The following is a 42,539-nucleotide window of genomic DNA, read 5'->3' as shown; positions in this document are numbered from 1 at the left end:
CGCGGCCCGCTCGACGGACTCCTCGGACCCGGACAGTACGGTCTGGGCCGGGCTGTTCACCGCCGCGACCACACAGCCCGCCGCCTCCGCGAGCTCCTGCGCCTCGGCCTCGCCGAGCCATACCGCCAGCATCGCGCCGGGTACCTGGCGCTGCATCAGGTCCGCGCGGGCACAGACCAGACGGATCGCGTCCGGCAGCGTCCACACCCCCGCCACCGTGGCCGCCACGTACTCGCCCAGACTGTGCCCCACCATCGCGGACGGCACCACACCCCAGGCTCGCCACTGCTCCGCCATCGCGTACTGCACCGCGAACAGCGCCGGCTGCTGCACCCGGGTTTCGTTCAGCCGCTCGGCCGCGCCCTGCGACGGCTCGCCGTAGAGCAGCGCGCGGAGGTCCTCTCCCAGCTCCTCCTGCACCACGCGCGCGCACTGCTCGAAGACCTCGCGGAAGACGCCTTCCCGCTCGTACAGCTCCCGGCCCATGCCCACGAACTGCGAGCCCTGGCCCGCGAACAGGAAGGACACACGCCCGTCGGAACGGGCCTGCCCGGTCACCAGACCGGATCCCTCCGCCAGCGCCCGCACGGCGTCGTCACCACTACGGGCCACCACCGCGGCACGGTACTCGTGCTGCCTCCGCCCCGTCTGCAGGCTGTACGCCACGTCCGGTAGGGGATGCGCATCCCGTCCCGCCAGGTGTTCCGCCAGGCGTGCCCGCTGGCCGGACAGTGAAGCCGCCGTCTTGCCCGAGGTGACGAGCACCTCCCACGCGGGTTCGGTACCGGAATCCTCCCGGCCGGGAACTTCCACCACGGGGGGCTGCTCGACGATCACATGCGCGTTGGTGCCGCCCATGCCGAAGGAACTCACCCCGGCCCGCCGCGGCGCCGGACCCGACCAGTCACGCAACTCCGCATTCACGAAGAACGGACTCGACTCGAAATCGATCTCAGGATTCGGCGTCCGATAATGCAGACTCGGCGGAATCAGCCCCCGCTCCACACACAGAACCGCCTTGACGAACCCCGCGATCCCCGCCGCGGTATCGAGGTGGCCCACGTTCGTCTTCACCGACCCGAGCGCACAGAACCCGCGCTTCGACGTCGATGCAGCGAACGCCTGGCTCAGTGCGGCGATCTCGATGGGATCACCGAGCGGTGTCCCCGTCCCGTGTGCCTCGACGTAGCCGATCGACTCGGCATCGACCCCCGCCACCTGCTGAGCCTCATAGATGACGCTCGCCTGACCCGTGACACTGGGCGCGGTGAACCCCACCTTGTCCGCACCGTCGTTGTTGACCGCGGAACCACGGATCACCGCACGGATCGTGTCCCCGTCACGCACCGCATCCGACAGCCGCTTCAGCACCACGAGTCCGACACCACTGCCGCCGACGGTACCGCGCGCCTCCGCGTCGAACGCCCGGCAATGGCCGTCGGGGGAGAAGATGCTCCCCTCCTGATACCGGTAGCCGCCGCGCTGGAGGACGTTGATCGTCGCCCCGCCGGCGAGTGCCACGTCGCATTCGAACTCGAAGAGGCTCTTGCACGCCTGATGGATCGAGACGAGCGACGTCGAACATGCCGTGCCGATCGTCATGCTCGGGCCGGTCAGGTCCAGGCGGTGGGAGATCTGGGTTGCGGCGAAGTCCTTGTCGTTGAACAGGGAGATCTGGCGCGCGAAGGAGGTCGTCAGATCGGTTCGTGGCAGGAGGTGGTGGAGGAAGTATCCGCTGCGCCCGATGCCGAGGAACACGCCGATCGTGTCCTCGGTCTCCGCCGGGTCGCAGCCTGCATCCTCGAGTGCCTCGACGGCCACTTCGAGGAGGAACCGCTGCTGCGGATCCATGATCTCCGCTTCACGCGGCGTGTAGCCGAAGTACGCGGCGTCGAACTCCTCGATCCGTTCGAGGATTCCGCCCGCATTCACGAGCTCCGGATCCGCCAGGATCGCGGGGTCACCGTGTGCGGCGACGACGTCGTCGTCGCTGACGCGGGAGATCGACTCCGTCCCCCGGACGAGGTTCTGCCAGAATTCCTCGACGTTCGCGGCTCCGGGGGCACGCAGTCCGATCCCTACAACGGCGATGCTTCGGTCGTCGGTCACTGCTTGTCTCCAGTCCGTGCTGCGCCCATCGCCGCGCGGCGCCTTTCGAGTCGACTCTGGACACCGGCGAAGGCCGGCTTGTCCTCGGTCCCGGATATGTGCCGGGCCAGCGAGGCGATCGTCGGATATCTGTACAGATCGGTCATGATGACCCGGTTCGGGTAGGCGGCCTTCAACTGGCCGAAGACTCGGGCCAGGAGGATCGAATCGCCTCCGAGGTCGAAGAACCCGTCGTCGGCCCCCGGGCGGGAGACATCGAGCACCGCCTCCCAGATCGCGGCGATCGCCTTCTCGGTCTCGGTCCCCGGAGCCCGGTAGGTGCGCTGCGCCTGCGCCGGTTCGGGGGAGGGGAGCGCGGCCCAGTCGACCTTTCCATTGGGGGTCAGGGGTATGGCGGCCAGCTCGACGAACCCGGCGGGAAGCATGTAATCGGGGAGCGTCGCCCGGATCGCTGCCACTGCCCCCGCCCGATCGAAACCGTGGTCCGCTTCTGCGACGACATACGCCACGAGACGCTTGGTGCCCATCCGGTCCTCGCGCACGGCGGTCACTGCGTCACGGACACCATTGAGCTTCCTGAGTGCCGCGTCGATCTCTCCCAGCTCGATACGGAAGCCGCGCAGCTTCACCTGGCGGTCGTTCCGGCCCAGATATTCGAGTTCGCCGTGCGGGAGCCAACGGGCCAGGTCCCCCGTACGGAAGAGACGGGCTCCGGGGCGTCTGCCGAACGGATCCGGAACGAACCGCTCGGCCGTCAACGACGGCCGGCGGTGGTAGCCCTGCGCAACTCCTTCGCCGCCGAGGTAGAGCTCCCCCGCGACACCCGTCGGAACGGGATTCATCGAGGAGTCGAGCACGTAGGCCTGCGAGTTCGCGATGGGGCGCCCGATGAGGGGCTTCGCGCCGTCCTCGGTGACGAGGGCGAACGTCGAGTACACGGTGTCCTCGGAGGGCCCGTACAGGTTGTGAACCTTGCGTACGCCGTCCCGCGCGTAGAGCCGGTCGACGAGATCGCGGGACAGCGGCTCACCCGCGAGGTTGACCACGCGCAGGCGGTCCGGCAGCTCACCCAGGCGCAGAAGGGTGTCCATCGCGGAGGGGACGGTGTTCACCAGCGTCACGCTGTCGCGGGCGGGCAGGGACGGCAGGAGGAGCGCGTTTCCCGCGAGGATGACGGTGGCCCCGGTCGTGAGCGGCAGGAAGAGTTCGAATACGGAGAGGTCGAAGCAGATCGATGTCGAAGCCAGCGTCCCCTCGAGCTCGGCGGGGGAGAACACCCCCTGTGCCCAGGCGAGGAATGCCCCGACATTGCGATGCGTGACCTTCACGCCCTTCGGCGTACCGGTCGAACCCGACGTGTAGATCACGAGGGCCACGGACTGCTCGTGCAGGACCGTGCAAGCCGCCGGGGCCCCGGCCCCGGCCTCGGCAGCGGTTTCCAGGTCGTCCTCCTGGTCGACCATCAGCAGCCGGGCCGACGAACGGGAGAGGGCCTGGAGCGTGGAGGCCTGGGCCAGCACCACGGTGGGCGCCGCGTCGGCCAGGATCTGGTCGATGCGTGCCGACGGGTACGCGGGATCGAGCGGGACGTAGGCCGCTCCCACCTTCCAGATCGCCAGCAGCGCTGCCGGGAGATTGGCATCACGGTCGAGGCACACCCCCACGAACGCTCCGGGGGTCACCCCCGCTGCACGGAGCCGCCGTGCGAAACCGTTGGCGACTGCGTCGAGGGCCGCGTAACTGAACTGCACGTCACCCGCGATGAGGGCCGTCGCATCCGGTGTCGCCGCCACCTGTGCTTCGAACAGCTGGTGCACGGCCGGCTGTACGCGCTCGTCGGTCGTCGGTCCGTTCCAGTCGGCCAGCAAACGCTGCCGCTCTCCCTCGCCCACGATCGGCAGCGCGCCGATCGCGCCCTGCGCGTCAGCCAGCCCGGTGAGCAGGACCTGGTAGTGCTCCAGCATCCGCTCGACGGCAGCGGAGTCGAACCGGTCCTCGTCGAAGGCGAGCTGGAGGGAGATCTGTTCGCCGGGAGCGACCACCAGCGTGAGCGGGAAGCTCGTCTGCTCCGACATGCGGACCGATTCGACGCGTATCCCTGCGCCAGGGGCGTCGAGTACCGCCCCCAAGGGGAAGTTCTCGAACACCACGAGAGACTCGAACAGCGGCACATCGCCCTGCACGTCCGTCCAGCGCCGGATCTCCGCGAGAGGCGCGTACCCGTACTCCTCGCGCTCGACCTGTTCCATCTGGAGCTTGCGGAGCCAGTCGGCGGCGCGTGCCTCGTCGTCGACACGGACGCGTACCGGAAGCGTGTTGAGAACGCACCCGACCATCGACTCCACACCGTCGATCGATGGCGGGCGTCCCGACGTCACCATCCCGTGGAGGACGTCGCGTTCGCCCCCGTAGCGCCGGAGGAGGACCGCCCACGCTCCCTGCACCAGAGTGCTGAGCGTGATCCGCTCACGCCGCGCGGCGCCCTGAAGGGCCGCCGTGGTCTCGCGCGAGAGCAGCACACGCCGCTTTTCGACGCGGCCGGGCTCCCGGTGGCCGGCCGTGGGCCGGTCCACTCCCAACGAAGTCGGGCCGTGCACTCCGGCGAGCGACCGGCGCCAGTAGTCCTCCGCCTTGGCGGCATCCTGCGCGCGCAGCCACGTTATGTACTCGCGGAACTCCGTGACCGGACCGAGCGCTGCCGAACCGCCTTCCGCCAGGGCCCGGTAACAGCGCATGATCTCGCCCATCACGGTGGGCATCGACCAGCCGTCGGAGATCGCGTGATGGCGCGTCCACAGGAACCGGTGCCGGTCCTGCGAAAGGCGCACCAGGAAGCAGCGCATCAAGGGGGCGCGGGACAGCTCGAAGTCCTGCCCGCGGTCCTCCGCCATGAAGGCGTCGAACTGCGTCTCCTGCTCATCGGCCGGCAGGCCGGTCCAGTCCTCCTCGCGCCAGGGAAGACTCACCCGCCGGCGTACGACCTGCAGCGGCTGGCTCTGGTCGAGGCGCATGAACAGAGTGCGATGGGCCGCATGCCGCGCCGTCACCTCGTCCCAGGCCGCTCGGAACGCGTGCACATCGAGGGGCCCGCAGACATCGAACGCCAGCTGCACGACGTAGACACCGCTGTGGGGGGCGAGCTGCGACTTGAGCAGCATCGCGTGCTGGAGCGGCGACAGCGGATAGATCGCCTCGATGTCGTTCGTCTTGTTCATTGCGTCAGTCAGTCCTAGCTCTCAAGGTCCTCAAGAAGGTCATCGAGCTCTTCCTGGGTCAGGTCGATGTCCGGGAATGCGGTCGGATCGAGCCGCAGGCGGCCCGCTCGGCAGTCGTCGAGAACCCGTCGCACCGAGTCGGTGAACCGGTCGGCGAGTGCCTCGATCGTTCCCGTGTCATGCACCGACTCGCTGAAGGTGAAGTCGATGCGGAGCCGGCCGTCCGCCACGATCCCGTTGATGTTCAGCAGGTGCTTGCGCCGTTGCGCCCCGCCGTGCGACGCGCCGACGGAGTCGGTGGACAGCGCGAACAGCGAGTCCGGCAGCCGTGAGGCGTCAGCTTGTCCCAGGTAGTTGAAGACGATCTCCGCCTCGCTACCGCGGCCCAGGCGTGCGCGGGTCGACTCATCCGCCGTCGCCAGATGGCGCAGCAGACCGAACCCGACCCCGCGGCGCGGAATGCTCCTCACCTGTTCCTTCACGGCCCGCAGGCCGTTGTCACCGGCCACGTCGAGGCGCAGCGGATACATCGCCGTGAACCAGCCGATGGTGCGCGAGATGTCCACGTCGTCGAAGAGCTCCTCGCGGCCGTGGCCCTCCACGTCGACGAGCAGCGCGCTGGAGCCGGTCCACGGTGCGCACGCCTCGGCCAGCGCGTACAGCAGCACCTCGTGCACATCGGTCCTGTGTACGGCGGGCACGTCGCGCATCAGCGTCGTCGTGTCGTCGGCGGAGAGCTCCGCGGTGACCGTCCGCGCCGTCGCCTCGGTGTTCTCCCCGTCGTGCTCGCGCGGCAGCGGCGCCGCCGCCCACTCGACCTGGCGTGCCCAGTAGTCGAGTTCACCCTGCGTCTCGTCGTCGGCAGCGTGTGCTTGGAGCCTCGCGACCCATTCCTGGTACGAGGTCGTCTTCAGGGGCAGCAGGACGGAGCGGCCTTCACGCAGCGCCTCGTAGGACGCCTGGAGGTCCTCCATGAGGATGCGCCACGAGATGCCGTCGACAACGGTGTGGTGGATGACGGTGTAGACCTGGTCCTGGCGCCGGCCGCCGTAGTCGATGTAGACCATACGGATCAGCGGCCCGTGTTCCAGATCCAGATCGCTCTGGGTGCGCGCCTGCATGGCGGCGATCGTCTCGGCCCAGGACGACGGCGGCTCGCTCGTCAGATCGAGACGGCCGACCGGTACGGCCGCCTCCTCCGGTGCGCTCGTCCACTGGCGTACGCCGGCCCCGTCACGGACGAAGCGGTTGCGGAGGGCGTCGTGGTGGCGCACGACGGCATCACACGCCTGTGCGAGCAGGCCGAGGTCGAGGCTTCCCGTGGTGACGTCGACCAGCACCGCCTGGTTGTAGTGGTGGGCGTCGGCGAGTTCCTGCTCGAAGAACCAGCGTTGGATGGGAGCCAGCCCGGTCTCGCCCAGGACCAAGCCCTGATATGCCCGCGTCCCGGTGCCCTCCTTGACGACCAGCGCCAGCTCGGCGAGCGTCTGGTGCTGGAAGAGGTCACGTGCGGAGAGGACGATCCCGGCGTTCTTCGCGCGCGAGACCATTTGAATGGCGATGATCGAATCGCCGCCGAGCTCGAAGAAGTTGTCGTCCGCGCCGACCCGCGGCAGCCGCAGCAGCTCGCTCCAGACCTGTGCGAGCCGTGCCTCGACCGGTGTTCGTGGTGCGAGGAACGCCGAGGCCGGCCGCGGCTCGACGAGCGGCTCCGGCAGCGCCTTGCGGTCCACCTTTCCGCTGGGGAGCAACGGCATCGCGGCCAGCTCGACGAACAGGGCCGGGATCATGTACTGCGGCAGCCGCTCCTGAAGGTGCCCGCGTACGCGGGCCAGGTCGAATCCGTCCGCCGCGACCACATAGCCGACGAGCCGCTTGCCGCCGCGTCCGTCGTCGTCGGCCACGACCACGGACGTCTTCACGCCGGGCGCGTCCGCGAGCACCGACTCCACTTCACCGAGTTCCACCCGGAAGCCGTGCACCTTGACCTGGTGATCGCGGCGGCCGATGAACTCCACTTCGCCGTCCGGCCGGTACCGCACGATGTCGCCCGTGCGGTACATCCGCGCTGCGGGATCCGCCGTGAAGGGATCAGTGACGAACCGTTCGGCCGTGAGCTCGGGCCGGTGCAGGTAGCCGGGGGCAACGCCGTCACCTGCGATGCACAGCTCACCGGGCACTCCGACGGGAACCGGGTGCAGCCGCTCGTCCAGGACGTGGACGCGGGTGTTGGAGAGCGGACGGCCGATCGAGTTGCCCGGGCCGGTCACCTCATGGCTGGTGGACCAGATCGTCGCCTCCGTCGGACCGTAGACGTTGAGCACCCGGCCGCGAACGCTCGCGGACAGGGTGGCGGCCAGGGTGGGCGGCAACGCCTCTCCGCCGACGAGCATCCAGTCGAGCCCGTGCAGGGACTTCCGCGTCTCGTCGTCGGCCACCATCAGCGCGGCGAGCGACGGGGTGCACTGGAGATGCGTCACCCCGTGCCGCTCGATGAGCCCGGCGATGTCCTGGCGAGGCTCCTCCTCGGGGGTGGGCGACACCATCCGGCGCAGGGCATCGAGGTGCTCGAAGCTTGCCAGCACCTCGTCCGCGCCGACCCCGAAGTCGACGAGGCAGGCAATTTCGTCCACTCCGATCTCACGGAGCCGGTCCACCAGGGTCACGCACTGTTCCGGCGTACCGAAGAGACCGCTGCTGCCGTAGTAGCGGTCGAAGGCGTGATCGAGGAGTGCGTCGAGGTCGCTCTCGTCGAAGTCCTCGAGTTCGAGCCCGCGCGAGCGCGCGAGGGGACGGATGAGCTCGACGGACTCGCGGAGGTAGTTCTTGAACGGCTCGCGCACCGTCCGCCGGACGAAGTCCTCGTCGTCCGAAACGAACGTGTGGAGCATCAGCGTGACCTGTCCCTCGCCGGCATGTCCTGCCTCGGTCCAGGCGGCGCGGTACACCTCGATGGCCCGCGCCAAATCCTCGGCCGACTGCCCCAGGAGGTGCGTCAACAGATTGGCTCCGATGGCACCGGCACGACGGAACGTCTCCGGATTGCCCGCCGCCGTGATCCAGACCGGCAGTTCGGACTGCACCGGGCGCGGCAACGTGCGCACCTCGATCTCCTCGCCGGTGCCGGACATCGCGGGCACCGCCTCGCCTCGCCACAGCCGGCGTACCGTTTCGAGATCGCGGAACATGATCTCTTTGCGCTCGGCGAAGTTCTCGGGAGCGAGGGCGAAGTCGTGCGGCTGCCAGCCGGCGGCGATCGAAAGCCCCACCCGCCCGTTGGACAGGTTGTCGATCACCGCCCAGTCTTCGGCGACCCGGATGGGATGGTGCAGCGGGAGCACCAGGCTTCCGGTACGGATTCCGATCCGACTGGTGCAGGCGGCGAGGGCGGCTGCGGTGATTCCGGGGTTCGGGTAGAGCCCGCCGAACGTGCCGAAGTGCCGCTCCGGAGTCCACACCGCGGCGAAGCCGTGCTCGTCGGCCCAGCGTGCGCCTTCGAGGAGCAGTCGGTACTTGTCGGTCTCGCGCTCACCGGCGTCGCTCGCGAAGTAGAACAGGCTGAGGTCGACGGACCTGTCCGTGCCGGCTGTGCGGGCCTCGCTCAGCACCAGCTCCTCACCGGCCAGGACGACCTTGAAGCCACGCGTGAGCGACCACAGCAGTTCGAGGACCGAGATGTCGAAGGTGTAGTGCGTCAGCGCGAGCCAGGTGCCCGGTGTGGAATCGCCGAAGCGGCGGTCCATGGCGGAGAAGAAACCGGCCAGGTTCCGCTGCGCGACCATGACGCCCTTCGGACGGCCAGTGGACCCGGACGTGTAGATCACGTACGCGAGGTGCTCGGGGCGGACCGTACGTACGGGCTGCGGCGCGTCGGCGGGCGCGTGCGTCTTCGGATCGATGAGCTCGACGCCCTCCGGAAGCTCCGCCGCACGGGCGCCCGGCGCGACCACGAGCCGCAGCCGCGCGTCCTCGATCATGTACGCGATCCGGGCGGCGGGAGCCCCGGGGTCCAGCGGAACGTACGCGCCACCCGCCTTGAGCACGGCGAGCATCGCCACGACCATCTCGACCGAGCGCTCCAGCCAGATGCCGACGAGGCCGTCCTCGGCAATGCCCCGTGCCCTCAGGACCCGCGCCAGTCGGCCTGCCTCCCGGTCGAGTTCGCCGTAGGTGAGGGAATGATTTCCGAACACCAACGCCGTGGCGTCGGGGTCGGCCTGCGCACGTGCCTCGAAGGCGTCGGCCACGAACTGCTCGTCGCCGGGAGCCGCGTAGCCCCGGTTCCACTCCGAGAGGACGAGCTCCCGTTCCGGCTCGGTCAGGAGGCCGAACTCGCCGATGCGGGCACCCGGCTCGCGGACGATCGCCCGGACCAGCTCTGTGAAGTGGCCGGCCAGCCGCTCCATCGTGCCCGCATCGAAGAGATCGGTGCGGTACTCGATGCGCCCCACCAGTCCCTCCTCGTTCTCGACCAGGTCGACGGTGAGGTCGTACTTCGCGAAGGCACCCGGCAGGGTCAGCGGCTCGATTCCGAGACCGTCCATGCCCAGGCCGCCGCCAGGCGCGGTCTGGTACACGAAGAGCGCCTGGAAGAGCGGGGTGTGTCCGGGGTCCCGCGGCGGGTTCAGCGCCTCGACGAGGCGTTCGAAGGGCAGGTCCTGATGCGTCTGCGCGGCGAGCGTCACCTCGCGCACCCGGCCGAGCAGCTCGTCGAACGACGGGTCGCCGGACAGGTCGGTCCGTATCACCAGTGTATTGAAGAAGCACCCGATGAGGTCCTCGGCCTCGGCCCGTGTCCGGTTCGCGACGGGCGTGCCGACGACGATGTCCTCCTGGCCCGTGTAGCGCGACAACAGGACGTTGAACGCGGCGAGCAGCGCCATGAACATCGTCGACTGCCGCTCGCCGGAGAGGGCGCGCAGCGCGGCCGCGGTGGCGGGGTCGATGGTGATCGGGAGGGTCGCTCCCCCCGTGCTCTGAACGGCGGGCCGCGGTCGGTCGGTCGGGAGTTGCAGCAGCGCGGGCAGGCCGCGCAGCTGCTCCGTCCAGTACTCCAGCTGCGGTTGGATCTCCTCCGCTTCGAGCCGCTGGTTCTGCCAGGAGGCGAAGTCCGCGTACTGGATCGCCAGGGGTGCCAGGGGGGAGGCCTGTCCCGCGCGGAACGCCGTGTACAGCGTCACGACCTCCTGCCAGAGCACGGCGGTCGACCACCCGTCCGAGACGATGTGGTGCAGACATAGGAGCAGTACGTGCTCCTCGGGTGTGACGCGCAGGATTTCGGCCCGGAACAGCTCGTCGTGTTCGAGGTCGAAGGTGCGCGCGGCGAAATCCCGTGCCCTGGACAGCACGTCCGGGGCGGAAACGTCCACCACCGGGACGTCGGTGGAAGAGGCCGGGCGCACGACCTGCAGGGGCACGTCGTTCACCGGGACGAAATTGGTGCGGAGCGCCTCGTGGCGGCGGACCACCTCGCTCAGCGCCTTGACCAGGGGCGCGATCTCCAAAGCGCCGCTGATGCGGATGGCCGCGGGGATGTTGTAGGCGGCGTTGGCGCCGTCGACCTGGGAGAGCACCCAGAGACGGCGCTGCGCGTAGGACAGGGGCAGCGGTCCGGTGCGCTCGATCGGCGTGATCGCGTCGCCGGCTCCGGCCTTCCCGGCCGTACTCTCGCGGTCGATCAGTTCGGCCAGCTCCGCCACGGTGGAGGCCTCGAACAACGTGCTGACGTGAAGCCCCACTCCGGTCGCCGCCCGCACCCTGGCGACGACACGGGTGGCACCCAACGAGTTGCCGCCGAGCGTCTGGAAGAAGTCGTCGTGCGCCCCGACCTTCTCGCAGCCGAGGATGTCCTCCCAGAGCCCCGCGAGCAGGGTCTCCGTCTCCGTGCGCGGCGCGACGTAGCTCTCCGCCCTGGACGCTTCGGGGTCCGGCACCGGCAGTGCCCGCCGGTCCACCTTCCCGTTCGGGGTCAGGGGCAATGCCGGCAAGGTGACGATGGCGGCGGGGATCATGTAGTCGGGCAGTTGCGCGCGCAGCTGCTCCCCGAGTTCGGCGGTCTGCAGGTGGGCACCACGGCGCGTGACGACATAGGCAGCGAGGTAGGGGTCGGCCCCGTCGGAACGTACGACGACCACGGCGTCGCTCACCCGCTCGCTGCGCAGGAGCACCGTCTCGATCTCGCGGAGCTCCACCCGGTGACCGCGGATCTTCACCTGCTGATCGGCACGGCCCAGGAAGACGGCGGCGCCGTCCGGCCGCTGCCGGACCACATCTCCCGTGCGGTACATGACCGCGCCCGGCTCGTCCGAGAAGGGATCGGGAAGGAAACGCTCGGCTGTCGCGCCCGGCCGCCCCCAGTAGCCACGCGCGACGCCCCGGCCACCGATGTACAGCTCGCCCGAGGCCCCTTCCAGCACCGGACGCAGCTCCCCGTCCAGGAGGTAGGTGCGGTAGTTCGGCAGTGGGCGCCCGATGGGGACGGGTCCGGTGATCACGTCGGGCGTGGCGAGGGCCAGGGCGCCGACTGCGGTCTCGGTCGGTCCGTAATGGTTGACGACCCGGAGGTCGGGACGCAGCCTCCGCACCTCCTGGGCCAAGGACGCGGGCAGCTCCTCACCACCGAGCACCAGACAGGTGGTGGGCAGCAGCTCGGCGCCTTCCTCGGAGTCGAGGAGCGCTGCGAGATGCGAGGGAACGATCTTCAGCATGTCGACGGGCTGCTCGCGGAAGCGGCGGACGAGTGCGTCGGCCGACAGGACTTCGTCCGGCGCGGCGAGGAAGAGCGACCGTCCGGTACACAGGGCGCCGAACACCGCGGTGTGCCCGAGGTCGGCAGCCGTGGTCGCCAGGGTGGCGAGTACGGCGTCTTCCGGCAGGGCGAGCTCGGGCAGGACGCCTTCGACGTAGGCGCGGATCGCGCGGTGCGGTACGCCGACGGCCTTGGGGCGACCGGTCGACCCCGAGGTGAAGACGAGGTAGGCGAGGTGCTCCGGATGCATGGCGCCGCCGGGCGGCGTGTCCGGCAGCGAGCCGAGCTCCGGGGCGTCGTCCAGGTCGATCACCGGAACACCGTCCGCTGCTTCGCGAGAGGTCAGACCGCGGTGCGTGACGATCACCGCCGGGCGGGCGTCCTCGATCATCTGCGCGAGGCGGGCGGCCGGTACGGACGGGTCGAGGGGGACGAAGGCGCCACCCGCCTTGAGCACGGCGAGCAGGGCGACGACGTAGTCGACGGAACGCTCGACCACCAGCCCGACGGGCACGTCGGGGCCTGCTCCCCGCGCGCGCAGGGCGTGCGCCAGCCGGTTCGAGTTCCGCTCGACCTCGCCGTACGTCAGCCGATCGCCCCCGCACACGACGGCGAGGGCGTCGGGCCGTGCGGCGGCCCACCGCTCGAAGCACGTGTGCACGAGCCGGTCCTCCGCGGGTGGCCGGCTCTCACCGGTGCCGTGTGCCAGAACACGGGCGGTTTCCTCCCGGTCGGCGAGCCCGAGGTCGCCGACCGACGCCTCGGGATCGGCCACGATCGCGCGGACTACGGAAGCCAGCTGGTCGGCGATCCGTGCCGCCTGCCGTGCCGACACCTGCCCGGTGCGGTGGACGACGCTCAGGGTCGGCTCGCCCTGTGCTCCGTGGGCCACCTCGAGGTGGAGGGACGAGCCCACCGGTGGGACGCGGAGCCCCACCACGGACAGGTGCAGGTCACCGAGGCGCACCTCTCCCGGTATCTCGGCGCAGGCGAAGGAGAAGGGGACCGGCTCGGTGGCCTTGGTCCCGTCGAAGGAGAACTGGTCCGCAGGCGCCGCGGCCTGCGCCCTGTCGAGGTCCTTGACGAGAGCCGCGAAGGGCAGCGCCGGGTCCATCACGGTGAGGAGCGGGACGGGGCTCTCGAAGGTCCCGACCACCTGCTCCAGCTCGTCCAGACCACGGGACGTCGGCAGGACCGCCGTCACGATCCGGTCGTCGCCGGTGAGCCGCCACAGCAGCACCTGCCAGGCCCCGAGCAGCAGCGCGGGCACCGACCGGCAGAGCTGCGACGCGACCTGCGCGACTGCTGCGGCCTGCGTCCCGTCGAGAGGAACCCGCACCACACCACTGCCGGTGTCCGCCCCGGTCTCGAAGGGCATCCGCATCTCACGTGCGGCGGGCAGCTCGCGCCCGAGCCACGTGTCCATCTGGGCCCGGGCCTCGTCGCTGCCGACCTGCTCGTGCAGCCACTCCGCCGCATCCAGGTACTGCAGTGACACCTCGTCCTGCGCCTGCCCGCCGAGTGCGGCGGCGAAGTCTTCGAAGACCACGGCGAACGACCGGCGGTCGACGAACATCCCGGAGGCCGTCAGAACGAGAACGGACCGGCCGGAGCCCACCATGAGCCGTGCCCGGGCCGGGTCGGCGTACCCCCCTGGAGCGGTCGGACGATGTGCGTCCTCGTCGGCCGCCCGCTGGACCGCGTCGGCCGCGTCGGCCGCTCCGTCCGGAAGGACATCGTCGATCCAGTCCGGCCCGACGCTGTCGTCCACCACTTGCAGGGGCGTCGCCAGGCCGGACACCGGCACCAGTCGTGCGCGCAACGACTCATGACGTTCGATCACGGACTGCACCGCGCGCATGACCTCGGACCGCTGCGTCGGCCCCTCCAGTGCGATACGGCACTGTGCACGGCGCCCGGCAGCATGCGACCACACGTGGGCCTGCTGAGGCGAAAGCCGGAAGCCGGCCGTCGACGTACGTTCGAGATCGGCGTCGTTCATCGTTTTGCGACTCTCCATTGGTGTCAGCTGACAGGGCGGGCGGTATCAGCTGTCTTCTGCGACCGGTGCCGGGGAGCTCATGTCTCCGAGCGCCACCACGATCTTGCGCGGACCGACGAACGGACGGCGAGCGTGCGCGATGAGCATGTTGTCGATGACCAGCACATCGCCCTCCTGCCACTGGAACGTGAGGGATTCCCGGTCCATCAATTCACGGATTTCATCCACTACAGAGTCTTCGATCACCGAGCCGTCACCCCAGTAGACGTTGCGCGGCATGCCCGCTTCGCCGTAGAGGTCGACGAGTGACTGCCGGGTCTCGGAATCGAGGCAGGAGACATGGTGCAGTGCCAGTTGGTTGAAGAAGACCATGTCCCCGGTACGCGGGTGCGGCAGGACCCCGTCGGCCACCCGCCAGGTCTTCAGGGTGCCGCTGGAGCTCCACTTGAATCCCATTCCGGCCTCGGCGCACTTGCGTTCCACCTCGGCCGGGTCGTCCGTGCCGTAGAAACGGGACCAGCTCACGTCGACCGACTCGATGAAGTTCCGGACGTAGCGCAGCTTCTTCTTCTCGAACTGCTCGACCAGCTCGGGGCGAAGCTTGGCGTAGACCTTGCGGCAGTCGACGATCGGCGTCTCGCCGCCTTCCTGCGGCGCCACGATGCACGAGAAGAACTGACGCATGGGCCAGGTGTGCAGATGTGAGCTCTCGTTGTGGAAGAGGATGGACTGGTCCTCGGGATACGGGGTCGACTTGTAGATCTGGTCGGACTCCCCCTCGCGGGGCAGGTCTCCGTACTCCCGGAAGAGTGTCGGGCAGATCGCGCCCGCGGCCTCTTCGAACTTGGCCACCGAGCTTGAGTGGAAGCCCCGAAGCAGCAACGCCCCGTGACGGTGGAGGTAGGACTCCACGACATCCCGGTTCGCCCGGAGCCAGCCGGGCAGGTCAACGCCTTCGCCTGCCGGCTCCAGGACGAGCGGCGTCTGCGGCAGGCCGGGCAGGAAGCCCGTCTTCACCGGATTGATCTCCGTGATCTCCACCGAGCGCCGCTTCGCACTGCGCAGCGACTGGAGCCTCGACGTCTTGGAATTCTCCTCGGTCATGTTCCTCAACCTCAACTCGTCGTCCGTCTCCATCCGCAGCGATCCGATGCGCTCCTCCGGCGTTTCCGCCGCACTCGTCAGAAGCTGTACGAGATGCGCCGACATACGCTCGACGGTGGAGGCGTCGAACAGTTCCGCGTTGTAGATGAACGTTCCTACGATTCCCTGATCCTGTTCTTCCATGAACAGCGTCAGGTCGAATTTCGTATGCAGCGCATCGACTTCGATCGTGTGCGCCGCGATTCCGGGAAGTTCAAGCGTGATGTTCAGCTTCTGCAGCAGGAAGAGGACCTGGAAAAGCGGCGCGTGGCCCGGATTCCGCTCCTGTCGCATTTCGTCGACCAGCGTCAGGAACGGCAGGTCCTGATGCGCGTAGGCGTCGACGGACGTGGCACGCACACGTTCCAGAAGCTCCGTGAAAGTCGGATTCCCCGCCAGGTCCGTACGCAGCACGAGGTTGTTCACGAACATGCCGATCATCTGCTCGAAGACGGCACGTGTGCGGTTCGCGTTCGTCGTCCCCACGGCGATGTCGGTCGTGCCGGCATGGCGGGAGAGGAGCACGTTGAACGCGGCGAGCAGCACCATGAACAGGGTCGCGCCCTCGTCCCGACCGAGTGCGTCCAGCCGCGCCGACAGCTCCGGGGGAACGACGAAGCGGTGTACGGCATTGCGTATGTTCTGCCGGTCGGGCCGCGGCCGGTCCGTCGGAAGTTCGAGCAGCGGAGGCAGCCCCGCGAGCTTGCGCCTCCAGTACTGGAGCTGCTCGTCGAAGACCTCGCCCTCGAGCCAGCGCCGCTGCCACTGTGCGAAGTCCGCGTACTGGTAGTCCAGCGGCGGCAACGGAGACAGCTCGCCCCGCGCGAACGACGAGTACAGCATGACCAGCTCATTGACCAGTACACCGAGCGACCAGCCGTCGGAGACGACATGGTGGATGTTGACGAGGAGGACGTGGTCCTCGTCGTCGATCCGCAGCAGTGCCACCCGGATGAGCGGACCGGTCTCCAGGTCGAACACGCTGCGCGCATGCTCCTGGGCGAGGTCGTGGATCTGGTCCTCGCGCACCTCGCGGACCGGCAGCTCCACGGTGAAGTCCTCGTGGACCCGCTGTACCGGAGTGCCGTCCACCGAGTGGATGGTGGTGCGCAGCACTTCGTGCCGGCTGATCACCTCGTGGAGGCTGCGCCGCAGTGAGTCGATCTCCAATGTGCCGACCAGGCGCACCGCGCCCGGAATGTTGTACGTCGCGCTCGGCCCGTTGAACTGCTCGGCGAGCCAGAGCGACTGCTGGCCGAACGACAGCGGCAGCACGGCGTCCCGCGAAACACGCAGAAGTGGGACATCCGTGTGCGAGCCGCTGCCCTTCGCCTCGCGCACCTTCTCCGCGAGCCCGGCGACCGTCGGCGCGTCGAACAACGCCTTGACCGCGAGATCCACGGAGAACCGGCGCCGGACACGAGCGATCACCTGTGAGGCCAGGAGCGAGTCACCGCCGAGGTGGTAGAAGTCGTCGTGCCTACCGACGGACTCCGTTCCGAAGAGCTGCCTGAAGATGGCGAGGAGTTCGGCCTCGACGTCTTCGCCGGCCGGCGTTCCCCCCGACTGGCGGGCCTGGCGCAGCGCACGGCGGTGTTCGGCGCGGACGGCCGACGCCGCACCGGGGTCCTCGGCCCCCACGACGACGACTCCGGTCCGGCCGAGGGCGCGTGCGACCGAGGACACATCACCGTTGTCCGTCCAGTGGATCGACGTGTTCCCGGTCCGCTCGGCCGGCGGGCCGGTGAGAGCGTCGAGGAAGCCGCCGACGGCCGCGGACGCAGGCGTGCCCTTCCCGCCGCCGGCCGATGCCTCCGGAGACACGAACGTGATGTGCCGGACTCCGGCGTGGGCAGCCGCGCTGTCGATGGCGAGCGCGGCCTGCGCCTGAGCGGACACCTCAGCTCGGATCTCTGCCGGTGTCCACTCGGTCGAGGTGTCCGCGGCCGCCGCGTCCACGGCGTGGACGATGCCGTCCACGCCGCCGAAGCGTGTCCTGGCCAGGCCGATGACCTCGGCGAACTGCTCGGGGGAGGTCAGGTCCGCCGAGGCGACGAGCACCTCGGCCCCGCGGGCTTCGAGCTCGCGAACCCTGTCGATCAGCGTCCGGGTGGCGCCGAGGATCTCCTTGCTCCTGCGAGCCTGATAGGCGGTGAACTCCGGAGTGGCGATGGCCTCCGGCTGCTGTGCGAGCACGAGACCGTAGTCCGTCGAGGCCCGCGCGGCCGCTTCGAGGGGGAATGACACGACGTCCGCGAACGGCTGCTCACCCAGTACCCGGTCCCAGGTATCGAGTGAGATCAGTGGTGAACGCGTCCTGACCTCCTCGTCCTCGAAGAACCACCATCCTTCGGCGAGGCCCCACAGCATCTCGACCCACCGCAGCGACACGACGGCCTCGACGAGGCACAGCACACCGCTCGGGGCGAGAAGCCCCCGCAGGTTCCGCGTCGTCGCATCGATCCGCGGTGTCGCGTGGACCACGTCGAAACCGATGATGACGTCGAAGGAGTACGGGTCGAGGCCCTGGGCCTCGGGGTCCTTGGAAATGTCGAAGACCTGGCAGTGCATGTCGGCGAACCCGTAGTCCCCGGCCGCCTGCCGGGCGCGCCGGACGAAGGAGCTGCCCAGGTCGGTGAACGTGTACCGCACGTTTCGGCCGCGCAGTAGTGGGGCGATGAGTCGGGTCAACTGACCGTTGCCGCCACCGACTTCCAGAATCCTGAGTGGACGGCCCACGGTGGAGTCGGCCAGTCGGGCCAGCAGCCGGCCCAGGAGGGATGCGTAGACACCGTAGTTGCTCCCGTCCAGCAACCCGCGGAAGGCGGCCTCCAGCCGCTTCGGGTCTCCGTCGGGGAAGAGCACACCGACGGCGTCGATGTCACCGCTCAGCGCCGCCGGGTAGTGACGCACGCAGTGTTCGAGGAAAGTGATGGTGTCGTCGAAGCCGGGCAGTTGCTCCAGAGCGAACCGCGTACTCACGAAGTCCGCGGCGTCGCGGCCGACGAGGACCTCGATGCGGTCCCCGTCACGGCGGATGATCCCGTCCTCGCGGAGGACCTCGAGGAAGAAGTCGAGGAACTTGTCGAACTTGGGCAGGATCCGCATCCGGTCGGCGATCTCCGGACGCTGGTGGACGCGTCCTGGATTCAGGTCGACACCCGCCGCGACCAGCGCGTCGTACACGTACCCGCCGCAGAGCCGGTTCAGCGTCCGCTCGACGAGGCCTCGGTCCGGTCCCGAGTCCACTGCGGCCGTCAGCTCCCGCTCGATCCGGCCGAGCGACTCGGTCTCGTCACGTACGGGGGCCGCGACGGCGCCACCGAGTCCGACGGCAGCCTCGGCCAGGGCACGCCCCGGTCCGGTGGATTCGTCGAGCCAGTGCGGCCACTCGTCACGGTCGGGTACCGGTCGTCGGCCGACGAGGGTGAGCCGCGACCGGTGCGTCTCCGCGAAGTGCCGGGCCAGACGTGCCGAGGCACCCGTGAACCCGTCGGTGACGATGAGGCTCGCCGCCTCTCGGACGGGGTCGAGCGGCTCATCGGGCAGAGGTTCGTACGTCTCCGTGTAGCGGGCGCCCTCGCGATGGGCGACCACCGCATCGCCCAGCCCTGCCGCGACCTCCATGACGACGCTCTCGGCGGACGCCGACAGGTTTCCGTCGATGTCCAGGCAGGCGATGGCGAGTTCCGGGTGGTCATCCGCGGCGGCCCGGCAGAACCCGCTCAGCGTGCTCTTGGCGACCGAAGGAAGGTCGCCGGGCACCACCGCGTGCAAGTGGTCCGACACCACGGCGAGCCGCACGGAGAAGCCGGTCATGCGCCCGGCAAGGGCGTGGACCCAAGCCGCCGCCCTGCCCAGGCCGTCCCGCTGCGCCGCGTCGAAGTCCTCCGCCTGCCCGGCCGCAGCGGTGAGCACGACGGAGCTGGGCAGCCGGTCCTGTTCCTCCAGTGCGTCGAGCAGACGGTCGATGTCCTCGGGGCGCGAGGGATCGATCACGTAGCCCTCTTCGGATGCGGAGAAGGCCGCACCGCTACGGACCGGGACCACCGACTGGTTCGCTTCGAGGAGCCGGTGCGCCAAGGCTCGCCCGAACTCGTCCTCGTCCACTGCCAGCAGCCATGTGCCGCGTTCCCGGAGCGCGGCATCCGCGACGGCACCGTCCAGCGGGGCCGCCCGCCACCCGGGTGCGAAGTGGACCGGCTCATGCAGGACTTGACCCGTGACGGGCGAGGCCTCACGGGTGTGCGCGGCAACCACGGACTTCTTCGGATCCGGATCGATCCAGTGGCGCTGCCGCTCGAACGGATAGCCGGGCAGAGGAAGGCGGTGACGCCGCTGCCCCTCCCAGAACCCGTCCCAGGCGACGGGGACACCAGCGCAGTAAAGGGAACCAAGGGCGGAGAGCAGCGCCCCTCCGTCGGTCCTTGCGTCGTTTCCACCACGCCCGGAGGTGACGATCCGCAGCGGATCGACCCCCGTACGGCGCACCATCGGAGTCAGTGTCCGCCCAGGACCCACCTCAAGGAACATGTGCTGCGGGTCCTCGGCGATGGTGCGCACGGCATCGGCGAACCGCACCGTGCCACGCATCTGGCGCGCCCAGTAGGCGGGATCGCAGATCTCGTCCGGGTCGAGGGCACGCCCCGTCAGACACGACACGACGGGAATGCTCGGCGAGTTCCGTTCGACCTGCGCGACACGGGCCTCGAAGGCCCGAGCCACATCGTCGAGCATCGACGAGTGGAACGCGTGTGAGGTGCGCAGACGCCGGTACTCCACCCCCCGCGCAGACAGACGCTGTTCCAGTGCCGCGATCGCCTCGTACGGGCCGGAGGCCACGCACTGCCGCGGGTCGTTGACCGCCGCGAGCGAGCAGTCACCCAGCAGCGGTGCGAGCGAAGGCTCGTCGAGGGAGACGGCGAGCATCGCGCCGGGCGGCAGATCGTTCATCGCCCGGGCCCTGTCGACGACCAGGTCCAGCGCGTCCTCCACCCGGAACACCCCGGCCAGCGTCGCGGCGACGTACTCACCGAGGCTGTGCCCGAGCATGACAGACGGCTGCACGCCCCAGGCCTGCCACACCCGGGCCATGGCGAGAGAGACGGTGAAGAGCGCCGGCTGGGTGAGCCAGGTCTCGTCGAGCCGCGCACGCTCACGTTCCCCGGTCGCTGCGGACGGATAGATCAGCTCGCGCAGGTCGACGCCGAGCCGCCCCGCAGTGTGCTCGGCGCAGCGGTCGACCTCTCGGCGGAACGCCTCCTCACCCTCGTACAGGCCCGCGAGCATGCGCAGCTGCTGCGCGCCCTGCCCCGGGAAGACGAACGCGACCCGGGGCGGGTCGGTTTTCCGCTCCCCGGAGAGCAGGGCCTCAGGACGGGCCCCTTCGAGCGCGGCGATCGCCTGCGCCCGGCTGCCGCAGACGAACGCACGGCGGTGCGCATAGGCGCGGCGTCCACTGCTGAGGGTGTACGCGAGATCCGGCAGCGCCGCCTCGCCGGCCTCCTGAAATACCGTCACGAGGTTGCGGGCCGCCCGATCGAGCGCTTCGGGAGAGCGGGCGGAGACAACGATCAACTGCTCGCTGCGCGACTCCCCCGATGCCTCGCGGGCGGGTGCCTCCTCCAGCACCACGTGCGCGTTCGTTCCGCCGATGCCGAAGGAACTCACGCCGGCGCGGCGGGGAGTGTCTGCGGACGGCCAGGGACGGCGCCGGGTGTTCACATAGAAGGGACTGCCGTCGAAGTCGATCGCGGGATTCGGACGCTCGAAGTGCAGCGTGGGCGGCAGCTCCGCATGGCGCAGCGTCTGGACCGTCTTGATCAGACCGCTCACACCCGCGGCCACGTCGAGGTGCCCGACGTTGGTCTTGACCGAGCCGATCGCGCAGTACTGGTGCCGATCGGTCTTCTCGCGGTACGCCCTGGTCAGGCCGGCGATCTCGATGGGATCGCCGATGACCGTGCCCGTCCCGTGGGCCTCGACGTAGCCGACCGTCTCGGCGGGGACCTCGGCAAATGCGAGTGCGTCGGCGATGACGGCGGCCTGGCCGGTCGCGCTCGGGGCGGTGAATCCGGCCTTGGACGCTCCGTCGTTGTTCACGGACGAACCCCGGATGACGGCCCATATGTTGTCGCCGTCGGCGCGCGCGTCCTCGAGACGCTTGAGCAGGACGAGGCCCACCCCACTGCCGAAGACCGTCCCCCCGGCACGGGCGTCGAACGCACGGCAGTGGCCGTCGGGCGAGGAGATTCCGCCCTCGTGGTAGGTGTAGCCGACACCGCCGGGCAGGACCGCGCTGGCACCACCGGCGATCGTGAGATCGCAGTCATAGGCCAGCAGGGCCCTGCATGCCTGATGGACGGCTACGAGCGAGGTCGAGCATGCGGTGTCGACACCGATGCTGGGGCCCGTGAGATTGAACTTGTGCGAGATCCGGGTCGGCGCGAAGCCCTTGTCGGTGGCGAAGAAGATCCTCTGCATCCCGACCTGTTGCACGATCTCCGGCCGGGTGAGCACATTGTTGACGAGGTACGAAGGGAATCCGACGCCGACGTAGACCCCGGTGAGCTGTTTCAGGGTGTCAGGGTCGTAGCCCGCGTTGTCGAACAACGCCTGCGTGCACTCCAGCAGCATCCTGTGCTGGGGGTCGAGAATCGACGCTTCCATCGGTGTGAGACCGAAGAACTCGGCGTCGAAACGGTCCATCTCCTCGAGGACGCTAGCAGCCGGCACGTAGTGGGGATCGAGGAACTGCTCGGCCTCGACGCCTGCCGCCCGGAGTTCGTCCCGCGACAGCCTGGAGATCGATTCGACCCCTTCGGCAATATTGCGCCAGAACTCCTCCGTATCACCCGCTCCGGGGAAACGGCCGGCCATGCCGATGATCGCGACGTGCTGACTGTCGTCGCTCAAGTGCTGATCGCTCACGAACCCTGCCTCCTGCGCTGCCGTTGACGAACGGCAGCCTTCTGCTTGCTTGCCCGCCTCTCGGCGCCTGCGGCCAGTGTCTGGACACCGGTCTCTCCGCCCGCGCTGATGTGTGCCGCGAGCCCGGCGATCGTCGGGAATGTGAACAGGTCGACCAGTTCGATCGGGCCGAGTGCCGCCGTGGTGATGCGCGCGTGCATCTTCGCGGCAAGCAGCGAATGGCCACCGACTTCGAAGAAGTTCTCGTGGATGCCGACGCCCTCGCGTTCGAGCAGTTCCTGCCAGATCTCCTGGAGCAGGCTTTCGACCTGGTTGCGCGGCGCCAGATACGTGGCCCTTCCGCGGCCCTTGGCCTCCTGCGCCAGCCGGACGAGCGCACCGCGATCGACCTTGCCGTTCAGCGTCAGCGGGAGACGGTCCAACACGACGATCCGCGACGGCACCATGTACTCGGGCAGCTTGCTCCGGGCGTGGGCGCGCACACTCGACTCGTCGAGAGCCGCCGTCCCGCGCGCTACGGCGAACGCGACAAGGCTCATGTCGCCGTCGCGGTCCGGCCGGGCAACCACGGTGCAGCTCGCGAGGGCCGGGTGCGAGCCGAGCACGTTCTCGATCTCGCCGAACTCGATACGGAAGCCGCGTACCTTCACTTGGTGATCGGCGCGGCCCAGGAACTCGAAGCGACCACCGCCCAGGGACCGGACGATGTCGCCCGTCCCGTACATCCTGGCCCCCGGCCGGTCGGTGAACGGGTCCGGGAGGAACCTCTCGGCGGTCAGGGCGGGCTTGTTCCAATATCCTCGGCCCACGCCGGCCCCGCCGATGTACAGCTCTCCCTGGACGCCGATCGGCACCGGCTCGAGCTGCGCGTCGAGAACGTAGAGCGAGGTGTTCACAAGAGGGCCGCCGACCGTCACACGCCCGTGGTCGTTTGCTTCGAGCCGTTGCACCGCCGACCAGACACAGGTCTCCGTCGGGCCGTACATGTTGAACACGTCGGCCATTCCGGCGTCCCGAAGTTGTGCGACGAGATCCGGCGGTGATGCGTCTCCTCCGACGAGGAGGGTGCTCAGCGTGCTTCCGACCGAAGGATCGTTTTCCCGGCCGAGGAGGAGAAGGCGCGCGAACGCGGGTGTGCACTGCATGTGCGTGATGCCGTGCCGTGCGACGGCCTCGGCGGGCGTACGGGACGGCCTGGCAGCCGGCTCCGCCAGTGTGCGCTTGACGCTCGCGATGTGGCCGAGCGCCTCGAGCGCCACGTGGTCGGGGACACCGAAGTCGATGAGACAGGCGATCTCGTCCACCCCGGCGGCGGCCAGTTCGCGGACGAAAGCGGCACAGGACTCCGGTGTGCCGAACAGCGCGCTCGTCGTGAAGTAGCGCTCGAAGGCATGCTCGACGATCACTTCGCGATGCCGCACGGGATCGAGTCCGAGACCCTTCGCGATCCCCTGCATCAGATCGATCGAACTGCGGAGGTAGTTCTTGAAGGGCTCGCTGACCGTCTTGCGGACCACGTCGATGTCAGGGTGGACGAAGGTGTGCAGCATCAGCGTCACGACACCCTCGTCATGCCCGGCGGCGGTTCGCGCCGCACGGTAGACACCGATCTTGCGGGCCAGCTCCTGAACGCTCTGCCCCAGCAGGTGGGTCAGGAGGTTCGCGCCGGTCTCACCAGCTCTACGGAAGGTGTCCTCGCTGCCCGCGGCTGTGACCCACACCGGGAGTTCGGGTTGTGCGGGCCGTGGGAGCGTGCTCACCTTGATGTCCGTACCCACACCGTTTCGGCGTTGAACGGTTTCCCCTCGCCAGAGCCTGCGGACCACATCGATGTCGTCCCACATCGACTCCTTGCGCGAGGCGAACCGTTCGGGTGCGAGAACGAAGTCATTGGGCTGCCAGCCCGAGGCGAATGACAGACCGACACGGCCGTCGGACAGGTTGTCGACCGCGGCCCATTCCTCCGCGACCCGGAGCGGATCCTGCAAGGGAAGAACGACGCTTCCGGCACGTATCCCGACGTTGTCCGTCACAGCGGCTACGGCGCTCGCGAGCACCGCGGGGTTCGGGTACGCACCACCGAACGCGTGGAAATGCCGTTCGGGAATCCATACAGCGCGGAAATCATGGGCGTCCGCGAAGCGGGCTCCGTCGAGGAGCAGCCGGTACAGGTCCTTGCCCTTGTGTTCGCCGGAGTCAGCGGCGAAATAGAACAGGCTGAAGTCGACGGGGCGCTGCTGTGCCTCCACGGCCTGCGGAACAGGTGCCGCTCCCTGGGAGGTCCACAGCCCGGTCTCGATGACGACCTTGTATCCCCGGCAGAGTGTCCAGAGGAGTTCGAGGACGGATATGTCGAAGCAGACGCTCGTCACTGCCAGCCACACGGGCTGCTCGCCCACGGTCCAGGGTTCGCTCCCCATCGCCCGGTCGAGACCTGTGAACAGGTTGACGACGTTCCGGCGGGTGACCATCACGCCTTTGGGACGGCCGGTGGAACCCGAGGTGTAGATGACATAGGCGAGTGCCTCGGCCGAATTCCCGTGCAGGGGCTCGGGTTCGAGCCGTTCCGCATCGCTCTCCAGGGCGTGCAGGGACAGGACGTCGCCGGCGTAGGAACTCAGGGCGCGGCGCCCCGGTTCGTCCACCACACACAGCGCCACATCCGCGTCCTGGGCCATGTAGGCGAGCCGGTCCTGCGGGTAGGCCGGATCCAGCGGGACGTGGGCACCGCCGGCCCGCGCGACCGCGAGCAAGGCCACCACGAGGGCAGCCGACCGCTCGATGCACAAACCGACGCGGACTTCCTCCCGTACACCGTGCGCGCGGAGTGCTGCGGCGAAGCGGGCGACTCTGGCGGCCAGTTCTTCGTACGTCAGCGCCTCGTCGTCACAGACCAGCGCCGTTGCCCGTGGAGTCCGCAGCACCTGAGCGTCGAACTGTTCGAGCCATGTGGGCTCGTCGATGTCGATCTGCGGGCCGCTCGCCTCGTGGAGCAGAGTCCGCTGCTCCTCCGGGGACATCGAAGGCAGCGACGAAACATGCGCGTCGGGACGCGCGGCGATCTCACCGAGCAATGCGAGGTAGCCGTGCGCCAGGCGTTCGACCGTCGAGTCCTCGAAGAGGTCGACGTTGTACGTCCATGAGCAGACGAACCGCCCACCTGCCTGGTGCACCGACAGCACGATGTCGAACGGCGCTCCGCGCTGACCCGAGGAGGACAGCGGCTCCAGCGGCACCGCCTGCCCGGCGGAACGTGTCTGCTGCCAGACGTACATCACCTGGAAGAACGGCGAGCGGCTCGGGTCGCGCAAAGGGCTGAGCCGCTCGACGAGGAGCGGGAAGGGGTAGGGGTGGTCGAGGGCACGCAGGAGTGACGAGCGCGTCCTGCCGAGGATCTCGGTGAACGTCGGGTCACCCCGCAGATCACCGCGTACGACGACCGGATCGGCGAAGAAGCCCACGGTGTCCTGCATCTGGGGTGCGCGCCGCCCCGCGGCGGGTGTACCCACCACCACGTCGTCGGAGGCGGTGTACTTCTGCAGCAGCACCTGGAATGCCGACAGGAAGAACATGTTCGGCGTCGCGTCGCACTCACTCGCAATCCGGGCGAGCCTCTGCGACAGCGCGGGGTCCACCTCGACGGAGAGACGGGCACCACGCATGGTCTGGGCCGGCGGCCGCTGACGGTCGAACGGCAGGTTCATCACCGGCAGGCTGCCGCCGAGTTGTTCCCGCCAGTACGCGAGATTGCGTTCCGCCTCGGGCCCGGTGAGCCAGGTGCCCTCGCTTCGCACGTGCTCCACGAACTGCGTTGCGATGGGCCGCGATCGCGCCTCGTTCCCCGCTGTCCGGGCGCGATAGGCGGTCAGCCACTCGTCGACGATCATGTCGATCGACCAGAGATCCGCAGCGATGTGATGAACGACGATCACCAGCACGGGCCGCTCGTCGTCCGGACCGATGCGCACCAGCATCGCCCTGACCGGCAGATCGTGTTCGAGGTCGAAGGGGGAGTCCATGAAGGCCTCCACGACGCTCTCGACCGTATCTTCCGTCGCGGTCTCCTCGGTCAGGATCCGCGGCGGAGTCTCACGTGCCGACTGGGTCGGGTCGCCCTCCCCCCACGTGTACGTCGTGCGCAGGATCGCGTGCCGCGCCACCACCTCGCGCAGGGCGGCGTCCAGTTCACCCGCGTCCATGGCGCTCTCGGCCCGCGCCGCGAAGGCCAGGTTGTAGGCCGCGCTGTCCGGAGTCACGCGCTGGTGGAGAAGAAGGCTCTGCTGGCCGGCGGTGAGCGGATTCGATGCGGACGGCTCGCTCCCACGCTCCAGGTAGGCATGGAGCTCGTCCCTACGGCCACGCACCAGGTCGAGGAGCTCGGGCGTCAGTGCGTCGCGTGAGCCCCGGCACTGCAGCCGCCCGTTCTCCAGGAACACCCGCACGCCCCGCTCGGCAAGCGAACCCACCAGCTCGGAGGTGTTGTCAGGCTCCTTCATGTCCTTCCCCGTCCCGATCATCACCCGAGATCAACCTGAATTTCTTCGTCCGCATCTCGCTTCGCGGCGCGGCTGCGGATGAGCTCCGCGCATTCCTCGACCGTGTGCATATGGGCGACATCGGACAGCGTCAGCTCATATCCACAGCTGTCCCTCAATTCGGCGAGCACGCGGACCGCCCTGAGGGAATCTCCTCCGAGCTCGAAGAACCGGTCGTGGATCCCCACCTTTTCCACACCGAGGACCCGCCCCCAGGAATCAGCGACGGCTTGCTCCTCCACATTGCGTGGTGCGGAGTACGGCCTGCGGGAACGCGTTTCGCGCGTGTACTCGCCCGCGAGATAGGCGGCCCTCACCGCGGATCGCTGGAGCTTTCCGCTCGATGTACGACGGATTCCCCCACGCGGCACGAAGACGATTTCGTGTACGGCCACCTCGTGGTGTTCACCGATACGTTCACGGATCGTCGCTGCGGTCTCGTGGCGCTCCCCGTCCGACATCCTCGGGGCCGCCTCCACAGCCAGTACGAGCTGCTCCTCGCCACCTTCGTCGACGGAGAAGGCGACACACCGGCCGCTCCGCCCGGAGGACGGGTACGCCTTCTCCGCTGTCATCTCCAGATCATGCGGGTAGTGGTTACGCCCGCGGAGAATAATGAGGTCCTTCAGACGGCCGGTCACGAACAGTTCGCCGGTTCGTACGAAGCCGAAGTCGCCGGTGCGCAGATAGGGCCCTTCCCCGGTGACGGCCATGGTGGCCCGGAACGTCGCCTCGCTGTCATCGCCGCGGTTCCAGTAACCCTGTGCGGCGCTTCCACCGCTGACCCATATCTCACCCACCACGCCGTCCGGGCAACGTTCGCGGGTCTCCGGGTCGACGATCTCGACACGCTGTTCGGGGTCGGCACTGGCACCGCAACCTACGACGGTGCGCACCTTCCCTCCCGTAATCGCGTCGACTGCACGATTCTTTTCGAGCTCCGCCGCGTCCAGTGACACCACTGAGGATCCTCCGGGGTTCGCGGTCACCACGAGGGTGTTCTCGGCGAGGCCGAACGAAGGATAGAAGGCGTCCCGCCGGAATCCGGCGGAGGCGAATGCCCGGGCGAACCTGTCGAGTGTGTCCGCGCGCACCGGCTCTGCCCCTGAGATGGCGACGCGCCAGTTCGAGAGGTCGAGCCCGGCCACTTCTTCCGGTGCCGACATCGCTGCGCGTGCACACATTTCATAGGCGAAGTCGGGGGCGGCACTCACATACGCGCCGTAGTGAGACATGGCCCGCACCCAGCGCAGGGGATCACGGAGAAAGGCGAGCGGCGTGAAGAGTCGAGTACGACCCCCACACAGGAGGGCCATGAGAATTCCACCGATGAGCCCCATGTCGTGGTAGGGCGGAATCCAGAAAACCCCGTTCATGCGCCCTTCGATGCCGTACACGTCACGTCCGGCCCGCAGATTCCGCAAGAGGTTCCGGTGCGAGAGCATCACGCCCTTCGGGCGGCCCGTCGATCCGGACGTGTATTGCAGCACGGCAAGGTCGTCGGGCATGGTGCCCGGCGGGACCCATGAATCCGCGAGATCCGTATCCACGGTGGAGGTCACGATCCACTCCACCCCGGATTGCCCGCCCCATAGGGTTTCTCCCGTGGTAGCCAGCGTCTCGGGGTCGACCAGCACACAGCTCGGCTGGGCGTCTTCCGCAATGGCGCGAATGCGTTCCTGGCTGCGGTTCAGACGCGTCTTCTCCGGTGGATAAGCCGGAACGGCCACCATTCCGGCGAGCATGCTCGCGTAGACACCGACGATGTAATCAATACCCGGCTGGTTGAGTATGAGAATCCGGTCGCCGCGCTGCGCAGTTCCTTGAATGCGAGCAGCAAGAGCCCGGGCGCGCCGGAAGAGCTCCTCGTTCGTCAGCGTCCGTTCGTGAGGTGCATCCCCGCCCGAGAACCGGTCAAGGTAGGCGTACGTGACGCCCGCAGGATCTTCTTCTGAGCGCCGCTGCAGCAAGACATTGAGATCTGTTTCCGCTATCACGGTAGTTTGGGTGGCCCTTCTCGAAGAAAAGCGAAAATGTGTCGCTGCATTCGAAACGACGTATCGGCTGCCCGGAAATAGGGGATTCAGTCAGTTCAGGGAGGCTACTGATGTGAAAATGACAAGTCCCTGTCACATCGCGCACATGCAGCGAAGTATCGACCCGTCCGGAATTCGGGACACGGGCCCTGCGCGCCGCGCGCGTCAAGCTATCGGCCTCCGGCCGCCCTTGCCCGGCATCGCCGCCAAGAGGCGAGATCTGCAAGATCTCGCAGGCCGGCGCCGATGCGACTCAGCCCGCGTCCACGGGGTGCGTCTGTTCGCGAAGGCTGAGCGGGCGCATGTCGGTCCACACCTCGTCGATGTGGTCCAGACAGGCGCGCTTCGGGCCGGAAAAGTCTGTTGCGCGCCAGCCGTTCGGGATGGATCGACCCATGAACCAGATGGAGTGTTGACCTTCATGGTTCGTGACGACCTGATACGTCTTCCCGTCTTCGTCGACGCGATCGCCCTGCACTCTCGTCACTTCGCCCCCGTGAAGTAAACATTCCCTGGCCCGTCGAGAGCGGAACCCTAGCGTCCACTGAGTGCTCATCAAGTCCAGTCCTCTTAGGCTCACATGACCGCCGCGGTGTCGTCAAGATCGACTCTTTGTGACGGATCCGGCACCTCCGCTTGGGGATCCGGAGTGGGGCGCTGCAGCCGGCTTCATCGTTGCGTCGCTTCTGGAATGGACCTGCCTGGCGCGGGAAGAGGCCCTACCGAAGGTGCTGTGGGCAACGGCTGACTTCTCCGCCGCAGGCCCGCCGACGGAACGGCCGGCGCGCGGAACAAGGTACGAGGGAGTCGGGGTGGGTGACGCCGGCGAAGGCGCCGCCGATGTTGAAGACGAACCGGCCACCGGGCCGCAGGATTCGGCGCACTGCGGTGACGACGGCGGCGACGTCGGTCTTCCATGCCGCCGAGTTGACCCACGTCAGCCGGGGATCGGTCAGGACGTGGCAGCCGATGCGCCGCATGGCGGCGGAGCTGTCGAGGGAGATGACAGTGGCGTCGGCTGGTGCCAGGGCGAGGATGGCCTCGGCCGTGGTGCCGGTGCCGCCGCACAGGTCGACGACCACACGGCTGCGGGGGAGAGCGGCGCGCGCGGCGGGGGAATCGGATTGGCTCGTGCCGGAGTCACGGGGGGATTTGGATGGTCCACCTGCGCTTCAGGCTCGTCGGGCTGCTGCTGTGCTCACACCTGTCCGGCGGCATCCCCACGGGGGGCCTGCCTGAGTACGGGGCCGAACAGGGCCGTCCCGCCGATGCGGAGTACGGGGGTTCCGACGTCGAGGCCGACCTCGTCGAAGGCCTCGTCGCAGCGTCGGCCAGGAAGGCGGGCAGGCCCGTCTCGGCGAGCGCCTCGACGATCACGGTCGGGTCCTCGCCTGGCGGGAGCTCGTTGCGGAAGAGGACCTGCAGCGGCAGCAGGTAGCTGCCCACCTCGGGAGTGGGCGGGTCGGCGGCCGAGTCGGAGAGGCGCGCGAGGGTGAACTCGACCGGTTGGTACCGAGGGCCCGGCGGTAGTGGGTTCGCACGCCGGCCTCTTCCAGCAGCTGGAAGTTGAAGACGGCCATCTTGCACGTCGCTTCGCCCTTGCCGGGGATCGGTCCGGCATCCGGCCGCAGTGGAAGACGGTGTGGTTGTCCGTGTACTCGAACACGCCGACCCCCTCCTTCGCGGCCGTGGGGGCTTGGAGGACTTCGAGGTTCTTGGTGGAGTGCAGGAGGCATCACACCGTTTCCTTCGGCCGGGGTACGTCGTCGGTGAGGGCCAGGTGGCCGCCGGCCACCGTGATCACGCGCATGCCGGCGGCCCGGGCGGAGGCGATGCCTTCGAGAGCGTCGTCCACCGCGAGGCAGCTCTGTGGCGGGATGCCCAGTCGGCGGGCTGTCTCCGTGAACAGCGCGGGGTGCGGCTTCCCCTGGCTGACGTCCTCCCGTGTCACCACGGCCGCGAACTCCTCCCGCAGCCTCAGGGCGTCGAGGCCGGGGTCGACGAGGATTCGGCTGGCGTTGGATGCGATGGCGCACGGCAGACCGGCGCGGCGGGCGCTGCGGAGCAGGGCGAGGACGCACGCGATGGGCTCGATGGTGTGCATGGAGGCCGGCAGGTTGGCGCGGCTGCGCCGGATGACCTCGGTGTGGGGCAGTGCCTGCCCGCCGGGGAGGGCGGCCAGGCAGGTCATGGATGGACAGCCCGACGTGCTGCCCGTACCAGTGGGAGTCCAGGGCGATGCCGTAGGGCTGGAGGGCGGCGCGCAGTGCCTGCTCGTTGCCGGGGGCCGTGTCGGCGAGGGTGCCGTCGTAGGTGAAGACGCGGTCATCACGCCGCTGCGCGCGGGCTGCGGCCTGGCCGGCGTCGTCGGTGACGAGGATCGTGAGGTCCGGGAGCGGACGGTAGGAGGAGGCGAGGTTCAGGAGGGCGCCTGCCGCCTCCAGGGCAGTGTCCGGGTCGTCGGGATGCAACTGCAGGGCCTGGCACACGGCCGTGCTGTCGACGCTGCGCCCCTCGATGACGGTACGTCCGGCGGACAGGTCGGGAAGGACGGTGTCCAGGTCGTGGCGCTTGATGGCCATGAGGATCAGGGCCTCGGTCGGGGGCAGTCCGCCGCGCAGGAAGGGGTCCCCGCCTCCGGCGTCGCGCAGGGTCTGGAGGAGGGCTTCGCCGAGCCCGAGGCGCCCGTTCGCCCGCTGGGAGAACTCGTCGAACCGGCTCGGTCGCTGGCCGTGCTCGCCGCGGACGTTCTGGGAAGTGTGCGCGCACTTGACGACGGCATGCCGGTGGCCACCTCGCCCTCGACCTCCGGGGGACTCCGGCCCTGGGCTGGATGGCCGACGTGGCTGAGCCGTGCGTACTCACCCTCCGACAGCCGGCCCACCGTCCGCCGCGCACGACACCGCCCGTGGTCCACATCTGTGAGAACCCCGCGGTCCTTTCGGCTGCACGGGCTCGGTGCAGCTCTCGGCTGCCGCGGGGACTTCGACCGGGGCGGTCTGTGCATCGCCACGACACTGTCGGGGCACGTGCCCTGGCGGCGTGGCGCTACACGGCGCACGACTACCGTGTGGCGGTGGCGGTGGCGGTGGCGGTGGCGGTGGCGGTGGCGGTGGCGGTGGCGGTGGCGGTGCCGGACCCGAACCGCGCCCGTTGGGCGGGAAGCCGGCACGGTCGCCATGGGACCCGGATCTGGCGCCCGCCCTTGCCGAGCATGCGCTGCGCGTGGAGGAGGGAGTACTTCTGGACGAGCTGCTGACGGACCGTCAGGAATCGGGGCGGGCCGCGACAGCTCAGTGTTCCACGGCTGGAACCGTTGTCGGAGGATGCCTGACCCGCGCTCCCGGTCAGCGGCCGGGAGTGCACCCCGACGGCTCGGATCGCGCCACGCGGTGGAGCGGTTCGTCGTCGTGGTCCGGGCCGTGGTGGGGTCGGGTGCCTGCGGGGACGTGCGTGGGGGAGGGGTTTCGGCGGGGGTGCGGGGGGTGTGTCGGAGTCCGGATTCGGGGCCTTGCCGGGGGGTTCGGCGGGCAGGAGGATGCCTGCGGTCGGACTGAGCTAGCAGAGGGGGAAACGCATGAGGTTGTGGGGGTCACTCGCCCGTGCCGCGTTGGTGCTGGCCTTGGCCGGGGTGGGTTTCGGGGGGACCGCGGAGGCGGCACCGGTGGGGCAGGCGGCGCCGCAGTTGCTCGGGAAGCGTACGACGGGGCTGCTCGACGGGGACGTCGTCGGCTTCACGGTCAAGGGCGGACCGCCCAAGGCGTACGTGCTCGTCGAGCTCTGCGCCCCGGACACGGTCGCCGGTGCCTGTGACGAGAGGACCAGCCGGCAGTTCCGAGTCCTTCCGGACGGGACGCTCCCGGAATTCCCGAAGAAGCTCTACACCCGGCTCGCCACCGGCGCCGGCACCTTCGACTGCCGTACCGCGACCGCCGCCCATCCGTGCCGGCTGGCGCTGACCGACATCACCGGAGCCGTGCTCACCACCGTTCCGCTGGCCTTCCGGCCGCACGGGGAACTGGAGGCGGCGCCCACGTTCCGGGTGGATCCGTACCAGGGGCTGGTGGACGGCCAGTCCGTGCGCGCCACCGGGCGGGGCTACGAGCCGCAGTTCCACTCGGTGGTCCTGGAGTGCGTCGCGGGTTCCACCGAGGAGACCGCCTGCCGGACCCGGGGCCGTCCGCCGATCACCACGGACCAGGGCAGGCTCGACGAGACGGTCCTCGTCTCGGCGGTGTTCGACACCAATGACGGCCGGACGATCGACTGCCGCGTCGCGCCCGGATGCGAGCTGCTGGTCTACGGCACCCGGGTCCGGGGTCCGGAATCGCTCCGGCACCCCCTCCGCTTCGCCCCGGCGCCGACCCCGGCCCGCGGCTGACGGCACCCCGCGCACGGCCCGGCCCCCACGAGCGACCACGCGTGGGGGCCGGGCCGTTGTCCGTATCGGGTCAAGCGGAGCTTCCGGTTTCGTCCAGTGTGGCTTGAAGTTATTCCTTGGGTGAGGATGACGGGATGGCTTCGAGGGGTTAATTTCAGCCAATCCCGAGATGATCGATCAGCTTTCGGTCAGGGTGTCTCACCAGTCACTTGGCTTACGTCGGGCACCTTTTCTGTCAGCGGCAGACAGGTAGGCTGCTCCCGCTGGCCGGGCCCGGTCAGTGACGGGGGGAGATCCATTGGGTGAGCGGCTCAGCTTCAGAATTCTTGGTCCACTTATGGCCACCGTGGGGGACCGGCCGATTCTGGTAGGAGGTGCCCGGCAACGTACGATTCTGGCCCTTCTGCTCCTGAGTCCCGGGCGGATTGTGCCAGTTGACACACTTGTCGATGTAGTGTGGAACGGCAGGCCTCCTGCCACGGCGCGGACGCAGGTGGCCATCGTCATCGCCGCCCTGCGCAAGGCCATCAAGGCCGAGGGCGTGACCGAGGAAGTCATCGTCACCGCCCACCCCGGGTACCTGCTGCGTGCGGAGGGGCACGCGCTGGACACGGTCACCTTCACCGGGCTGGTCGCCGAGGCCGAGAGCGCTGTCCGCGACATGCGTCCGGCCGACGCGGCGCGCTGCTACGCCGAGGCCCTCGCTCTGTGGCGCGGACCGGCGCTCGCGGGGGTCACGGGACAGCTCGTCGAGGACGAGGCGGCCCGCTGGGAGGAAGTCCGGATCAACGCCTACGAGGCGATGACCAGCGTCCAGCTGGAGCTCGGCCGGCACCAGCTGCTGCTCCCGGAGCTGGCCGCGACCGTACGGGAACACCCGTTGCGCGAGCGCACCCGCTACCACTTCATCCTCGCCCAGTACAGATCCGGGCGGCGGGCCGAGGCCATGGAGAGCTTCCGGGAGGCGAGACGCCAGTTCATCGACGAACTGGGCATGGATCCGGGCCCCGAGCTCCAGGAACTGCACGACGCGATCCTGCGCGACGACCCGTCCCTGGCGTACGAGGCGCCCGCCGCGGCCGGCGCCGACGCGCCGGGCGACGCCTTAGGAGCACGCAACCGCGTCGTGCCCTCCGAACTGCCCCCCGACGTGCCGGGCTTCGCCGGGCGCAGGGAGGAACTCGCCGCCCTCGACACCCTGGTGGACGGTCAGGGTGAGGACAGTCACGCGCCGACCGTCGGGCTGATCACGGGCGTCGCGGGCGTGGGCAAGACCGGCCTCGCCGTCCGCTGGGCGCACCGGGTTACCGAACAGTACCCGGACGGCCGGCTGTTCGCCGACCTCCGCGGATATGACGAGCACCACGCCCCCACCACCGCCGGGGACATACTGAGCCGTTTCCTGCGCTCCCTCGGGGTGGAGAGCGAGGACGTGCCCAACGGGCTGGAGGACCGGATCGCGCTGTACCGCAGCGTGCTGGCCGAACGCCGGGTGCTGCTCGTGCTCGACAACGTACGCACGTTCGCACAGATCCGGCCCCTGCTGCCGGGAAGCGGCGCCTGCACCGTCCTGGTCACGAGCCGGGAGCAGCTGGAGCAGCTGGTCACCTGGCCCCCGCGGGCCCGGGTCCACCTCGGGGTGCTGCCGGAGGACGAGTCCGTCGAGCTGCTTGGCCGGATCGTCGGGGAGGCCCGGATCCTGGCCGCGCCCGAGGACTCGGCCCGGCTGGTCGAGCTCTGCGACCGGCTGCCCCTGGCGCTGCGCATCGCCGCGGCCCGCCTGGCGTCCAAGCCGCACTGGTCGGTGCGGCACCTGGTCACCCGGCTCAACGACGGGCGGCGCCGACTGGACGAGCTCAGCCAGGGCGAGTCCCAGATCCGGGCGAGCTTCGAGCTGAGCTACCGCTATCTGCACAAGGACGCGGCCCGGCTCTACCGCTACCTCGGGCTGCTCGGCGTACCCGATTTCACGGCGTGGGTCGGGGCCGCGCTGATGGACCAGGACGTCATGGACGCGGAGCGGCTGATAGAGCACCTCGTGGACGCCCAGTTCCTGGAGGTCGTCGGCGTCGACGCCACCGGGCAGCTGCGCTACCGGTTCCAGAACCTGATGCGGCTCTACGCGGAGGAGCTGGCCAGGGACGAGGAGAGCGAGGAGGACCGGCTGGCTGCCTGCGACCGGGTCTTCCGGACCTGTCTGACCATCGCCGAGCAGGCGCACCAGCGCGAGAACGGAGGCGACCACGACATCGTCCACGGCGACGTGCCGCGCCGGGAGATCGACCCCTTCCTGCTGGACGAGCTGCTGGCGACCCCCTTGGAATGGTTCGAGGCGGAGCGCCTGTCCCTTGTCGCAGTGGTGGAGCAGTCGGCCCGCATGGGCATGGACGATCTCGCCTGGGACCTGGTCATGTCCATGGAGGTCCTCTTCGTGTCGCGCAATTACCTGGAGGACTGGCGCACCTGCAGTGACTACGCCCTCACGGCGGCGCGCACCGCGGGCAATCTTCGCGGACAGGCCGCCATGCACGCGCAGCTGGGAGTGGTCGAACGGCGGTTGCGGAACCTGCCTGCGTCCATCGAGCGCCAGGAGACCGCCCTCACGCTCTACCGGCAGGCGGGGGACGCGTACGGCGGGGCCCTCGTGCTGAGCAACCTCGCATTCATCGACCGGATCCGGGGCGAGTGGGAGCAGGGCATGGCGCGGTTGACCGAGGCCCTGCCGGTGTTCCGGGAAGCGGGCGACCACGTGGCCGAGGCGTACGCACTCCACAACATGGCTCAGTTCGCACTCGACCAGGGGCAGCCGGAGACCGCCTTGCGGTTGAGCCAGGAGGCCATACGCGTGTGCAAGGCCAACGCGGGCGACGGGCGCTCTCTGGCACTGGCCACGTACCGGCTGGCTGGTGCCTATCTCGAACTGGGACGACTCGATTCCGCGGAGGAGGCCTTCGGTGAGGTCGTCCGACTGGTCAAGGAGAAGTCGGACCTGCTCGGCCTCGCGCACGCCCTGTTGGGCCTCGCGGAGACCCGCCGTTCGGCAGGAGCCGCCGAGTCGGCCGAACCGTTGTACCTGGAGGCCCTGGACCTGGCGCGGCGTCATCAGAGCACGTTGATCGAAGGGCAGATCAGACTGGGGCTGGGGCAGGTCTATTGCGGGAGCGGCCGTACGGACGAGGGGCGGGCGCACCTGACCGCCGCGCTCGCCATCTTCCAGGGCAGCGGCTCCCCGCCCTGGGAGGAGAAGGCGGCCCGCGCGCTGGAACAGGCGGGTGCCGGGGTGTCGGCAGGGGCACGGGGTGAGTTGAAGAACGCGTAAGCGTGCAATAACCCGGCGATAAAGCGGATCCCTAGCGTCATCGCAGACGAGAAAACTGCCGAGCTGTGGAGTCTGCGATGTCACGTACGACCGGCGCGCCCTCTTTCGCCGTGATCCCCGGCGCCCAGGTGCACGAAGTCCTCGACGGCCGTGCGCCCGAAGTGGTCGGATTGATCGAATCCGCATATCGGGTGCACGGCGAGGGCGGGACGGTGAATCCGCCGTCCTATTTCCTGCGCTTTCCCGACCGGCCGACCTCGCGCATCATCGCGCTCCCGGCGTCCATCGGGGGAGCGGCGCCGGTCGACGGAGTGAAGTGGATTTCCAGCTTCCCCGAGAACGTGGCGGCCGGAATTCCGCGCGCCTCCGCCGTACTGATCCTCAACGACCCGCAGACCGGCTACCCGATCGCCTGCCTGGAATCCTCGATCATCAGCGCGGCGCGCACCGCCGCCTCCGCCGCGCTGGCGGCCGACCGGCTCAGCCCGGCCGGCCGCCGCCCGCGCCGGATCGGCTTCTTCGGCGTCGGCCTGATCGCGCGCTTCATCCACCAGTACCTGGCGGGCACGGGCTGGGAGTTCGACGAGATCGGCGTGCACGACCTGTCCACCGAGCACGCCGAGGGCTTCGCCGACTACCTCACCCGCTCCGGCGAGCAGGGCCCGGTCACCGTCCACGACAGCGCCGAGAAGCTGATCCGCGAGAGCGACCTGGTCGTCTTCGCGACCGTGGCGGGCACCCCCCACGTCACCGACCCGCAGTGGTTCGAGCACAACCCGCTCGTGCTGCACGTCTCCCTGCGCGACCTGTCGCCCGAGGTGATCCTCTCCGGCTTCAACGTCGTCGACGACATCGAGCACTGCCTGAAGGCCGACACCTCCCCCCACCTGGCCGAACAGCTCACCGGCAGCCGTGAGTTCGTCGACGGCACCCTCTATGACGTGCTCTCCGGGAAGCTCTCCGTCCCCGAGGACAAGCCCGTCTTCTTCTCCCCCTTCGGCCTCGGCGTGCTCGACCTCGCGGTCGGCCGGCACGTCTACGACACCCTCCGGGGCCAGGGCGGCCTCGCGGTCGTCGAGGACTTCTTCCACGAGATGCGCCGCTACGGCTGAGGCCTCCCGCTCCCCGCAATCCCCCACGGCCGCCCCCACCACGGCCCCGAGCCACCCGAGGAAAGTGAACCGGTGACCACACTGCTCGACACCACCACTCGGGCGCCGGCCGACCACGGCCGGCGCCCCCTCCCCGTCCGGATCGAGGAGAGCGCCCTCGACCCGCACCCGCCCTTGGAGCTCTACGAGGCGCTGCGCGCCCGGTTCGGGGAGGACGTGTTCCTCCTGGAGTCCCTGGAGAGCCCCGAGTTCGACGGGAACTCGGCCGTCGTCGGCTTCGGCCGGCTCGCCGAGCTGCGGATCCACCCGGGGCGGATCTCCGCCGTCGGGGTGGCCCCCGTCCTGGCCGAGCTGTCCGCGGTCGCCGACCGGCTCGGGCTGGCCGAAGGCCCCGGCGGAGACCGGCTGTTCGAGCGTCCCGGACAGGTCTGGGACGTGCTGCGGTCCGTGCAGGCGTCCTTCGACGTCGACAGCACCCGTCCCGAGTACGCCTTCGGCTTCCTCGCCACCATCGGTTACGGCGCCGCCTGGTACATGGAGGAGCTGCCCGACCGGGGAGGAGTCGCCGACGGCACCCCCGACCTGGTCCTGACCCTGTTCCAGGACACCGTCTGGTACGACCTGGACGCCGGCACCGCCGTCCGGCTGGCGGCCCGGAGCGAGGACTTCGGCCCCGACGGCGGACCCGCCGCGCGCACCGACCTCGCCGGGATCGTCGAGCGGCTGACGGCCGGTATGACCGAGCCCGCCGGCCGGACCCCCGAGGCTCCCGCCCCGTCGGCCGTCCGCGACAGCACGGACGAGGCCGCCTTCCTGGGCAACGTCGAACGCTGCCTGCGCCACATCGGCGTCGGCGACATCTACCAGATCCAGATCGGCCACCGCATCGAGGTCGACAGCGAGCTGACCCCCGCGGACGTCTACCGCCGGCTGCGCGCGCGCAACCCCTCCCCGTACATGTACCTCGTCCCCCGTGACGGCTCCACGCTGATCGGCGCCAGCCCCGAGGTGCTCTTCCGCACCGAGGGCGACCGCATCGTCATGCGCCCCATCGCCGGCACCACCCCGCGCAGCGGGGACCCGGCGGTCGACGGGCCCCGGATCGAGGCCCTGCTCGCCAGCGAGAAGGAGCGGGCCGAGCACGTGATGCTGGTCGACCTGTGCCGCAACGACATCGGCCGCGTCAGCCTGCCCGGCACCCTGGACGCCCGGGACGTCATGACCGTCGAGACCTTCTCGCACGTCTTCCACCTGGTCTCCACGGTCGAGGGCCTGCTCGCCCCGGGGGAGGACACCTGGTCCGCGCTGGCCGCGACCTTCCCCGCCGGGACCGTCACCGGCGCCCCCAAGATCCGCGCCATGGAGATCATCTCCGAACTGGAGAGCGATTCCCGGGGCATGTACGCGGGCGCCGTCGGCCTGGTCGACGTCCGCGGCTGGTCCCGGCTGGCGCTGTGCATCCGTACGGTCACCCACGACGGGTCGACGTACTCCACCCAGAGCTGCGCCGGCATCGTCGCGGACTCCTCGCCCGCCGCCGAGTGGCGCGAGACCCTGCACAAGATGGGGGCCGCCTACTGGGCGCTCACCGGTGAGGAGCTGCTCCCGTGAAGGTCCTGCTCGTCGACGCGTACGACAGTTTCACCCACATCATCGACCAGTACCTGCGCACCCTCGGCGCCACCACCGAGGTCGTGCGCTCCCGCACCGAGAGCCCCGACGAGCTCGCGGCCCGGCTGCCGGACGCCGTGGTCCTGGGTCCCGGCCCGGGACACCCCGCCGAGTCGGGCCACGTCGAGCTGGTGCACCGCTTCGCCGGACGGGTGCCGCTGCTCGGCATCTGCCTCGGCCACCAGGCCATCGGCCTGGCCTACGGGGGCGGGGTGCGCGTGGCCGACCGGCTCAAGCACGGAAAGACCAGCGAGGTCGCCCACGACGGTGCCGGGGTCTTCGCCGGGCTCGACGCCCCCATGACCGCCACGCGCTACCACTCGCTCATCGTCGCCGAACCCCTGCCGCAGGAGCTGATCGCCACCGCGCACGCCGTGGACGACGGCTACGTGATGGGACTGCGCCACCGGACCCTCGCCGTCGAAGGGGTCCAGTTCCACCCCGAGTCGATCACCACGGTCGGCGGCATGCGGCTCCTGGAGAACTTCCTCACCACCGCACGGACCCAGCCCGCCGACGCCCTCACCGGGTGACAAAGGAGCATGTCGTGGAGCACGTGGATTCCTGGCGGGCCCTGCCCGCCGCACAACAGCCCGAATGGCCCGACAGAGCCGCCCTGGACGCCGTACGGGCGCAACTGCGCGACAGCGTTCCGCTCGTCGTCGCGGCCGAGTGCGAACAGCTGAAGGCGCGCCTCGGCGCCGTCGCCCGGGGGGAGGCCTTCCTGCTCCAGGGCGGGGACTGCGCCGAGACCTTCACGGACGTGCGGGAGGACTCCGTACGCCGCAAGGTGCGCACCCTGCTCCAGATGGCGCTCGTCCTCCAGTACGCCGCCTCCGTGCCGGTCGTGAAGATCGGGCGGATGGCGGGCCAGTACGCCAAACCCCGCTCCAAGCCCACCGAGACCCGCGACGGGGTGACCCTGCCCGCCTACCGGGGCGACGCCGTCAACGGCTTCCCCTTCGAACCGGGCGAGCGCGAACCGGACCCCGGCCGGCTCCTGCGGATGCACCAGGCGGCCTCCGGCACGCTGAACCTCGTACGGGCCTTCACCACCGGCGGCTACGCGGACCTGCGCCAGGCGCACGCCTGGAACCAGGACTTCGTGGCCCGCTCGCCCGTCGGCGAGCGGTACTCGGCCCTCGCCACCCAGATCGACCAGGCCCTCAACTTCATGCGGGCCTGCGGGGCCGACGAACGCATCCAGCACGCCGTGGAGTTCTTCGTCAGCCACGAGGGACTGCTGCTGGAGTACGAGGAACCGCTGGTCCGCGAGGACCCGACGACCGGGCGGCGCTACTCGGGCAGCGGCCACATGCTGTGGATCGGGGAACGCACCCGGGACCTGGACGGGGCCCACGTGGAGTTCTTCTCGCAGATCGCCAACCCGATCGCGGTCAAGCTCGGCCCGACCACCGACTCCGACACGGTGCTGCGGCTGATCGACCGGCTCGATCCCGAACGGGAGCCCGGCCGGCTCACGTTCATCGTCCGCATGGGCGCCGGGCAGGTCCGCGAGCGGCTGCCCGTGCTGGTGGAGAAGACGGCTGCGGAGGGGGCGCCGGTGGCATGGGTCAGCGATCCCATGCACGGCAACACCTTCGAGGCCCCGTCGGGTCTCAAGACCCGCCGCTTCGACGACATCGTCGACGAGGTGAAGGGCTTCTTCGAGGTCCACCGCGAGCTCGGGACGCATCCCGGGGGCGTGCACCTGGAGTTCACCGGGGGCGACGTCACCGAATGCGTGGGCGGCGGTGAGGAAGTGAGCCTGGACGGGCTGAGCGAACGCTATGAATCCACTTGTGACCCGCGGCTCAACCGCACCCAGTCACTGGATCTGGCCTTCCTGGTGGCCGAGATGTACCGGGAACGCTGAGCTCCGTTTGCAGCTCGTTATCGCGGACCGCCCCGCAAAACCTCCCCAGCGGTCCTCAAGCGGCTCCCGAGAGGACGTCAAGGGGGGTTCCCGATGTCGGTTATCGGCCCGGAACCCCCCTCTGACCAGCAGGTATATCGTCCTTATCGAAACGGAGCGGCCGCTGAGGACGCGGCGATATCAGCTCGAAGCCGCTCGTTCCTAGTGTTCTTCTCACCGGAACAAAGCGAAGCTCAAGCAGAAATCGACGGGGGAGAGAACAGAAATGCAGATCACGTGGCGCACCCAGGTCAAGCGCATCACCATCGCGATCATCGCGGCCGTCGCGATAGCGGGTGGGGTACAGATCGCGAACGAGGGCCCGGCGGGGGCCTCCAGCAGCATCACTGCCGACGCCACCACCCCGGAGGCCCCGGCCGCGGCGCCGACCCCCACCCCGAGCTCCACTCGCGACACCACCGACTGGGGCTGAGCCGCCACACCCCACGACCCTCCGAGGGAGAACCAAGTGACCACCGTCAGACCAGAACCGGCGGAACGGCAGCGCAACTGGCCCGCCCTGCTGGAGACCCTCCTCGCCGGCCGGGACCTGGCTCAGGCCGACACCGGCTGGGCCATGCACCAGGTCATGCGCGGCGAGGCCACCGACGCCCAGCTCGCCGGCTTCCTGGTCGCCCTGCGCGGCAAGGGGGAGACGGTCGGTGAACTGGAGGGCCTGGTACGCGCCCTGCTCGACCACGCGGTGACCCTCGACGTACCGGGCGCCACGGTCGACGTGGTCGGCACGGGCGGCGACGGCGCCCGCACGGTCAACATCTCCACCATGTCGGCGATCGTCGCCGCCGGCGCGGGAGCCCGGGTCGTCAAGCACGGCAACCGGGCTTCGAGTTCGGCCTCCGGCTCGGCGGACGTACTGGAGGCGCTCGGGGTCACCCTGCGTCTGCCGCCGGCCCGGGTCGCGGCACTGGTGGAGGAGGCGGGGATCACCTTCTGCTTCGCCCCCGACTTCCACCCCTCCATGCGGCACGCCTCGCCGGTGCGCAGGCAGCTGGGGATCCCGACCGTCTTCAACGCGCTCGGGCCGCTGACCAACCCGGCCCGGCCGACCGCCCAGGCGGTCGGGGTGGCCGACGCGCGGCTGCTCCCGCTCATCGCGGGGGTACTGGCCCGCAGGGGCACGAGCGCCCTGGTGTTCCGCGGGGACGACGGGCTCGACGAGCTCAGCGTCAGCAGCACATCGACGGTGCTGAGCGTCGAGGGGGGAAGGGTCCGGGAGGAATCCTTCGACCCCCGCGACCTCGGCATCGCGTTCGCCCCGGCCGACGCCCTGCGCGGCGCCGACGCCGCGCACAACGCGGGGGTGGCCCGGCGGCTGTTCGCCGGCGGGGAGCGGGGCCCGGTCCGCGACGCGGTGCTGCTCTCGGCCGGGGCCGCGCTGGCCGCCGCCGAGCCGGCGCGCGGG

19 protein-coding genes are annotated in these 42,539 nt (G+C 69.4%); 8 read left to right on the top strand and 11 right to left on the bottom strand.

Going from position 1 to position 42,539, the window contains the following annotated elements:
• The 11 genes from ACEPPI_RS23625 to ACEPPI_RS23575 form a co-directional block, all read right to left on the bottom strand.
• On the bottom strand, positions 1-2,109 hold a 2,109-nt coding region (locus tag ACEPPI_RS23625), incomplete at its 3' end, for a type I polyketide synthase (protein ID WP_373917254.1).
• Positions 2,106-5,324, bottom strand: a complete 3,219-nt coding sequence (locus tag ACEPPI_RS23620; RefSeq protein WP_373917253.1) for an amino acid adenylation domain-containing protein — start codon at positions 5,322-5,324, stop codon at positions 2,106-2,108. The genes ACEPPI_RS23625 and ACEPPI_RS23620, both read right to left, overlap by 4 nt.
• A 14-nt stretch (positions 5,325-5,338) precedes the next feature.
• The gene (locus ACEPPI_RS23615; RefSeq protein WP_373917252.1) at positions 5,339-14,074 is read right to left on the bottom strand and encodes an amino acid adenylation domain-containing protein; all 8,736 of its coding nucleotides are present in this window, start codon (positions 14,072-14,074) and stop codon (positions 5,339-5,341) included.
• A gap of 45 nt (positions 14,075-14,119) precedes the next feature.
• Positions 14,120-22,147 (bottom strand): condensation domain-containing protein, encoded by an 8,028-nt coding sequence (locus ACEPPI_RS23610; protein ID WP_373917251.1) that lies wholly within the window; start codon positions 22,145-22,147, stop codon positions 14,120-14,122.
• Positions 22,144-26,643, bottom strand: a complete 4,500-nt coding sequence (locus tag ACEPPI_RS23605; protein ID WP_373917250.1) for a MupA/Atu3671 family FMN-dependent luciferase-like monooxygenase — start codon at positions 26,641-26,643, stop codon at positions 22,144-22,146. The genes ACEPPI_RS23610 and ACEPPI_RS23605 overlap by 4 nt, the downstream gene beginning before the upstream one ends.
• Positions 26,644-26,663: 20 nt before the next feature.
• Positions 26,664-28,679: an AMP-binding protein gene (locus tag ACEPPI_RS23600; RefSeq protein ID WP_373917249.1), complete on the bottom strand. Its 2,016-nt coding sequence runs from the start codon at positions 28,677-28,679 to the stop codon at positions 26,664-26,666.
• Positions 28,680-28,971: 292 nt separating this feature from the next.
• Positions 28,972-29,205 carry an MbtH family protein gene (locus ACEPPI_RS23595; protein WP_373917248.1) on the bottom strand — a complete coding sequence of 78 codons (234 nt, stop codon included), beginning with the start codon at positions 29,203-29,205 and terminating at the stop codon, positions 28,972-28,974.
• A gap of 232 nt (positions 29,206-29,437) precedes the next feature.
• On the bottom strand, positions 29,438-29,800 hold the full coding sequence (locus ACEPPI_RS23590) for a class I SAM-dependent methyltransferase (protein ID WP_373917247.1): 363 nt from the start codon (positions 29,798-29,800) through the stop codon (positions 29,438-29,440).
• 116 nt (positions 29,801-29,916) lie between these two features.
• The gene (locus tag ACEPPI_RS23585; RefSeq protein ID WP_373917256.1) at positions 29,917-30,339 is read right to left on the bottom strand and encodes a hypothetical protein; all 423 of its coding nucleotides are present in this window, start codon (positions 30,337-30,339) and stop codon (positions 29,917-29,919) included.
• 114 nt (positions 30,340-30,453) lie between these two features.
• Positions 30,454-30,909 (bottom strand): HAD family hydrolase, encoded by a 456-nt coding sequence (locus ACEPPI_RS23580; RefSeq protein ID WP_373917246.1) that lies wholly within the window; start codon positions 30,907-30,909, stop codon positions 30,454-30,456.
• A gap of 872 nt (positions 30,910-31,781) precedes the next feature.
• Positions 31,782-32,084 carry a hypothetical protein gene (locus ACEPPI_RS23575; protein WP_373917245.1) on the bottom strand — a complete coding sequence of 101 codons (303 nt, stop codon included), beginning with the start codon at positions 32,082-32,084 and terminating at the stop codon, positions 31,782-31,784.
• A 298-nt stretch (positions 32,085-32,382) separates the two neighbouring features.
• On the opposite strand from ACEPPI_RS23575, the gene ACEPPI_RS23570 reads away from it, so the two are divergent.
• The 8 genes from ACEPPI_RS23570 to trpD all read left to right on the top strand — a co-directional run.
• Positions 32,383-33,099, top strand: coding sequence for a neocarzinostatin apoprotein domain-containing protein (locus tag ACEPPI_RS23570; RefSeq protein WP_373917244.1), 717 nt, complete (start codon positions 32,383-32,385; stop codon positions 33,097-33,099).
• A 337-nt stretch (positions 33,100-33,436) separates the two neighbouring features.
• Positions 33,437-36,418, top strand: a complete 2,982-nt coding sequence (locus tag ACEPPI_RS23565) for a BTAD domain-containing putative transcriptional regulator (protein ID WP_373917243.1) — start codon at positions 33,437-33,439, stop codon at positions 36,416-36,418.
• A 77-nt stretch (positions 36,419-36,495) separates the two neighbouring features.
• The gene (gene sbnB / locus ACEPPI_RS23560; RefSeq protein WP_373917242.1) at positions 36,496-37,530 is read left to right on the top strand and encodes a 2,3-diaminopropionate biosynthesis protein SbnB; all 1,035 of its coding nucleotides are present in this window, start codon (positions 36,496-36,498) and stop codon (positions 37,528-37,530) included.
• Positions 37,531-37,602: 72 nt separating this feature from the next.
• Positions 37,603-39,141 (top strand): anthranilate synthase component I family protein, encoded by a 1,539-nt coding sequence (locus ACEPPI_RS23555; RefSeq protein WP_373917241.1) that lies wholly within the window; start codon positions 37,603-37,605, stop codon positions 39,139-39,141.
• Positions 39,138-39,734: an aminodeoxychorismate/anthranilate synthase component II gene (locus ACEPPI_RS23550; protein WP_373917240.1), complete on the top strand. Its 597-nt coding sequence runs from the start codon at positions 39,138-39,140 to the stop codon at positions 39,732-39,734. Before ACEPPI_RS23555 ends, ACEPPI_RS23550 begins: the two co-directional genes overlap by 4 nt.
• A 23-nt stretch (positions 39,735-39,757) precedes the next feature.
• On the top strand, positions 39,758-41,077 hold the full coding sequence (locus tag ACEPPI_RS23545; protein WP_373917255.1) for a class II 3-deoxy-7-phosphoheptulonate synthase: 1,320 nt from the start codon (positions 39,758-39,760) through the stop codon (positions 41,075-41,077).
• 265 nt (positions 41,078-41,342) lie between these two features.
• Positions 41,343-41,549 (top strand): hypothetical protein, encoded by a 207-nt coding sequence (locus tag ACEPPI_RS23540; RefSeq protein WP_373917239.1) that lies wholly within the window; start codon positions 41,343-41,345, stop codon positions 41,547-41,549.
• Between the two features lie 36 nt (positions 41,550-41,585).
• A partial coding sequence (gene trpD, locus ACEPPI_RS23535) for an anthranilate phosphoribosyltransferase (protein WP_373917238.1) occupies positions 41,586-42,539 on the top strand: 954 nt, incomplete at its 3' end.

The sequence above is a fragment of the Streptomyces sp. AB3(2024) genome, from assembly GCF_041862025.1.
Taxonomy (GTDB): domain Bacteria; phylum Actinomycetota; class Actinomycetes; order Streptomycetales; family Streptomycetaceae; genus Streptomyces.
The sequence above is the reverse complement of the archived record's forward strand: the minus strand, read 5'-3'. Positions and strand labels throughout refer to the sequence as shown.

Coding starts and splice junctions, on each gene's coding strand:
- ACEPPI_RS23615 (WP_373917252.1), bottom strand. CDS start 14,074: ATGAACGACGCCGATCTCGAACGTACGTCGACGGCCGGCTTCCGGCTT.
- ACEPPI_RS23605 (WP_373917250.1), bottom strand. CDS start 26,643: ATGAAGGAGCCTGACAACACCTCCGAGCTGGTGGGTTCGCTTGCCGAG.
- ACEPPI_RS23540 (WP_373917239.1), top strand. CDS start 41,343: ATGCAGATCACGTGGCGCACCCAGGTCAAGCGCATCACCATCGCGATC.
- ACEPPI_RS23585 (WP_373917256.1), bottom strand. CDS start 30,339: ATGCCGGACCGATCCCCGGCAAGGGCGAAGCGACGTGCAAGATGGCCG.
- sbnB (WP_373917242.1), top strand. CDS start 36,496: ATGTCACGTACGACCGGCGCGCCCTCTTTCGCCGTGATCCCCGGCGCC.
- ACEPPI_RS23620 (WP_373917253.1), bottom strand. CDS start 5,324: ATGAACAAGACGAACGACATCGAGGCGATCTATCCGCTGTCGCCGCTC.
- ACEPPI_RS23565 (WP_373917243.1), top strand. CDS start 33,437: ATGGCCACCGTGGGGGACCGGCCGATTCTGGTAGGAGGTGCCCGGCAA.
- ACEPPI_RS23580 (WP_373917246.1), bottom strand. CDS start 30,909: ATGACCTGCCTGGCCGCCCTCCCCGGCGGGCAGGCACTGCCCCACACC.